Annotated in this window: 47 protein-coding genes, 1 tRNA gene and 1 pseudogene; 27 read left to right on the top strand and 22 right to left on the bottom strand. The window is 58.0% G+C overall.

All coding sequences use genetic code 11. From position 1 onward, the window contains the following. Positions 1–211 precede the first annotated feature (211 nt). Both yncE and AC6I7J_RS17255 read left to right on the top strand, forming a co-directional pair. Entirely contained in the window at positions 212–1,267 is a 1,056-nt protein-coding gene (gene yncE, locus AC6I7J_RS17260) for a 7-bladed beta-propeller protein YncE (RefSeq protein ID WP_498006268.1), read from the top strand. 121 nt (positions 1,268–1,388) lie between these two features. Further along, on the top strand, positions 1,389–3,029 hold the full coding sequence (locus AC6I7J_RS17255) for a dihydroxyacetone kinase subunit DhaK (RefSeq protein WP_498006266.1): 1,641 nt from the start codon (positions 1,389–1,391) through the stop codon (positions 3,027–3,029). Between the two features lie 119 nt (positions 3,030–3,148). Here AC6I7J_RS17255 and sbmA read toward each other — a convergent pair whose 3' ends face one another. Beyond that, entirely contained in the window at positions 3,149–4,384 is a 1,236-nt protein-coding gene (sbmA, locus tag AC6I7J_RS17250; RefSeq protein WP_021507809.1) for a peptide antibiotic transporter SbmA, read from the bottom strand. 294 nt (positions 4,385–4,678) lie between these two features. Here sbmA and AC6I7J_RS17245 point away from each other — a divergent pair, with 294 nt between their 5' ends. The 4 genes from AC6I7J_RS17245 (at position 4,679) to AC6I7J_RS17230 (ending at position 12,235) form a co-directional block, all read left to right on the top strand. Then, positions 4,679–5,416, top strand: a complete 738-nt coding sequence (locus tag AC6I7J_RS17245; protein ID WP_058780874.1) for a gluconate 2-dehydrogenase subunit 3 family protein — start codon at positions 4,679–4,681, stop codon at positions 5,414–5,416. 2 nt (positions 5,417–5,418) lie between these two features. Next, positions 5,419–7,203, top strand: coding sequence for a GMC family oxidoreductase (locus tag AC6I7J_RS17240; protein ID WP_021507807.1), 1,785 nt, complete (start codon positions 5,419–5,421; stop codon positions 7,201–7,203). Between the two features lie 11 nt (positions 7,204–7,214). Continuing rightward, complete coding sequence (locus AC6I7J_RS17235; RefSeq protein WP_282996136.1) at positions 7,215–8,534, top strand: c-type cytochrome; 1,320 nt, start codon at positions 7,215–7,217, stop codon at positions 8,532–8,534. A 197-nt stretch (positions 8,535–8,731) separates the two neighbouring features. Next, a complete protein-coding gene (locus AC6I7J_RS17230; RefSeq protein ID WP_498006264.1) occupies positions 8,732–12,235 on the top strand; it encodes an Ig-like domain-containing protein in 3,504 nt (1,167 codons plus the stop codon). Positions 12,236–12,374: 139 nt separating this feature from the next. On the opposite strand, the gene AC6I7J_RS17225 is transcribed toward AC6I7J_RS17230, so the two are convergent. From AC6I7J_RS17225 to AC6I7J_RS17210, 4 genes are all read right to left on the bottom strand, one after another. Then, complete coding sequence (locus AC6I7J_RS17225; RefSeq protein WP_058774914.1) at positions 12,375–13,784, bottom strand: MFS transporter; 1,410 nt, start codon at positions 13,782–13,784, stop codon at positions 12,375–12,377. A gap of 186 nt (positions 13,785–13,970) precedes the next feature. Beyond that, positions 13,971–15,491: a p-aminobenzoyl-glutamate transporter gene (abgT, locus tag AC6I7J_RS17220; protein WP_498006261.1), complete on the bottom strand. Its 1,521-nt coding sequence runs from the start codon at positions 15,489–15,491 to the stop codon at positions 13,971–13,973. Positions 15,492–15,675: 184 nt separating this feature from the next. Then, positions 15,676–17,115, bottom strand: a complete 1,440-nt coding sequence (locus tag AC6I7J_RS17215; protein ID WP_498006259.1) for a M20 family metallopeptidase — start codon at positions 17,113–17,115, stop codon at positions 15,676–15,678. Next, the gene (locus AC6I7J_RS17210) at positions 17,112–18,425 is read right to left on the bottom strand and encodes an amidohydrolase (RefSeq protein WP_059011921.1); all 1,314 of its coding nucleotides are present in this window, start codon (positions 18,423–18,425) and stop codon (positions 17,112–17,114) included. The genes AC6I7J_RS17215 and AC6I7J_RS17210 overlap by 4 nt, the downstream gene beginning before the upstream one ends. Before the next feature lie 113 nt (positions 18,426–18,538). Here AC6I7J_RS17210 and AC6I7J_RS17205 point away from each other — a divergent pair, with 113 nt between their 5' ends. Both AC6I7J_RS17205 and yjdN read left to right on the top strand, forming a co-directional pair. Then, the gene (locus tag AC6I7J_RS17205) at positions 18,539–19,438 is read left to right on the top strand and encodes a LysR family transcriptional regulator (protein ID WP_058770043.1); all 900 of its coding nucleotides are present in this window, start codon (positions 18,539–18,541) and stop codon (positions 19,436–19,438) included. 71 nt (positions 19,439–19,509) lie between these two features. Continuing rightward, on the top strand, positions 19,510–19,947 hold the full coding sequence (gene yjdN / locus AC6I7J_RS17200; RefSeq protein WP_498006257.1) for a VOC family metalloprotein YjdN: 438 nt from the start codon (positions 19,510–19,512) through the stop codon (positions 19,945–19,947). 45 nt (positions 19,948–19,992) lie between these two features. Here yjdN and AC6I7J_RS17195 read toward each other — a convergent pair whose 3' ends face one another. The 3 genes from AC6I7J_RS17195 to AC6I7J_RS17185 all read right to left on the bottom strand — a co-directional run bounded on the left by AC6I7J_RS17195 (position 19,993) and on the right by AC6I7J_RS17185 (position 23,204). Beyond that, positions 19,993–20,859 carry a nucleoside-specific channel-forming protein Tsx gene (locus tag AC6I7J_RS17195; RefSeq protein WP_021507798.1) on the bottom strand — a complete coding sequence of 289 codons (867 nt, stop codon included), beginning with the start codon at positions 20,857–20,859 and terminating at the stop codon, positions 19,993–19,995. A gap of 330 nt (positions 20,860–21,189) precedes the next feature. Then, positions 21,190–22,548: a sensor histidine kinase gene (locus AC6I7J_RS17190; RefSeq protein ID WP_058759279.1), complete on the bottom strand. Its 1,359-nt coding sequence runs from the start codon at positions 22,546–22,548 to the stop codon at positions 21,190–21,192. Beyond that, entirely contained in the window at positions 22,545–23,204 is a 660-nt protein-coding gene (locus AC6I7J_RS17185) for a response regulator (RefSeq protein ID WP_021507795.1), read from the bottom strand. Before AC6I7J_RS17185 ends, AC6I7J_RS17190 begins: the two co-directional genes overlap by 4 nt. Positions 23,205–23,393: 189 nt before the next feature. Between AC6I7J_RS17185 and AC6I7J_RS17180 the strand changes: the two genes are divergently transcribed. From AC6I7J_RS17180 to AC6I7J_RS17170, 3 genes are all read left to right on the top strand, one after another. Then, the gene (locus AC6I7J_RS17180; RefSeq protein ID WP_021507794.1) at positions 23,394–23,762 is read left to right on the top strand and encodes a helix-turn-helix domain-containing protein; all 369 of its coding nucleotides are present in this window, start codon (positions 23,394–23,396) and stop codon (positions 23,760–23,762) included. A gap of 108 nt (positions 23,763–23,870) precedes the next feature. Beyond that, entirely contained in the window at positions 23,871–24,761 is an 891-nt protein-coding gene (locus tag AC6I7J_RS17175) for a LysR family transcriptional regulator (protein ID WP_058770045.1), read from the top strand. A 112-nt stretch (positions 24,762–24,873) separates the two neighbouring features. After that, the gene (locus AC6I7J_RS17170; RefSeq protein WP_264249619.1) at positions 24,874–26,085 is read left to right on the top strand and encodes an MFS transporter; all 1,212 of its coding nucleotides are present in this window, start codon (positions 24,874–24,876) and stop codon (positions 26,083–26,085) included. A gap of 78 nt (positions 26,086–26,163) precedes the next feature. Here AC6I7J_RS17170 and AC6I7J_RS17165 read toward each other — a convergent pair whose 3' ends face one another. Continuing rightward, complete coding sequence (locus AC6I7J_RS17165) at positions 26,164–28,551, bottom strand: glucose/quinate/shikimate family membrane-bound PQQ-dependent dehydrogenase (RefSeq protein WP_222985875.1); 2,388 nt, start codon at positions 28,549–28,551, stop codon at positions 26,164–26,166. A 282-nt stretch (positions 28,552–28,833) separates the two neighbouring features. Continuing rightward, positions 28,834–29,433 carry a hypothetical protein gene (locus tag AC6I7J_RS17160; protein ID WP_498006254.1) on the bottom strand — a complete coding sequence of 200 codons (600 nt, stop codon included), beginning with the start codon at positions 29,431–29,433 and terminating at the stop codon, positions 28,834–28,836. A gap of 418 nt (positions 29,434–29,851) precedes the next feature. Between AC6I7J_RS17160 and AC6I7J_RS17155 the strand changes: the two genes are divergently transcribed. The 6 genes from AC6I7J_RS17155 (at position 29,852) to AC6I7J_RS17130 (ending at position 37,119) form a co-directional block, all read left to right on the top strand. Further along, entirely contained in the window at positions 29,852–31,090 is a 1,239-nt protein-coding gene (locus tag AC6I7J_RS17155) for an MFS transporter (RefSeq protein WP_498007239.1), read from the top strand. 310 nt (positions 31,091–31,400) lie between these two features. Beyond that, the gene (locus tag AC6I7J_RS17150) at positions 31,401–32,822 is read left to right on the top strand and encodes a sodium:solute symporter family protein (RefSeq protein ID WP_125311526.1); all 1,422 of its coding nucleotides are present in this window, start codon (positions 31,401–31,403) and stop codon (positions 32,820–32,822) included. 1 nt (position 32,823) lies between these two features. Beyond that, positions 32,824–34,020 carry a sialidase family protein gene (locus AC6I7J_RS17145; protein ID WP_498006252.1) on the top strand — a complete coding sequence of 399 codons (1,197 nt, stop codon included), beginning with the start codon at positions 32,824–32,826 and terminating at the stop codon, positions 34,018–34,020. Further along, entirely contained in the window at positions 34,017–34,694 is a 678-nt protein-coding gene (locus tag AC6I7J_RS17140) for an SDR family NAD(P)-dependent oxidoreductase (protein ID WP_021507786.1), read from the top strand. Before AC6I7J_RS17145 ends, AC6I7J_RS17140 begins: the two co-directional genes overlap by 4 nt. 208 nt (positions 34,695–34,902) lie before the next feature. Continuing rightward, complete coding sequence (locus tag AC6I7J_RS17135) at positions 34,903–35,871, top strand: glycosyltransferase family 8 protein (protein WP_058780864.1); 969 nt, start codon at positions 34,903–34,905, stop codon at positions 35,869–35,871. Then, positions 35,872–37,119, top strand: coding sequence for an O-antigen ligase family protein (locus tag AC6I7J_RS17130; RefSeq protein WP_498006249.1), 1,248 nt, complete (start codon positions 35,872–35,874; stop codon positions 37,117–37,119). Between the two features lie 29 nt (positions 37,120–37,148). Here AC6I7J_RS17130 and AC6I7J_RS17125 read toward each other — a convergent pair whose 3' ends face one another. Then, positions 37,149–38,078, bottom strand: a complete 930-nt coding sequence (locus tag AC6I7J_RS17125) for a glycosyltransferase family 2 protein (RefSeq protein ID WP_498006247.1) — start codon at positions 38,076–38,078, stop codon at positions 37,149–37,151. A 205-nt stretch (positions 38,079–38,283) separates the two neighbouring features. Here AC6I7J_RS17125 and AC6I7J_RS17120 point away from each other — a divergent pair, with 205 nt between their 5' ends. Further along, positions 38,284–39,378, top strand: coding sequence for a YncE family protein (locus AC6I7J_RS17120; protein WP_498006245.1), 1,095 nt, complete (start codon positions 38,284–38,286; stop codon positions 39,376–39,378). A gap of 75 nt (positions 39,379–39,453) precedes the next feature. Here the strand turns inward: AC6I7J_RS17120 and AC6I7J_RS17115 are convergent, their stop codons facing one another. From AC6I7J_RS17115 to AC6I7J_RS17105, 3 genes are all read right to left on the bottom strand, one after another. After that, positions 39,454–39,744 (bottom strand): DUF1330 domain-containing protein, encoded by a 291-nt coding sequence (locus AC6I7J_RS17115; RefSeq protein WP_021507781.1) that lies wholly within the window; start codon positions 39,742–39,744, stop codon positions 39,454–39,456. After that, positions 39,744–40,625 carry a glutathione-dependent disulfide-bond oxidoreductase gene (yghU, locus tag AC6I7J_RS17110; protein ID WP_211726550.1) on the bottom strand — a complete coding sequence of 294 codons (882 nt, stop codon included), beginning with the start codon at positions 40,623–40,625 and terminating at the stop codon, positions 39,744–39,746. The genes AC6I7J_RS17115 and yghU overlap by 1 nt, the downstream gene beginning before the upstream one ends. Before the next feature lie 101 nt (positions 40,626–40,726). Then, positions 40,727–41,746: a LacI family DNA-binding transcriptional regulator gene (locus tag AC6I7J_RS17105; protein ID WP_021507779.1), complete on the bottom strand. Its 1,020-nt coding sequence runs from the start codon at positions 41,744–41,746 to the stop codon at positions 40,727–40,729. 100 nt (positions 41,747–41,846) lie between these two features. On the opposite strand from AC6I7J_RS17105, the gene AC6I7J_RS17100 reads away from it, so the two are divergent. Further along, complete coding sequence (locus AC6I7J_RS17100) at positions 41,847–42,857, top strand: Gfo/Idh/MocA family oxidoreductase (protein ID WP_498006242.1); 1,011 nt, start codon at positions 41,847–41,849, stop codon at positions 42,855–42,857. Between the two features lie 152 nt (positions 42,858–43,009). Here AC6I7J_RS17100 and AC6I7J_RS17095 read toward each other — a convergent pair whose 3' ends face one another. After that, positions 43,010–43,894, bottom strand: coding sequence for a sugar phosphate isomerase/epimerase family protein (locus tag AC6I7J_RS17095; protein WP_021507777.1), 885 nt, complete (start codon positions 43,892–43,894; stop codon positions 43,010–43,012). A 320-nt stretch (positions 43,895–44,214) separates the two neighbouring features. Between AC6I7J_RS17095 and AC6I7J_RS17090 the strand changes: the two genes are divergently transcribed. Next, entirely contained in the window at positions 44,215–45,234 is a 1,020-nt protein-coding gene (locus AC6I7J_RS17090; RefSeq protein WP_058770054.1) for a LacI family DNA-binding transcriptional regulator, read from the top strand. A 29-nt stretch (positions 45,235–45,263) separates the two neighbouring features. On the opposite strand, the gene AC6I7J_RS17085 is transcribed toward AC6I7J_RS17090, so the two are convergent. Continuing rightward, a complete protein-coding gene (locus AC6I7J_RS17085; protein ID WP_193751842.1) occupies positions 45,264–45,434 on the bottom strand; it encodes a hypothetical protein in 171 nt (56 codons plus the stop codon). On the opposite strand from AC6I7J_RS17085, the gene AC6I7J_RS17080 reads away from it, so the two are divergent. After that, on the top strand, positions 45,433–46,356 hold the full coding sequence (locus tag AC6I7J_RS17080; RefSeq protein ID WP_058770056.1) for a TIM barrel protein: 924 nt from the start codon (positions 45,433–45,435) through the stop codon (positions 46,354–46,356). The genes AC6I7J_RS17085 and AC6I7J_RS17080 overlap by 2 nt on opposite strands. A 10-nt stretch (positions 46,357–46,366) precedes the next feature. Next, a complete protein-coding gene (locus tag AC6I7J_RS17075) occupies positions 46,367–47,536 on the top strand; it encodes a Gfo/Idh/MocA family protein (protein ID WP_498006239.1) in 1,170 nt (389 codons plus the stop codon). Positions 47,537–47,630: 94 nt separating this feature from the next. On the opposite strand, the pseudogene AC6I7J_RS17070 reads toward AC6I7J_RS17075, so the two are convergent. Beyond that, positions 47,631–47,885 (bottom strand): annotated as a pseudogene (locus tag AC6I7J_RS17070) (LysR family transcriptional regulator); the annotation flags it as partial. Between the two features lie 405 nt (positions 47,886–48,290). Between AC6I7J_RS17070 and AC6I7J_RS17065 the strand changes: the two are divergent. Together AC6I7J_RS17065 and AC6I7J_RS17060 are read left to right on the top strand one after the other, a co-directional pair. Further along, complete coding sequence (locus tag AC6I7J_RS17065) at positions 48,291–48,656, top strand: type II toxin-antitoxin system RelE/ParE family toxin (RefSeq protein WP_072210002.1); 366 nt, start codon at positions 48,291–48,293, stop codon at positions 48,654–48,656. Further along, positions 48,643–48,942, top strand: a complete 300-nt coding sequence (locus AC6I7J_RS17060; protein WP_010615565.1) for a helix-turn-helix domain-containing protein — start codon at positions 48,643–48,645, stop codon at positions 48,940–48,942. Before AC6I7J_RS17065 ends, AC6I7J_RS17060 begins: the two co-directional genes overlap by 14 nt. 84 nt (positions 48,943–49,026) lie before the next feature. Here AC6I7J_RS17060 and AC6I7J_RS17055 read toward each other — a convergent pair. From AC6I7J_RS17055 to aspA, 5 genes are all read right to left on the bottom strand, one after another. Further along, a tRNA-Phe gene (locus tag AC6I7J_RS17055) sits at positions 49,027–49,102 on the bottom strand. Between the two features lie 108 nt (positions 49,103–49,210). Further along, on the bottom strand, positions 49,211–49,789 hold the full coding sequence (gene dicD / locus AC6I7J_RS17050; protein WP_021507771.1) for a division control transcriptional repressor DicD: 579 nt from the start codon (positions 49,787–49,789) through the stop codon (positions 49,211–49,213). A gap of 66 nt (positions 49,790–49,855) precedes the next feature. After that, positions 49,856–51,553: a protein-disulfide reductase DsbD gene (locus AC6I7J_RS17045; protein ID WP_498006236.1), complete on the bottom strand. Its 1,698-nt coding sequence runs from the start codon at positions 51,551–51,553 to the stop codon at positions 49,856–49,858. Positions 51,554–51,639: 86 nt separating this feature from the next. Then, on the bottom strand, positions 51,640–52,941 hold the full coding sequence (locus tag AC6I7J_RS17040; RefSeq protein WP_058759604.1) for an anaerobic C4-dicarboxylate transporter: 1,302 nt from the start codon (positions 52,939–52,941) through the stop codon (positions 51,640–51,642). Positions 52,942–53,055: 114 nt separating this feature from the next. Further along, on the bottom strand, positions 53,056–54,492 hold the full coding sequence (aspA, locus tag AC6I7J_RS17035; RefSeq protein WP_021507768.1) for an aspartate ammonia-lyase: 1,437 nt from the start codon (positions 54,490–54,492) through the stop codon (positions 53,056–53,058). A gap of 375 nt (positions 54,493–54,867) precedes the next feature. Here aspA and AC6I7J_RS17030 point away from each other — a divergent pair, with 375 nt between their 5' ends. The 3 genes from AC6I7J_RS17030 (at position 54,868) to groL (ending at position 57,509) form a co-directional block, all read left to right on the top strand. Next, positions 54,868–55,320, top strand: a complete 453-nt coding sequence (locus AC6I7J_RS17030) for an FxsA family protein (RefSeq protein ID WP_021507767.1) — start codon at positions 54,868–54,870, stop codon at positions 55,318–55,320. A gap of 193 nt (positions 55,321–55,513) precedes the next feature. After that, positions 55,514–55,807 carry a co-chaperone GroES gene (locus AC6I7J_RS17025; RefSeq protein WP_021507766.1) on the top strand — a complete coding sequence of 98 codons (294 nt, stop codon included), beginning with the start codon at positions 55,514–55,516 and terminating at the stop codon, positions 55,805–55,807. Between the two features lie 46 nt (positions 55,808–55,853). Continuing rightward, complete coding sequence (groL, locus tag AC6I7J_RS17020; protein ID WP_021507765.1) at positions 55,854–57,509, top strand: chaperonin GroEL; 1,656 nt, start codon at positions 55,854–55,856, stop codon at positions 57,507–57,509. Positions 57,510–57,671 lie beyond the last annotated feature (162 nt).

Here is a 57,671-nt window from a genome sequence, read left to right as displayed (position 1 = left end):
GTTTGCCTTACCCTCTGTGCTGACAGGGTGCCTTCGGGCGCCCTGGCGGCGTTGCTAACGCCATAAAATCCTGTCCCTTTTCCGCATAAATGATTATTATTCGCAAAAACTAACATCCTTATCGGCTCGCCTCGGGCTGAATTTCCTATTGGTTGCAATGTCGGGCTTTCATTTCACTGCCGCACGGCGGTGGTTTTGCTATGGAGAAGTTATGAAAGCGAATAAAACAATGCAGTGGGCGCTGCGTCCGCTACTGGTGGCCACGGCGCTGCTTTCCTGCAGCGCGCTGCAGGCGGCGGAAACGCAGCCGCTCAATCAGCCGATCGCCAAAGGTGCCTACGAACTGGCCTTCAGCAACAGCGACAACGCGCTGTTCCTCGCGACGGCGCAAAACGCCGGCAATGCGCAGGGCGGTACCGTGTACCGTCTCGATCCGCAGAATCTGGCGGTGAAACAAACCATCAGCACTGAGCTGAAGACCTTTGGTGCCGCCATCAATCAGCACACCAACGTGCTGTACTTTGGCAACACGGTCAACGGTGCGCTGACGGCAGTGGATGCCAGCAGCGGTAAGGTGATCAACACGCTGGTGCTGGATGGCCGCAAGCGCGGTGATACGGTTCGTCCGCTGCAGCCGCGTGAACTGGTCGCGGATGCGCTAACCAATCGCGTGTACATCACCGGTCTCGGCGCGCAAAGCGTGGTGTGGGTGGTGGACGGCAAAACGCTGCAGCTCATCAGCACTATCCCGAATACCGGCAAAATGGGCACCGGGCTGGCGCTGGATGCCGCCGCGCAGAAACTGTATGTCACCAATGCCGATGGCGAGCTGGTCACCATCAATACCCGCCTGAACGCGATTGAAAAGCGCCAGAAAATTGACGGTGATAAAGAGCACTTTTTCCTGAACATTGCGCTGGATAGCAAAGGCCACCGCGCTTTCCTCAGCGATGCGAAGCAGCCGCAGGTGCTGGTGCTGGATACCCGGACACAGCAGGTGATTCAGCGTATTGAGGTACCGGAATCGCTGGCGGTGCTGTTCAATGCTGACCGTGACGAGTTGTATGTCACGCACCGTAAAGCCGGTGAGATCAGCATCATCGATGCCAGCAGCTATAAAGTGAAACGCACGGTGAAAGCGCCGGGCCTGCCGAACAGCCTGGCGCTCTCCGCCGATGGCAACACGCTGTTCGTCAGCATCAAGCAGCCGGGCTCACGCAAGGAACCGCCAAAAAACCCGGACAGCGTGTTACGCATCGCGCTGTAGGGCGTAATTATCCGAAACTCAGGGGCGACGTGTGTCGCCCTTTGCATTTCCGGCCTTGATCCCCCCTTTCCCGCCCGGCTTACGCTACCTTTAGGACGACAACACCTAAGGGGAGAGTGCAATGAGCCAGTTTTTTATGCATGAAAAAAACGATCTGGTGAACGAAGCGATCGAAGGCGTGTTACTCAGCACACCGTGGCACAATCTGACCCGTCTCGATCTGGGCGATGAGATTCGCGTGGTGGTGCGTTCGGACTGGGATAAAAGCAAAGTCGCACTGATTTCCGGCGGTGGCTCCGGCCATGAACCGGCGCACGCGGGCTTTGTCGGCAAAGGGATGCTGACCGCTGCGGTGTGCGGCGATATCTTCGCCTCGCCGAGCGTTGATGCGGTGCTGAACGCCATCGTTAACGTCACCGGTGAGGCGGGCTGTCTGCTGATTGTGAAGAACTACACCGGTGACCGGCTCAATTTTGGCCTCGCAGCGGAGAAGGCGAAAAATCTCGGTTACAAGGTGGAGCTGGTGATGGTGCAGGACGATATCGCGCTGCCGGAAAATCCGCAGCCGCGCGGCATTGCCGGCACTGTGCTGGTGCACAAAATCGCCGGCTACGCTGCGGAGCACGGCCAATCGCTTGAAGAGGTTAAAGCGCTGGCGCAGCGCACCATCGACGCCACATCCTCTATCGGCCTGGCGTTTGCCACCTGTCACATTCCGGGTGAAAAGCGCGACGATCGCGTGGCAGCCGGTCATAGCGAGCTGGGGATGGGCATTCACGGTGAGCCGGGCGTAATCACGCTGGACACGCAAAACAGCCGCAAAATTACCAGCATCATGACCGATCAGCTGGCGCAGGCGCTGCCCGACGGCAAACAGGCGCTGTTGATGATCAACAATCTCGGCGGCTTTTCCCAGCTGGAGCTGGCGCTGCTCACGCGCGAGGTACTGCAGTCGCCGCTGGCGGCACGCATCACCCATGTAATTGGCCCGGCAACCCTGGTCAGCGCGCTGGATATGAAAGGGTTTTCGCTGACGCTGCTGGCGCTGGAAGAGGCGTTTTTCGAGGCGCTGCATGCGCCGGTGCAGGTGCTGGGCTGGACGCCGATGTACGACTTTGCGCCCATCAGCCTGCAGCGCGCTGAACGCATCGGCAGCGTGCTGGATTTCGATCCTTCTGATAACGCTGAAGTGGCGCAGGTGGTTGAGCGCGTGACGCAGACGCTGATCGATCTGGAGAGCGAGCTGAATGCGCTGGACGCCAAAGTCGGCGATGGCGATACCGGCTCGACCTTTGCCGCCGGCGCGAAGAAAATCCAGCGCGGCCTGCGTGAACAGCAGCTACCGCTGGATGAGCTGCCTACGCTGCTGGCGCTGGTGGGCGAACAGCTGGCGACGGTGATGGGCGGATCGAGCGGCGTGCTGATGTCGATTCTGTTTACTTCGGCCGGACAGCAGCTGGAGGAGGGCAGCACGCTGCCGCAGGCGCTGATGCACGGGCTGGAACGGATGAAGCACTACGGCGGCGCGCAGCCGGGACATCGCACCCTGGTGGACGCGCTGCAGCCGGCACTGGAGGCATTAGCGGCCGGAGAGTCGCTGGCTGCGGCGGCGGCGGCTGCGCAACGGGGCGCCGACGCGACGGCGCAGATGCAGAGTGCGAAAGCGGGCCGTTCGGCTTATCTGAATCAGCAGAGTCTGGATGGCGTGAAGGATCCCGGCGCGTACGCCATCGAGAAGGTGTTTGCGGTGCTGGCGGGCTGAGGATGGGACGGATGGGTGCGGGGGTCGCCCTCACCCTAACCCTCTCCCGCGGGCGGGAGAGGGGACTGTCCGGAGCGATGCCGGCGTACAGCGCGGTTCTGCGCCCGAGCCTTTTCCGCTTACTCCGAGGCTTCGCGCAGCATCTCGTCGTGCGGAATATCCTGCAGAATCTGCTCGAAGCTGCGCAGACGTTTGTAGATCGACATCAGCGTAATCAGCGTGGACCACGAGGTGATCAGATACTGGAAGGAGGAGCGCACCTGGTCGAACACGTTGGTGATCTGGTTAAGCAGCCCCAGCGTGATGGTGCCCGCAACAATCGAAGGGAACAGCACGAACAGCCCGAACACATTGTCCACCTGCAGATAGAGAATGCGCGTGATGTTGAAATAGAGATAGTGGAAATAGAGGCGGAAATAGTTGTGACGCACGCGGCTGAACAGCTCCTGCACCGTAGGCGGCGCGGCGCGCTGCGGATCGTCCTCGCCGTACACCAGCTCTTTACGGTAAGCGGCTTCCACCCGCTGATTGCGGAACTCCAGCCCCGGCAGTTTAATTCCCACCAGCGCCAGCAGCGCGGTACCAAACAGCGACCACAGCAGCGCGGCGATCACCAGCGCATAAGGGATATTGCCGAGGATCGGCACTTCTTTCACGTGATGCGATAGCGTCACCAGCACCGGCAGAAACGCCACCAGCGTCATGATGGCCTGAATAAAGCTGATGCCCCAGTCCTGCAGCGTACTGGCGAAGCGCATGGTGTCTTCCTGCACACGCTGTGCGGCACCTTCTACCAGACGCAGGCGCTGCCAGTTATGCATGTAGTAGTTGTTCATCGCGGTACGCCAGCGGAATACCCAGTGGCTGACGAAAAACGAGTTCATCACGCCGATCACTACCGCGATCAGCGCAATGCCGAGAAACGCCAGTACCTGCACATAGAACTGATTGATGCTCACCGAGCCGGCTTTGGTCAGCGCCTGCTGAATCATGTCGTAAAACGGACCATACCAGGCGTTAACGCCGACGCCAACCTGCACGCCAAACCAGGTGACAAAGATAATCAGTAACGATCCCCATACCGACCAGCGCTGCCACGGATGGTTGTCGATGATGCGCCACACCAGTGCAAAGGCACCGCCCATGATCCAGTAATAGGCATAAAACCACAGCTGGCTGGCGTGGATAAAGCGGCTGGCGTTGGTCGGCAGTGGCTGCTGCATCGCCGCCTGCAAAGCGGGAAAGCGCGCCGGAAAATCATTGAAAAAGCCAAACCAGGCGAAAATGGCAATCAGGCTCCAAATCGCGGCCGAGCTGAAAAACAGCGCCGGCCGCGGAAAATAGGACTTAAACATAGGCACTCCGCTGTTGTGTGTACTCTTTATACCGCTTCCGGCATTTATCTGTCTGTTGTCGGTTGTATCCGACGATGACAGCATCGCCGCATTTATGTAAAGCGGCAGAGTTAGTTGTTAAGTTTTTTGTGCTCATTTGTTTCGGGAAACTAAATTATTAACGGCGATGGTGTTACACTACGCCAACTGTTACCGGTAACAGTCTTGCTGTATCCCTTAAAACGCCAATAAAAATCATTACAACGCAACTACTTAACTTTCATGCCGCATTATATGCGGTAATGAGGCAATGTCATGTCAGAAGAAAAAAAGGGTCACACTCGCCGGGATTTCCTGCTGAGAACCATCACCCTGGCGCCGGCAATGGCGGTAGGCAGTACGGCGATGGGTGCACTGGTCGCGCCAATGGCCGCCGGTGCGGCAGCGTCGTCGGCAGCTGCGCCGCAGCAGGCGCGCGAGTATCAGCCGGTGTGGTTTACCGCCGAAGAGTTTGCCTTCATCAAAGCCGCCGTGGCGCGCCTGATCCCCAACGATGAACGTGGTCCTGGCGCGCTGGAAGCCGGCGTACCGGAGTTTATCGATCGCCAGATGAATACGCCGTATGCCACCGGCAGCAACTGGTATATGCAGGGACCGTTCAATCCGGATCTGCCAAAAGAGCTCGGCTATCAGCTGCCACTGGTGCCGCAGCAGATCTACCGTCTCGGCCTGGCTGATGCCGATGGCTGGAGCAAACAGCAGCACGGCAAGGTATTTGCTGAGCTGACGCCCACGCAGCAGGACGCGCTACTGAGCGCCTTCGAAAACGGCAGCGCGCAATTCCCGCAGGTGCCGGCCAAAACCTTCTTCGCCTTTCTGTTGCAAAACACCCGCGAGGGCTACTTCAGCGATCCGATCCACGGCGGCAATCAGGGCATGGTGGGCTGGAAGCTGATCGGCTTCCCTGGCGCACGCGCCGACTTTATGGATTGGGTAGAGCGCGGCGAACGTTATCCGTTCCCGTCAGTTGATATTCGCGGCGAGAGGGCGTAACCGTGGCAAATGCGTTAAAAAAAGTGGATGTGGCGATCGTCGGTTTCGGCTGGGCCGGGGCGATCATGGCGAAAGAGCTGACCGAGGCAGGTCTGCATGTGGTGGCGCTGGAGCGTGGGCCGCATCGCGATACCTATCCGGATGGATCCTATCCACAGTCGATTGATGAACTGACTTATAACATCCGCAAAAAGCTGTTCCAGGATCTGTCAAAAAGCACCGTAACTATCCGTCACGATGCCTCACAAACCGCCGTACCGTATCGTCAGCTGGCGGCATTCCTGCCGGGCACCGGCACCGGCGGCGCCGGCCTGCACTGGTCGGGCGTGCACTTCCGCGTCGACCCGGTCGAGCTGAATCTGCGCAGTCACTACGAGCAGCGTTACGGCAAAAACTTTATCCCGGAAGGCATGACCATTCAGGATTTCGGCGTCAGCTATGACGAGCTGGAACCGTTCTTCGATCAGGCGGAAAAAGTGTTCGGCACCTCCGGCAGCGCCTGGTCAATCAAGGGCAAAGTGGTGGGCAAAGAGAAAGGCGGCAACCCGTATGCGCCGGATCGCTCCAGCGACTTCCCGCTGCCCGCGCAGAAGCGCACCTGGTCGGCCCAGCTGTTTGCCCAGGCGGCGGAATCGGTGGGCTATCACCCTTACGATATGCCGTCGGCCAACACCTCCGGTCCTTACACCAATACTTACGGCGCGCAGATGGGGCCGTGCAACTTCTGCGGCTACTGCAGCGGCTACGCCTGCTACATGTACTCCAAAGCGTCGCCGAACGTTAACATTCTGCCCGCGCTGCGCCAGGAGCCGAAGTTTGAGCTGCGCAACAACGCGTATGTGCTGCGCGTCAATCTGACCGACGATAAAAAACGCGCGACCGGAGTGACCTATCTGGACGGTCAGGGACGTGAAGTGGAGCAGCCGGCGGATCTGGTGATCCTCTCCGCCTTCCAGTTCCACAACGTGCACCTGATGCTGCTGTCCGGCATCGGCAAGCCGTACAACCCTATCAGCAACGAGGGCGTGGTCGGCCGTAACTTTGCCTACCAGAACATCTCCACGCTGAAGGCGCTGTTTGATAAAAACACCACCACCAATCCGTTCATCGGTGCCGGTGGCGCCGGCGTGGCGGTGGATGATTACAACGCCGATAACTTTGACCATGGTCCGTACGGCTTTGTCGGCGGTTCACCGTTCTGGGTCAACCAGGCGGGCACCAAGCCGATCTCCGGCCTGCCGACGCCAACAGGCACGCCGAACTGGGGCAGCCAGTGGAAAGCGGCGGTGGCGGATACCTATAACCATCACGTGTCGATGGATGCGCACGGCGCGCACCAGTCGTATCGCGCTAACTACCTCGATCTCGATCCCAACTACAAAGATGCTTACGGCCAGCCGCTGCTGCGTATGACCTTTGACTGGCAGGACAACGACATCAAAATGGCGCAGTTCATGATCGGCAAGATGCGCAAAATCACTGAAGCGATGAATCCGAAGATGATCATTGGCGGCGCGAAAGGGCCGGGTGCCCATTTCGATACCACCGTGTACCAGACCACGCACATGAGCGGCGGCGCCATCATGGGTGAAGATCCTAAAACCAGCGCGGTGAACCGCTATCTCCAGAGCTGGGATGTGCCTAACGTGTTTGTCGCCGGAGCTTCTGCCTTCCCGCAGGGACTGGGCTACAACCCGACCGGCATGGTGGCGGCGCTGAGCTACTGGTCCGCCAAAGCGATTCGTGAACAGTATCTGAAGAACCCCGGCCCGCTGGTACAGGCATAAGGAACATGGCGATGATCAAAAGTTTAACAGCCCTGTTGCTGGGCACCCTGTCGTTCGCCGCGCTGGCGGAGGACACCGCCGCCGATGCGCTGGTGCAGCGCGGTGAGTATCTGGCGCGCGCCGGTGACTGCGTCGCTTGCCACAGCACCGCAGGCGGCAAACCGTTTGCCGGCGGCCTGGCGATGGCGACGCCGATTGGCACCATCTACTCCACCAATATCACGCCGGATAAGGCAACCGGCATTGGTGACTACAGCTATGACGACTTCCAGAAAGCGGTGCGTCATGGCGTGGCGAAAAACGGCGACACGCTCTATCCGGCGATGCCGTATCCGTCTTATGCGGTGGTCAGCGATGACGACATGAAGGCGCTGTATGCCTACTTCATGCACGGCGTGGCGCCGGTGGCGCAGGCTAACAAAGAGAGCGACATTCCGTGGCCGCTGTCGATGCGCTGGCCGCTGGCGATCTGGCGCGGCCTGTTTGCGCCAGATGTGAAGGCGTTCCAGCCGGCCGCGCAGGAAGATCCGGCGCTGGCACGCGGTCGCTATCTGGTGGAAGGGCTGGGCCACTGCGGTGCCTGCCACACGCCGCGCAGCTTCACCATGCAGGAGAAAGCGCTGAATAACGGTCAGGGCAATGATTATCTTGCCGGTAGCAGCGCGCCGATTGACGGCTGGACCGCCAGCAACCTGCGCGGTGATAACCGCGATGGCCTGGGGCGCTGGAGCGAAGCGGATCTGCAGCAGTTCCTGCGCTATGGCCGTAACGATCACACGGCGGCGTTTGGTGGCATGACCGAGGTGGTGCAGCACAGCCTGCAGTATCTCAGCGATGCGGATATCAGCGCGATTGCCCGTTACCTGAAATCGCTCGGAGCGAAAGATCCGTCTCAGGCGGTATTCCGTGAGGATGACGCAGTGGCCCGGGCGCTGTGGAAAGGTGACGACAGCCAGCCGGGTGCCGGCGTGTATGTCGACAGCTGTGCGGCGTGTCATAAAACCGACGGCAGCGGCTATCAACGCTTCTATCCGGCACTGCGCGGGAATCCGGTGGTGATGGCAGAGGATCCGACGTCGCTGATTCACATCGTACTGGTCGGCGGCACGCTGCCGGGCGTGCAAGGCGCACCGACCGCGATCACCATGCCGGCGTTTGGCTGGCGTCTGAACGACAGCCAGGTGGCTGATGTGGTGAACTTTATCCGCAGCAGCTGGGGCAACGGCGTGCAGACCAAAGTCACGGCCAAACAGGTGGCGAAACTGCGCCAGGATGACAGCGTCCAGCCAAATCAAGGCAGCGCGGATATCCGGGTGCTTGAAAAGCAGTAAGCCTGTCTTAAGCATTTCCTTCAGGTCATGGCGCGGTTCATGGCCTGAAGGGTGCGAAAAATCCCACTAAAATTCATTATCTTAGATTTTCCTTTCAGACGTTTCTTGTAAGAGATTCCTTCCCCTGCGTTTAAAAATCCCTGCCGCTTATTAAGCGTTACTTTAACGATATTAACTCTGGCGAAAAGGATGACCATATGTCTGTAGGCTATTACGACCCGACCAAACCGGGACAGGAGAACTACGTCAATTCACCTTATCAGTACTGGAAAGGGGTGGTTGAGGATAAGAGCGTCAGCTATATCGAATTTGCCATTAACGGCCAGCTGTTTACTACGCAGGTAAACGCGGACGGCAGCTGGGAGTATCAGCTGCCGCTGCGGCTGGAAGAGGGGAGCCACAATCTCACCATCCGCTTTTTCGACCGGGCCGGCAACGCCGGGATTCCGTTCCAGACGCGGCTGGAAGTCGATCTCAGCCCGCCCGATATGCCGGCAATTATGCGCGTACTGGATGATTTCGGACCGGTGCAGGGCCCGGTTGGCAACAAAGGCTTCACCGATGATAAAACGCCAGCCATTTCCGGTTATGCCGAGCCGGACAGCATTGTCCGCCTGTACAGCAACGGCGTGCTGATTGGCAGCGTGCAGGCGGCGAAAAACGGTCAGTGGACCATTACGCCGGAACTGAGTAATGGTGAACAGCGCCTGTATGTCACCGCCACTGACAAATTCGGCCAGGTCAGTTTTGATTCCCCGGTCTTCACGCTTTACGTCAATTCGCCGCGCATCGACAAGCCGCAGCTGCTGGAAGTCTATGATAATGAAGGCCCCAATAATGGCGTGATTAAAGCGGGTAGCGAGAGCGACGATCGTAGTCCGCGCCTGAGCGGCAACGCGCCGCTGGACGCAGAAAACGTCATCATCTACGTCAACGGGGTACGCGTCGGCGTGGCACCGGTGATTGACGGGCAGTGGCGCTGGGAGAGCAACGTTGATCTGCTGGGCTACGGTGAAAACACCATTACTACCCGCGCGCAAAATAACCGTGGTGAGTTGAGCGATGCGAGCGAGCCGTTTACCTATACGGTGGTGCCCACCGCGCCGGTGAAGATTGAGTATGCGCTGGATAATTTTGGCACGGCACAGGGCAAACTGGAAAACGGCGCGCTGACCGATGACTTCACCCCCACGCTCAAAGGCACGGCGGAAGCCAACAGTATCGTCTACGTGTATGCCACACGCGAAAACGGCAGCTGGTGGCTGAAAGGCAGCACCCAGGCGGATGCCTTTGGCCACTGGCAGGTGGAAATCGCCCGACTGGATGGCGGGGCCGGCCCGTATCACTTCCAGGCCAGTAACAGCCCGACGCGCGATCCCGCTGCGCCGCTGTTCGACCTGTATGTGTCAGACAACGGCACCCGCCTGAAGCCCACCATCAACATGGCGCACGATAATGTCGGACCCGAACAGGGCAAATTAATCAATGGCGCCACCACCGATGACATGGCGCCGACGCTGCAGGGCAAAGCCGAAGCCAACAGCATGGTGTATATCCATGCGCGGCATATTGATGGCCACTGGGTAGTGTTAGGCAGCGTTAAGGCCGATGCCTGGGGCAACTGGATAACGGAAGTGCGTGCGCTGCGCGGGGGATACGGCACTTATGAGTTTCAGGCTGCCAAAACTTTTGATCGCGACACCAGCGCCGAGGTGTTCAGTCTCAACATGGTGCCGGAAAAACCCGGCATCGTTTCTGCCTGGGATAATTTTGGCGCGCAGACCGGCGTGCTGCATCAGGGCGATGTTACTGATGACCTGACGCCAACGCTGAAAGGCCATGCTGCAGCAAACAGCGTGGTTTATATCTATGCCCGTCACGTGAACGGGGTATGGGTGACGCTCGGCAGCGCCGTTGCGGATGCTCATGGTCACTGGCAAAGCGAAGTGCGCGCGTTACGCGGCGGCTTTGGCAAATATGAGTTCCAGGTCTCAGACAGCCCGGTGCGTGACGCCGCCGCCGACGTTTTCGAGCTGACGATTATCTCCGGCAAGACGGAGATTATTTCTGCGTGGGATGACAGCGGACCAAAGCAGGGCCAGCTGAAAAGCGGTGATATCACCGATGATATGACGCCAACCCTGAAAGGCACGTCTGCACCCAATAAGGTGGTGTACATTTTCGGCTGCCATATTGAGGGCCACTGGGTATTAATGGACTCGGTCACAGCGGATGCTACGGGTAACTGGAGCTACCAGTCTTACGATCGCTCGCCGTGGAAAGGACTGACGCAATTTCAGGTCAGTGATAGCGCCATTCGTGATGTGAATGCGCCAACCTTTCTGCTGGAGATCAATGTCGATCCGCCGAAGGTCGATCACAAGGGGATAGTGTGGAATTTCAACGACGGTACCCAGCAGGGCTGGATCGCCAGCGGTCTGTATCACAAAAATGACAACATCGGGGTTAAGCGCTGGAGCGCAGGCAATTCCTCTTATGAGTTGGGTTCCATGACCAACGGTTCAAACACCAACGGATTCAAAGGAGAAGTGGTTTATCGCTATATTCAGGTCGAAGCGGGTAAAACCTACCAGTTCGATTTTGATGGCTACCGTATTCCTGGCGGTAGCCTGAAACCGAAAATCGGTCTGGACGTTAATGGACAGAAAGTGATTCCCAACATGGAGCTGGATGCTGCCTGGAATCATTTCAGCGGACTGTATACCGCCAGCAAAACAGAAGTGGTTCGCGTGGCGGTAACCAATGAGGTTAATAACGGTAACGGCAACGATTTCGCTATCGATAACATCGGGGTTAAAGAAATCAGCCGGGTTCGTGGACAACCTGATCTGGTGAAAGACGCTAACGGTCATCCGCGCTATATCGATTTTAAAACCGGGGTCAGTTATACCATCGACGACAGTCTGAAAATGACGCTGATTAAAGGACCGAATATCGGCGGCGAGCAAAAAACGCTGAAGCATGGCGAAATCATTGTTGGCCGTGGCGGCCAGATGAAGCTGGATTTCGACGGCGTGGCGGAGAAAGTGGTGCTGAAATCGGATTATGTGCACAGCAAAGGCAATTACATCGATTTCTATGACACACAAGGTAAATTGCTGCACAGCTATGAGCTAAAGGCGCATCCGGGCACCCTGCGAAGCGACATTGTTGAGTACCACGCCCCGGCCGGTAAGCTGATCGGATCAGCCGTGGTGCGCGTCAATCCGGCAGAAGTGGATTCGGTAAACAATCCGGGCGGCGTGCGCATCAGTGACGTTGAATGGGGCATGCATGATGATCATGTCGGTATCACCGCCTTTGATGTTCCTGCCGTCATCACCCTGGGCGATGAATTCGCCGTTTCCCTGAGCGATATGCTGGCGCAGGGCAAGCAGGGCAGCACCATCGATATGACGGGTCACGGCAAAAACGTCCTGAGCGTAACGGTTGACGATATCCTGCAGGTTGGAAGTCAGGATCTGTTCGTGAAAGACGGCAAAACCCAGTTGCTGATCAAAGGCGATGCGCAGGACGTGGTGAAACTGGATGACATCCTCGGCGACGGCGGTGACGTGGGCGATTGGGTGAAACAGCAGGGCAGCACCACGGTGGCTGGCGTGAAGTATCAGGTTTACAGCCACAGCGGCGTCGATGCCGACGTGCTGATCCAGGAAGGGGTGAAAACCGAACTGGTGTAAATCTGGAGGGGGCGGAAACGCCCCCCAAGGTTTGCATCAGGACGTAGCGGCGCGATTTATCGCGCGATGAATCGTGCCGCTCCAAAGGGTGCGCATTGCCGGGCTGAACCGGCCGCCGCCCACCTTGTGCCCGTCCGGTTTAAATGTTTTCCAGATCCAGTCCCCGCGTCTTCGGCCCGTAAATCCCGACCGACAGCATCACCATCAGCATACTCAGCACGATAAATACGATCACTCCCTGACTGCCGGCATACTGCAGAATCAGGCCAATCAGAATACTGCTGAAAGCGGTCGACAGCCGGCTGAATGAATAGCAGAAGCCGACGGCGCGCGCACGAATGTGCGTCGGGAAGATCTCGGTCTGATAGGCGTGATAGCTGAAGGTCAGCCAGGCGTTGCTGTAGGTGATCAGGAAACCGCACACCACCATCAGCAGCGGGTTGCTGGTCAGCGCGAACAGCGTGCCGAACACCACCGTCATCAGCGATGAAAAAACGATCTGCCATTTGTTTTCCAGCCGGTCGGCGTAGCGGCTGCAAATCAGCGAGCCGAGCGGATAGGCCAGCGTGATGAAAAAGGCGTACAGCAGGCTGTGGGTAACGGTGGCCCCCTTGCCAGACAGCAGCGCCGGCAGCCAGTTACCGAAGCCGAAGAAGCCAATTGCCTGGAAGAAGTTCATCACCACCAGCATCAGCGTACGCTGGCGATAAGCCGGTGCCCAGATTTCGCTAAAACGCCCTTTTTTCGGCAGCTGTGCCGCCGCATCACGCTGAGAGAAATCGTCTCCCGGCGCGATGCCGCAGCGTTTTTCCATCTCGCTCAGCACCCGGTGCGCGTCCTGATGCCGCCCCTGCTGCGCCAGCCAGCGCGCCGACTCTGGCAGATTTTTCCGGATAAACCAGATCACCAGCGAGCACAGCGCACCGGCGATCACGACCCAGCGCCAGCCTTCGAGGCCGAGCAGGGTTTGCGGTACCAGCCACCAGGACATCAGCGCCACCGTCGGCACCGACAGGAACTGAATGAAAAAAGAGAAGGCAAACGCGCGGCTGCGCAGATGGGCCGGCACCCACTCCGACAGATAGGTATCGATGGTCACCAGCTCGACGCCCAGACCGATACCGACCAGGAAGCGGCACAGAATAATCATCTCCGCGCTGTGCTGGAACGCCATCAGCAGTGAGAACGCACCGTACCACGCCAGCGCGCACATAAAGGTCAGGCGACGGCCGAAGCGGTCGGCATAGGGCGTCAGCAGGCTGGCACCGACAAACAGGCCGAGAAAGGTCGCCGAGGCGAACGCTGCCTGATCGGCGATACCAAACACGCCCGCGGTGCCGGTGTGGAACACGCCTGCGGCGACCAGCCCGGCGCTGATGTAGCCGGTTTCAAACAGATCGTACAGCTCGAAGAAGCCGCCGAGCGCCAGCAGCGTAATAAAGCGCCACAGCCCGGCGGAAGAGGGCAGAGCGTCGATGCGCCCGGCCAGCGTCTGGCGTTCGGTCGCGATGCGATCGGTCGCCACCCCTGTCGAATAGGTGGTTGTCATTATGATTGTTACCTCGGTGTTTGCAGGATCCGCCCGGTGGTGGTTTGTCAGAAATCATTAACCGTTAGCAAGCGAAGAAATAGCAGAATAATCAATTCGTCCGGGGTTGCCGAGAGGCGCAGCGGTGACATTTTGGCAACGTGCGTTGCAGTTCACAGAAAGCGGTACGCCGTCCATGGCGCCAGGTCAGGGCAGATGCGGATAAACGCCCGGACCGATGGGCAGGCCCAGCAGATACCACACCAGCAGCAGCGCGATCCACGTCACAAAGAACACCAGCGGATACGGGAAGATCAGCACGTAGTAGGTGCCGAGCTGCGCGTCTTTTTGATAGCGCTGCAGGAAACCGAGGAACAGCGGCAGAAACGGCGACATCGGCGCCAGCGGCAGCACGGCGGAATCGGCGATGCGGAAAATCATCTGGGCAAACGCCGGGTGAAAGCCGAGCAGCATAAACATCGGTACAAACACCGGCGCGAGGATCGACCAGATTGCCGAGCCGCTGGCGATAAACATGCACAGAAACGCCGAGAGGAACATCAGGCCGAGAAAGGCCGGCGCACCGCTGATGCCGGCGCTCTCCAGCATATCGGTCAGGCCGATGGCCATAAACTTGCCCATGTTGCTCCAGTTGAAGAACGCCACGAACTGCGACAGCGGAAACACCATGACGATAAAGCCGGCCATGCTCTTCATCGGATCCACCAGCAGTCGGGGGATGTCGTCAGCGCGGAGAATCTGCTGCGTCACCGCGCCATAGGCAATCGCCACCACAAAGAAGAACAGGATGATGATCGGCACGATGCCCTGAATAAACGGCGAAGGGATGATGCCGCCGGTTTTCGGGTTGCGCAGCGGCGCATGCTCCGGCACCACCAGCAGCGCCATCACACCGATGAACACCAGCGCGGCGAGACCGGCCGCCTTCAGGCCGCGATTCTCCTGCGCCGTCAGCGGTGGCAGGCGATCGTGGTGGCCGCTGTTCCAGACGGGCAGGCGCGGTTCGACAAATTTATCGGTCAGTAGCGCGCCAGCCACGGTCAGCACGATGACCGAGCTGGCCATAAAGAACCAGTTATCGATCACGCTGACGTGGACCGTGTCGCTGACCGCTTTCGCGGCCTCTGTACTGATGCCGGAGAGCAGTACGTCAGTGGTGACGATCAGCAGATTCGCGGTAAAACCCGACGCGACGCCGGCAATCGCCGCCAGCAGGCCCGCCACCGGATGACGACCGACGGCAAGGAAGATCAGCGCGCCGAGCGGCGGCATCACCACCAGTGCGGCGTCGGAAGAGATATGGCTGAAGAACGCGATAAACAGCACCATATAGCTGGCGTAGCGACGGCTGACGCGTGACGCCATTTTCACCATCAGCGACTGCAGCAGCCCGACTTTTTCCGCCAGCCCGGCCCCGATCACCAGCGCCAGAATGGAGCCCAGTGGGGTGAAGCCGCTGAAGTTTTTGATGATGTTGGGCAGGATCCATTGAATGCCCGCCACGCTGAGCAGGTTATTGACCCGCACCAGTTCGCCATTGGCCGGATTTTTAACAGCCACATCGAGGCTGCTGAGAAGCGCGGTGACGATCATCAGCACCACGATCAGGTAGACAAACAGTAAGAACGGGTTGGGCACTTTGTTGCCGACCCGCTCAATCCAGCTGAACAGCTTGCCGGGGCTGCGATTTTCGGTCATCACTTCCATCGGTAGATCCTCGTCATGTTGTATTTGCATGCCCGGAAGGGCTGTTATTTTTTATTTTTTTATTTACTGCTTCCGCATGTGTTGCGGAGTGACCTTTCACACCGGCCTGTAGCGGCGCAATTTATTGCGCGTCTTGTTAAACCCGCGCGATTAATCGCGCCGCTACGGGCCAGTGCGCTTCGCTTTATAATGTCGATGGCTGCACGCCGGCCGGAATCGGGCACACATACGGCTGCTCACGGCGCACGCGGTCAAACTCTTCACGACAACGCGCCAGCGCGGCATCATCGTGCAACAGCGTCAGCGCGGTGGCGGCCAGCACTTTGGCGGCGAGGCACATCCCTTTGTGGGCAATCGGCGTGCGGCCCTGTGCCACCAGCTGCCAGGTGTGCAGCGGCGTGCCGAAGGCAAAGCAGGGGGCAAAACACTGCGCCGTCGGCGTTACCCAGCTCACATCCCCAACGTCGGTTGAGCCGTACAGCAGCTCGCGCGTGACCGCATACGGCGCTACCTCATCCATCAGCACTTTATCCCCCAGCGCCTCAGCCCAGGCGATACCCACTTCGCCGCCGGTGCGCGCCGCATTCAGTCGCGCGTTACGCAGATCGTCTTTGCTCAGCGTGGCGCGGATCTCTGCCGCAAACGCCTGTTCCTGCGCGCTGTAGTGCGGCAGACCAAAATGGTGCAAATTACGTTCCATCACCGCTTCCAGCGCGCGGTTGGGCACATAGTTGGAGCAGGCTTTTTCAAAACGTACCGTCATCTGCGTATCGGTCATCAGCGCCGCGCCTTTGGCGATGTTAATCACGCGCTGGTAGATATCCTGGGCCTGGTCGAGCTGCGGCGCGCGAATCAGGTACAGCACTTCGGCATCGGCCTGCACCACGTTGGGCGATACGCCGCCGGTTTGGGTGACCGCATAGTGCAGGCGCGCCTCCTGCACAATGTGCTCGCGCAGAAAATTCGCGCCGGTGTTCATCAGCGTCACCGCGTCCAGCGCGCTGCGCCCGAGATGCGGCGAGTTAGCGGCATGCGCCGCCACGCCTTTGAAGTGAAACGCCGCCTGAATATTGGCGAGGGTGCTGAGGTTGAACATGCCGCTGAAGCCTTCCGGGTGCCAGGTCACGGCAGCATCGACATCATCAAACAGCCCCTCGCGCACCATAAAGGTTTTACCCGAGCCGCCCTCCTCGCCAGGGCAGCCGTAAAAGCGCAGCGTGCCGCGTCCGCCCTGTTCTGCCCACCAGGCTTTGATGGCGAAAGCGGCGGCCAGGCCGGCGGTACCGAGCAGGTTGTGGCCGCAGCCGTGACCATTGCCGTTTTCCACCAGCGGCTCAGGCGTGGCGCAGCCCGCCTGCTGGCTCAGGCCGGCCAACGCATCAAACTCGCCGAGGATGGCGATCACCGGCTGGCCGTGGCCGATTGAGGCGATAAACGCGGTGTCGAGACCGCCAACGCCGCGCTCGACCTCAAACCCCTCCTGGGCCAGCGCATCGGCCAGCAGCGCAGACGATTGCGTCTCTTCGAAACGGGTTTCCGGCACGTCCCAGATCGCATCGCTGAGGGCACTGAAACGCGCCTGGTGCTGGTCGATGTAGCGATCGATGAAGTCGTGTGCGCTCATCGGGCACCGCCGAATTGCGTCTGATTAAGCGCCAGCGTAGCCAGCATCTGCACGGCAGTAGCCATCACCGCTTCATCAAAGTCGAACCGCGCATTGTGATGGCCCGCCGCCAGCTCGCAGCCGAAGATGACGTAAGACGCCTGGCCGCCGCGCTGCTGCACGCGCTCCATCATGTAGGTAGCATCTTCGGAACCGGCCGCCTGCTGTTTGCTGTCTATCACCGAACTGAACAGACCCAGCGCTTCGGCCTGCTGATGGATAAAACTGACCCACGCCGGGCTCGGCGTGCAGCTGCGTGCACCGCCCATCAGCGTGACCTCGTGCTCAACGCCGTACATCGCCGCGGCACCGGCAATCACGCGCAGCGCCTGTTGATAGATATCGTCGTTGACCTGATTACTCGCGCCGCGCGTTTCCACCTTCATCAGCGCAACATCCGGCACTACGTTGCGTCCGCTGCCGGCCTGTAAGACACCAACGTTAACGCGCGCCACGCCGCCGCTGTGCTGCGGCAGAGTGTGCAGCGCCAGCGTGGCCTGCGCCGCCGCCAGCAGCGCGTTGCGTCCCTCTTCCGGTTTGCCACCGGCATGCGCGCCGACCCCGGTAAAACGCACGTCCAGCTTGGTCGTGGCGAGAAAGCTGTCGCTGCCGCAGACGATCTCGCCCGGCGGCACGCCGGTGCCAAGGTGAATGGCGGTGAACAGATCGACATCATCAAGCACGCCCGCGGCCACCATGGCTTTGGCACCGCGTACGCCTTCTTCCGCCGGCTGAAAAATGAGTTTTATGCGACCGCTCAGCTGGTGCTTCATCGCCATCAGCACGCCCGCCAGCGCCAGACCTATGGTGGTGTGACCATCGTGGCCGCAGGCGTGCATCATGCCGGGATTGCACGAGGCGAAGCCTTCGCGCGTCGGCAGGTGATCGGCGGCGGCGCTTTCCGTCTGGTCGAGCGCGTCCATATCAACACGAAAGCCCATCACCGGACCGGGACGTCCGGTGTCCAGCGTCGCTACCACGCCGCAGAAACCGCCGGAGAAGTGGGGCAGCCACTGTGGCAGCGCGCCCTGCTGCAGCGCCCGCGCTTCCTGCTGCGCCAGCACTTCAGCAGACGGGAGACCCATGCGCGCATCGGCATCAATCACCTCACGGCCCAGCTGTAGCTGATAACCAAGACGATGCAGCTCTTCCGCCACCAGCGTGGCGGTGCGGAACTCCAGCCAGCCGGATTCAGCATACTGGTGCAGGTCGCGGCGCCATGTCTGCATCTGCGGTATCCGCGCGTTGACGAGGTCGGAAAGGGTGTTCATCGGCTGTTCCTTAGTGTTGGTTTTTTATGCATTCAACCGAATCTACACAATGGTATTAGGGCGCATAAGATGCGAATATCTTGTGACCGATAGACAACGGTTATCACCTGATCATGGCGGCCAATCTCAAACTTCATCAGCTGCGCGCCTTTGTTGACGTGGCGCGCCAGGGCAGTATTCGCGCCGCCAGCCGGCTGTCGGGCCTGTCGCAGCCGGCATTAACCAAAGCGATTCAGGAACTGGAGCTGGCGCTCGGCGCGCGCCTGTTCGAGCGTCGTCAGCAGGGTGTGATGCTGACCGATGTCGGTGAAACCTTTTTTCGTCATGCCTGTCTGGTGCTGGAGGAACTGCGTGTGGCGCAGGAGGATATCCAGCAGCGGCTCGGTCTGGCCGGTGGCAAAGTGAATATTGGGGTGGGCGGCAGCATTGCGCGTACCGTGATGCCGCAGGTGATAACCCAGTTTCATCGTGAATATCCACTGGTGAAAGTGCGTATCGTTGAGGGCCAGCTGGTGTCGATGGTGCATGAACTGCGTCAGGGCGCGCTGGATTTCACCATCAATACCTACGACCGGCATCACTTCGATCAGGAGCTGATTTTCGAGCGGCTGATGCAGCGCGAGTATCAGGTGGTGATGCGTAAAGGGCATCCGATGGCGCATGCGCGCTCGCTGGCCGAGTTGCAGCACTGCGACTGGACTATGCCGACACCGCAGGGCAGTTATTACCGACTGCTGCATGACCTGTTCGGTGAGCGCGGCATGGCACCCAAAATCGCGGTGACCTGCGAGACCTTTATGGCCTGCACCAGCCTGGTGGCGAAGAGTGATTTTGTCAGCATCATTTCGCGCGACGTGATTGAAGACCCTACGCACGGCGGGCAGCTGATCGCGCTGGATCTCGACGATCCGCTGCCGAAAGCCACCTTTTATCTGATTCAGCGTAAAGACACCGCGCTGACGCCGATGAGCGCTTACATGGCGCAGCTGTTTCGCCGCTACTGCCAGCCGTGACGGGCGAAAAACTGCATCGTCTACACTTTAGGTGTACGACACGCGTTTACGCACTCTCAACGGAGGTTACGATGCAGGTGAGTCCTTATTTATTTCTCTACGGTCGCTGTGAAGAAGCGATTGCCTTCTATCTGGAAGCCACCGGCGGCGAAATTCTGCAAAAAATGACGTTTGGCGATATGCCGGAGCAGGGCGAACAAGTGGGCGATCAGTCGGCGCCGCCGCTGCCGCCGGAAAAGATTATGCATGCGCATCTGCGCATTGGTCAGGGCGAGCTAATGCTGAGTGATGGCAATACCGCCCAGCCACCGACGTCCGAACATGCCGGTTATGCGGTGAGCCTGGCCACGCCAGATGAAGCGGAGGGTAAAGCCTGGTTTGATAAGCTCTCTGCGGGCGGCAAAGTGACCACTGAATGGCAGAAAACTTTCTGGTCGAACGGCTTCGGGATGTTTATCGATAAGTTCGGCATCCCATGGCGCATCAACGTGGTGAAGCCACAGGCGTAACAGACTGGCGTGGCCGTGATGGTAAGCGGCCACGCCGGAAGCGGTTTAGAAGTTGTAACCCACCACCAGGTAGTAACCCCAGCCGGTTGATTTCACTTCAAACGGACCGTTGCCGAAGTTCAGCTCCTGGCCATCAGCCCACTGGCCGCCGTTGTGGAAGTAACGCGCCACGGTAGAGACATGCCAGTGATCGTAGTTCAGCGACAGAATGTGGCTGGAGGCAATTGAGTTGCTGGTGCGTGAGCGGTCAGACTTGTCACGCAGATCGGAGCCCCAGTCAAAGTTGGTGAAACCGATGTAGCTCAGCTTGCCGCCCCACAGGTCGGTAATCGGTACAAAGTATTTCACCTTGAAGCGATAACCATCCCAGCTGTTTTCGTTCGCCGCGCCGTAGTTTTCCCACTGGTATTTCGCGTACACGTTCAGTGACAGGCCGATATCGCTATGGGTATCAATGTCAGTACCCAGACCCATATACCAGGTGTTCTGACGGCTGTCGCTGTTGCGACCCATGTCGTAGATGTAGTTGTTGGCGAAGTACCACTCTTTAAACGGTCCGAACGCCAGGCTGGTGCCGGTCAGCTTATCGATGGAGAAACGTGGCTCAATTTCCATGAACATCGGCGAACCGTGGTCAAAAATACCGTTGGCATTGCTGTTACCCACGCCAAAGAAGTTGGTCAGGTCAAGGTAGCCGTAGAAATCAAACCAGTCCTTTTTAGTAAAGGCTTCGTATTCGAGATACACATCATTGTTGAACTGGGGTCCGAAGCGGGTGTGATAACTGCCTACCACGTTCACGCTCTGATGCCACCAGTCAGAGAGGTACTGCGGATCGCTTTCCGCCGCCTGTGCGGCGCCGGTCCAGCTACTGGCCAGTAAGGCCCCTGCTATCAACGTTTTAAATTTCATTATTTTTTAACCACTTGCTCGTGATCGCCGCGCAAATGCTGCGATCGGGTGAAATCGATCCCAGGGGATGGGCAGTGTGCTGTTGTCGCCGGTCTGACGCGCCGGATTTTCAGGCCCGCGTAATGTGCCTGTAACAGAGCGATAGAAAATAGATTTTGATCACGTTTGTCAAAAAGTGTTGCATTTGGATTCAGTAAATATGTGAACTAGATCACATAAAGGCCGTGTAACGAACGGAACCCCGCAACCGTTTACGTTGTCGGGATACGCAGAGAACTGGCAGGAGAAGAAAATAGCCGGCGCGGATTATCGCGCCGGAGAGGAAAGACGTCAGGGAAGGGTTACGCGTACCTGCAGGCCACACACTTCACCCTGCGGGTTAAGGCAATTCGACAGCGCCACCTGCATCTGATGCTTCTGCGCCACGCTGCGCACGATCGATAATCCTAAGCCGCTGCCCTGCGCCTGGACATCCGGCGAGCGGGTAAAGCGATCGAAGGCGCGCTCAATAAACGACTCCGGCATGCCGGGGCCGTTATCGACAATATCCACCACCGTATGATGACCGACGCGATGCAGTAGCACATCCACCAGGCTGCCCTCCGGCGTGTGCAGCATGGCGTTGCCGATCAGGTTATCGAACAGGCTGCGCAGATCGGAGCGGCTGGCGTGCAGACGATAATGCGCCGTGCCGTTGAAGCCGATATCAATGCCGCGCTTGTCCGCCACCACCATCAGCTGCTCAATGCTCTCCTTCAGCAGGTCATCAAGCTCAATGGTCTCGACGCTGGCGACAACGGACTGATCCTCCTGGCGCGAGATGTTCAGCAATTGCGTGACCAGATGGCGCGTGCGCGTGACGCCCGCTTCCAGCTGATCAAACTGGCGGCTGGCTTCGCCCGGCAGGATGTGCTGACGCAGGTTCTCCAGCTGTAACGTGACGGCGGTGACCGGCGTGCGCAGTTCATGTGCGGCATCCTCAAGGAACTGGCGCTGTGACGACCAGGCCGCGCGTAGTTTATCCAGTAGCGAGTTATAGGCATCGACCAGCGGCAGCACTTCGTCCGGCAGACCGTCCGGCGACACGCTGTGCGGATGCAGGGTTTCCTGCGCCGCAATCTGGCGCGACGCCACGCGCAGATCGCGCGTAATGGCACGCACCACCAGCCAGATCACCAGCAGCGACAGCGGCATCATCAGGATGAGCGGAATGATGGCGGAGAGTACGCGCTTCACCATCAGGCTCTTCATGTAGCCGACGTTGTGCAGCACCTGAATATTGCCGATCTCGCTGCCCAGCTCGCCGGGTCGGGTGTAAACGCGCCACTGGCAGTCATCGCCGCAGTCGCCAACTTTTAAATCTGACCAGCCTTTTTTGCTCTGCAGGGGCGCATGCAACGCCGGCCAGGAACTGGCGCGCAGGTGATTATTGGTATCCCAAAGCTGAACGATATAAGTACTTTTCAGCTTCTCCTGCTGCATCACCATCGGCATCAGTGCCGGCATGCGCTGGCTGCTTGACCAGGCATCGGCAATTTTGGCGAGCTGGTCGTCCTTCATGGTGCCCATCATGTCGCCATAGCAGTGGTAGAAATACCAGGTGACACCGCCGATCATCGCCAGATGCAGCAGCACCAGCGTGGCCAGCAGTTTGTTGCGCAGCGACCGCATAAACGTAAAGGATCTCATATTGCCGGCACCCGCCAGCCCAGACCGCGCACGTTGCGAATCACTTCGTTATCGAGTTTGCGCCGCATGCCGTGAATCAGCACGTCCACGGCGTTGCTGGTGACCTCTTCGCCCCAGCCGTAGATGCGGTTTTCTAACTGCTCACGCGACAGGATCGCGCCCGGGCGTTCCAGCAGCGCATAGAGCAGGGCGTATTCACGTGCGGTCAGCTGCTCACGCTGGCCTTTGTACAGCACTTCACGCGTCATCATATCGAGCTGCACGTCGCCGTTGCCCAGCAGGGAGTCCGCCGCACCGTGGCGGCGTCGGGTGATGGCTCGCATACGCGCCAGAACCTCTTGCAGATCAAAGGGTTTGAGTAAGTAGTCATCGGCGCCACTGTCCAGCCCCTGGATGCGCTGCTGCACGGTATCACGCGCGGTCAGCACCAGCACCGGCGTCATGTCACCGCGCGTGCGCGCACGGCGCAGCACATTGATGCCATCTTCACGCGGTAAACCGAGATCGAGCAGGACGCAGGTGTAACCGCCTTCCTGCCAGGCGTTGCTGGCAAATACGCCGTCACGCACCCAGTCCACCGACCAGCCAGCGGCCTCCAGCGCCTGCTGCAGGTTGGCGCCGATCATTTCATCATCTTCTACCAGCAGCACACGCATGATGCCCTCCTGAATAACTTGTCGCAGTGTAGCGCCCGATAATTAGCGCAGAATTAACCTGGCGCGCTGTTTCGTCGGGAAAGCCGTTTTTTTGCTTGCTAATTCTGCGCTAATTTTCTGCTAATTAAGGGATAAATTTAACGCGCTACAGTGACGTCACTGGACATTTTACCGACGCCGGAGGAAGTCATGAATCAGCGCGAATTTATCCGTAGTTTGCTGGAGTGGATTGAAAAAAACTTAGGGCACGATCTGCATCTGGATGAAGTAGCACGCCGCTCGGGGTATTCCCGCTGGCATCTGCAACGTCTGTTCCGTCAGCACACCGGTTTTTCACTGGCAGAATACATTCGCCAGCGCCGGCTGACTGAGTCAGCGCTCACGCTGATCAACAGTGATGAGGCGATTCTGCAGGTGGCGATGAGCTACGGCTTTGATACCCAGCAGGCTTACACCCGCACCTTTAAAAATTATTTTCGCGTCACGCCAGGCCAGCTGCGGCGTCAGCGTCGCGTCGAGCCGGACCGCCTGCTGTTTCCGCTAGCGGTGGCGGTGTGACATCCCTCGCCCGATTTCCCGTGGCCGCTGCGTAACGGGAAATCGGGTGCGCATTCGCGTTTTTGCTTTTAAGCTGCGGTTCTCACTCTTTCGAATCAGCCAGAGAACATGGACAACAGCGATAATCTCACCGCCATGATGCTGTTTGCACGCGTCGTTGAGCGGCAAAGCTTCAGCGAAGCGGCCCGTACGCTGGGGGTATCAAAATCGCACGTCAGCCGCGAAATTGCCCGGCTGGAGGTGCGGTTGGGTATCAAACTGCTGCAGCGCACCACGCGCAAAGTGGCGCTGACCGAGCTGGGTCAGGCTTACTATCCGTTCTGCACCCGCATGCTGGAAGAGATGCATCGCGCCGACGCGTTTGTGCAGCAGGTGCATCAGCAGCCTGCCGGCAACGTGCGGCTGCAGGCGCCGATCACCTTCGGCTGCCAGTGCGTGGTGCCGACGTTGAATACCTTTATCCGCCGTCACATTCACATCAACGTCGATCTCGAACTGACCACCAGCGACGATCCGCAGCCCAGTGCGGACGTGGCGATTGTGATCCGCGCGCGTGCGCCGGAAGTCGCAAACTACCGCGAACTGAGCAGCATTGACTGGGGACTGTATGCGTCGCCAGCGTATCTGGCCGCGCATCCGGCCATCGATCATCCCGAACGTCTGATGCGCCACGATCTGCTGCTGTTTCACGGCCCGGCACACACGGCGGCGTTGCCGTTTCGCCGTGATAAGCAGCGCCTGGCGCTGGATGTGCACAGCCGCTTTCGCGCGAATAACAGCATGGCGCTGCTTAATGCGGCCCTGGCCGGAACCGGCGTGGCGTATCTGCCCGCCTATATGACGCAGGAGGCGCTGGCGCGCGGCGAGATTCAGCAGGTGCTGCCGGAATGGCAGATGGATCGCCTGCACAGTTACCTGCTGCTGAAAGAGCAGCCGCAGCCCTCGTCACCGATCACCTTACTCTGCGACGCGCTGATCACCGCGCTGGGTGCGTCATGATTGTTGTTTTCTGGCAACAATAGCGCGCTGGCTGGCAAATATCCGCTTCTCCCTGTTTTCTGTGTGCTACCGCTGATAGCCTGCTAAAAAAGCCAAAAACAGGGATATCACTATGTCGCACTCTTCTATCGCGTTAGCGCCTGAGCAGCAACACTGGCGGCGCAATTTGTGGGTTTGCGTGCTGGGCTCGTTCAGCACTATCGTCGCCATGACCCTGCTGCTGCCCTTTCTGCCCCTTTATGTGCAGCAGCTGGGCGTGCAGGAACCGGCCGCGATTGCGCGCTGGTCAGGCGCCGCCTACGGTGCCACCTTTCTCAGCGCGGCGCTGACGGCACCGCTGTGGGGCAAACTGGCGGATCGCTATGGCCGCAAGCTGATGCTGATCCGCGCCAGCCTCGGAATGGCCGTCGCCATGTCGCTGATTGGTATGGCCACCGCGCCGTGGCAGCTGGTAGCGCTGCGCCTGCTGGCCGGTCTGCTCGGCGGCTATGCGTCGGGCTCCACCATTCTGGTGGCGGCGCAAACGCCGAAAGCGCAGACCGGCTGGGCGCTGGGCGTACTGTCCTCCGGCATCATGGCCGGTAATGTGGTCGGCCCGCTGCTGGGCGGCGTGCTGCCACCGCTGATCGGTATCCGCCACACTTTCTGGCTCACCGGCGCGGTGATTTTTCTCGCGTTTCTCGCCACCACTTTTCTGCTGAAAGAAGCGCCACGTGCGGCGAAGAAAGCCGCAGCCGGGGAGGGGGATGAGCCGGATTCGTCGATAAACCGGCCAGTGGTGCGGCTGATGTGGCTGTCGGGCATGCTGCTGATTTTTGCCAATATGTCGATTGAGCCGATTATCACGCTGTATATCGCGCAGTTTGTTCACGGCGATCACGCGGTGACGGTGACGGCCGGACTGGTGATGGCGGCCGCTGCGCTGGGCAGCATTCTCTCCGCGCCGCGCCTTGGCCGGCTGGCCGATCGCATCGGCCATGCGCGCGTGCTGATTTATGGCCTGCTGGTCTGTGCGCTGCTGCTGATTCCGCAGGCATTTATTAACGCGGCATGGCAACTGGTGGTGCTGCGTTTCCTGATGGGGATGGCGCTGGGCGGCCTGATGCCCTGCGTGACGGCGTTGATTCGTCATAATGTGCCGCAGCGGCAGGTCGGGAAAATGCTGGGCTATGCGACCTCAGCCCAGTATGTCGGCCAGGTGAGCGGCCCGCTGTTCGGTGGCTTTATCGGCGGCGCGTTTGGTATGCGACCGGTGTTTCTCGCCACCTGCGTGATTATGGCGCTGTGCGCGCTATTGAATGCGCGGGTGCTGCGTAAAGCTTAACCGCAGGATCGAGCGTAATGCCTGACCGGCGTGAAAAAAAAGCGGGCATTGCCCGCTTTTTTACTTCAGTGCGAAAAATTACTTCGCATCTGGCAGCGCATAGGCAATCACGTAATCGCCCAGCTTGGTACCAAACGAACCGTGACCACCGGCCGCGATGACAACGTACTGCTTGCCATTCACTTCATAGGTCATCGGCGTAGCCTGGCCACCCGCTGGCAGACGCGCCTGCCACAGCATCTCACCGGTGTTGGTATCGAACGCGCGCAGGTAGTTATCTGCGGTCGCGCCGATGAAGAACACGTTACCGGCGGTGGTGATTGGGCCACCCAGCATTGGCATACCCATTTTGAACGGCAGCGGAACCGGTGCGCTATCGCGAACGGTACCGATACGTTTCTTCCACACGGTTTCGTTGGTCTTCAGGTCGATCGCTGAAACGTAACCCCAGGCCGGCTGTTTACACGGCAGACCAAACGGCGACAGGAACGGGTTCAGCTCGACGCCAAACGGCACACCGTACTGCGGCTGAATGCCGGTTTCGGTACCGGAACCGCCTTCTGCGCCCTGCGGTGGCTCAATCGGGTTGCCCGGACCGCGCGGAATCAGCTTAGACACAAACGGCAGCGCCATTGGGTTAGCAATCGCGATCTGACGATGTGGATCAACCGCGATGCCGCCCCACTCGAACATACCAAGGTTGCCCGGGAACACCAGCGTTCCCTGCTCAGACGGCGGCGTGAACGGACCTTCGTAGCGCAGACGCTTGAAGATCACGCGGCACACCAGCTGGTCATACATCGTCGCGCCCCACATGTCCTTGTCCGTCAGGTTCTGCTTCGGACGGAAGGTCAGTTCGGAGTACGGCTGGGTCGGTGCCACGTGGTCACCTTTCGCCGCGCCCTGCGGTACCGGCGTCTCCGGTGCAGGCACGACCGGCTTACCGGTACGACGATCCAGCACAAAGATGTTACCGGTTTTCGCCGGGGCATAAATCACCGGTACGGTGTTGCCGTCTTTGTCCGTGATATCGGCCAGCGTCGGCTGTGACGGCAGGTCCATATCCCACAGATCGTGGTGCACGGTCTGATACGACCACACCAGCTTACCGGTGGTGGCGTTCAGCGCCAGAACGCTGCTCGCGTAGCGCTCCTGCTCTGGTGTGCGGTTACCGCCCCAGATATCCGGGGTGGAAACGCCCATTGGCAGGTAAACGGTATCCAGTTTTGGATCGTATACCGCTGGCGCCCACGAGTTCGGCGAGTTCATGGTGAAGGTGTGTTCATCGGCCGGAATCGCGTTAGGATCTTTCGCGCCCGGATCGAATACCCACAGCAGTTTACCGGTGTTGACGTCGAAGCCACGGATGGCACCAGACGGCTCACGCGTAGAGTAGTTATCGGTGACCGCACCAGCAATGACGATGGTGGTGTCAGTGATAACCGGCGGTGACGTAGGCTCATACTGGCCTGGCGTCTGTACCGGCTGCTTGTGCTGCAGATCCAGCTCACCGTTGTTACCAAAGGATGGGCAACGGGCACCGGTATCGGCATCCAGCGCGAACAGACGACCGTCGTTCACTGGCAGGTAGATGCGGCGTGAGCACAGCGCAGGCTGGCTGTTGGCGGCATCGGCAGCGGCAGGCACTTCATGGTATGAAACACCGCGACAGGTCACGTGCTGGAAGGTAGGATTCGGCTTCAGGCCCGGATCGAATTTCCACTTCTGCTTACCGGTCGTCGCATCCAGCGCAAACAGAATCTGGTGTGGCGAGCAAAGGTACAGCGTGTCGCGGATTTTAATCGGCGTCACTTCGTCAGTGATTTCACCCGGATCGTTGGCGGTTTTGAGATCGCCGGTCTGGAACTGCCAGGCAACCTGCAACTCTTTCACGTTGCTGGTGTTGATCTGCTTCAGCGGCGAGAAGCGGGTGCCCTGCTGGTCACGCGCGTAGGCTGGCCAGTCAGCATCGTTGATGTTACTCAGCGGCTGGGCCTGCGGGACGTTAGCGACTTCCGGCAGGTTGCCATTCAGCTCCTGCGGATCGTGGAATACTGCCCACGCCAGCACCAGTACGCTGGCTACCAGCGCAACGGCCATCGCACCCAGCGCACCTTTACCCGCATGATTCAGGCCGCGATACACAAACGGCAGAATCAGCCAGATACCGAAGATCACCAGCACGTCGGTACGTGGTGCCAGCGCCCAGAAGTCGAAGCCGACTTCCCATACGCCCCACACCAGCGTTGCCAGCAACAACAGGGCATACAGCAGCAGTGCGGAACCGCTACGGCGCCACAGCAGAACAGCGGTGATCAGCATAATCACACCGCCAATAACGTAGTACCAGGAACCTCCAATGGCGGCTAACCAAACGCCGCCAATCAGCATAAATGCGCCCGTCAGTAGTGCAAACAGCACCGTCAGGAAGCGAATTACGCCAAAAGATGAGGAAGCTTTCCCCATAATATTGACCTCTTTCTTTGCCATAAAATCAAAGGAAACAACCGATTAGGCTGTATCCCGACATAGAGTACGAAGTGACTTAAGGTGTTCTGTCAGTGCTTTTCCGTTAAGCAGGATGATCCCTTTGCGTTAAATTTTATCTTAAAAACGTTAACAGGTTTGATTTTTTTAGCGCTTTGCTCTTTTTATCAGGCAGTGACACGACATTTTATGAGGATATTGCGCCATCCTGTCCGGCGTAATCGGGTGATAACGCCGACGCGCAGAATTTTGTGTAAACGTTTACCCCAGGAAGAGCGGATGACAGTTCCGCTGCGTTTGCCAGCCGCTTAGCTGTAAATGCAGGTAATCTTCGGCCGGTAATTGGAGCTGGGGCGTACGTAATATTACCTCTGCTTGTGTTTCCCGCAGCGAAGCGAGCAGAAAAGGAAAGCTGAACTTGAGATAATTTTCACGGAAGAAGTCATCGCTCAGAACAATACCGCTGAAGGGAAAATCAGTAATATTTTTCCACTCGGTTCCCGGCGGCGCGAGATCGTAAAGCCAGAAGGAAAAACGAGACGCCACAGCGCGTAAGGCGGATCCTGCCTGACGTAAAGTGGCATAGTTGATCGCCAGCCTTACATTCTCATGTTGCAGGCTGGAATAATTATCCACGTCATGCAAAAAGGACATCACACTATTTCCCGCCAGTGGAATAATTATTAATCCCGCAGCATCCGCTGACTGATAATGTTGAGTAATTATCTCGCCTTCATGAAGTAATGCATAACGTTCCGGCACGCAATGCATTAAGGACGCTGAATAACATGCGCCGATAGGTGTGCCGTCGAAGCGACAGACACGCTCAGTGACATAAGGATGGTATGAATTGTTTTCCATTTATCTCTATGAATAAATTAATGAACGATAGCGTCTTAATTATTATAAGGACGGGAAGACTGCTGTGATTATCACAGGGGGCAATATAGATCGATTCGCCGGCAAAGATCACCTTTTTTAGCTGTTTCTGATAAAGAGATAAAAAGGATTCGCCAGGCATTAATTAACGCTTTACTGAATTATCTGGAATGATTCGGCTATTTTCAAAGTAAAACAATCAGTCTGCTAATATTCAGAACGCCATGTTTAACTGTCAATCCGGATAAACACCTGTTTTTACAGCGCACATCCAGCCATTGCCTGCCCCGGTCAGTTATCGCACTCTATGGCGTGAAAAACATAAGGAAAGCCGATGGTGGCTTTTCACCAGGCCGGTGCCATGACGCCGGCCGGTTCTGCTTCAGGATGGGATAAAACTATGGGTTCACCGGTCAGCGCAGCGGAAGATTCGCTGCTGCGACACAGGTCGTTCGTCGCCTTCTGGCTGGCGCGTACCTGTTCATCGTTTGGTTTTCAGATGTTCTCCGTGGCCGTCAGCTGGCAAATCTATGCGCTTACCCACAGTGCTATGGCGCTGGGCATGATCGGTCTGATGCAATTTTTACCTTCGGTATTGCTGGCGCTGCCGGCGGGTCACCTTGCGGACCAGTATGACCGTCGCCGCATCGTGCTGCTGGGGCAGCTGATTGAGTGGCTGGCGCTGCTCGGGCTGGTGGCGCTGACGCTGCTGCACTGGGCGGGCCGGATTGAAATCTGGGGACTGGTGTTCCTGATTTCGCTGGCCAAAGCGCTGGAGTGGCCGGCAATCACCTCAATGCTGCCAGCGTTGGTACCGCCGCCCATCCTCGCGCGCGCCATGGCGGCCAGCTCGGTGGGCGGTCAGGCGGCGGTGATTGTCGGTCCGACGCTGGGCGGCTTACTGTACGTGGCCGGGCCGGAGGTGGTGTACGGTGTTTCGGCGCTGTTCTATCTGCTGTCGATTGTGCTGGTCAGCCGATTGCGCTACGAACGACCGCCGCAGGCACGTATTCCGGCCAGCCTCAGCACCATGTTTGCCGGCGTCCGCTTCATCCGCGAACGCAAAGATGTGCTTGGGGTGATCTCGCTCGATCTGTTTGCCGTGCTGCTGGGCGGCGCCACGGCGCTGCTGCCGATCTTCGCCCAGGATATTCTCCATACCGGTCCGTGGGGGCTCGGCATGCTGCGCGGTGCTCCGTCGGTCGGGGCGCTGCTGGTCGGGGTGTGGCTCAGCCGTCACAAGCTGGAAAAGCACGTGGGCATGATCATGTTTGGCTCGGTAGCCGGTTTTGGTCTGGCTACGCTGGTATTTGCGCTGTCGACGCAGCTGTGGCTCTCGCTGCTGGCGCTGGCGGCACTCGGCGGCTTCGATATGGTGAGCATGGTGATTCGCGGCGCGCTGGTGCAGCTGGACACGCCGGATGAGATGCGCGGGCGCGTCAATGCGGTCAACGCCATCTTCATTAATACCTCTAACCAGCTGGGGGAGTTCGAATCCGGCCTGTTGGCCGCATGGTTCGGTGCGGTGCCCGCAGCGGCGATTGGCGGTGTCGGCACCCTGGTGGTCGTGGCGCTGTGGATGGCGCTGTTCCCTCATCTGCGCAAACGGCAGAAACTGGAAAACGACAGTCTCGCCTGACGTTCGCGGCTGCCCGGCGCGGTGGCCGTGGCCAGGCACGCAGTCTGCCTCGTTATCTCGCACAGTTAAATTTGATTATTATTAATCACATTTGACTGTTTGTGAGCATGATCAAACTAATTAAACGCCAGTTAATCTATAAATTGCCCTGCCTGTGCGTAAATTTATTCATTTTTGAGTGAAGTAAATCATTTTGCACGGTGCGGGGTAGCCAGCGCAGCGACGCAACAACAATAATCATGGCCGCCTCATTAACGGTGCGTGTGAAGCCCGGCACGCACCACGACCCTACGTTATCAATGAGGCCAACATGAAACAGTTCTCTGCAGAAGGGATGGTGATTATTGTCGGGATTGTCATTGCCTACATCCTGTTCACTACCTGGCTGACCTGGCGGTTGCGCAGTAAAAACAGCGGCGACTTTATGGCGGGTTCAAACGTGATGCCAGCGTTTGTGGTCGGCGTGATGCTGATGTCTGAATACATTGGCGCCAAGTCAACCATCGGTACGGCGCAGGCGGCTTTTGAGGATGGCTTTGCCGCGTCCTGGTCGGTGATCGGTGCCGCTATCGGCTTTCCGCTGTTTGGTTTTTTGCTGGTCAAACGCATCTACAATACCGGCAAAATTACCATTTCCGGCGCGATTGCCGAGCGCTATGGCAACTCCACCAAAAATATTATTTCTATCATCATGATCTACGCGCTGCTGCTGGTGAACGTCGGTAACTATGTCAGCGGTGCGGCGGCGATCTCTACGGTACTGAACCTTGATCTCACCACGGCGGCGGTGATCACCGCGCTGGTCAGTACCTTCTATTTTATGTTCGGCGGCATGAAAGGCATCGCCTGGGTGACGCTGCTGCACAGCGGCCTGAAATATATCGGTATTCTGGTCATTCTCGGCGTGGCGCTGCACATGACCGGCGGCGTTAGCCCGATGATCAAAGAGATGCCGCACTTTTACTGGACCTGGGACGGTAACGTGGGCGCCAGCACCATTTTTGCCTGGATGATTGGCACCATCGGGTCGATCTTCTGCACCCAGTTTGTGATTCAGGCCATTGCCTCGACCAAAAGTGCGGCGTCTGCGAAGCGGGCCACCTGGGTCGCGTTCTTCTTCTGTATGCCGATTGCCATCGCCATTGCGCTGATTGGCGTGGCGGCAAAGTATCTGCATCCGGAGATTAACAGCCTGTATGCGCTGCCGGTGTTCCTGCAGGATATGAGCCCATGGCTGGCAGGGATTGTCACTACCTCGCTGGTGGCGTCGATTTTTGTCAGCGTCAGCACCGTGGCGCTGGCCATCGCTTCGCTGGTGGTGAAGGACTTTTATGTGCCGTACCGTAATCCGACGCCGGAACGCGAATTTCGCATGACGCGCTGGCTGTCACTGCTGATCGGTTTCCTGCCGCTGATCTTCGTGCTGTTCGTACCGGAAGTGCTAAAGCTGTCGTTCTTTACCCGCGCCATCCGCCTGTCAATTTCGGTGGTGGCGATCATCGCTTTCTACCTGCCGTTTTATAAAAGCACTCGCGGCGCGAACGCCGGCCTGATTGGTGCCTGCGTCATGACCTCGCTGTGGTATCTGCTGGGCGATCCGTTCGGCATCAACAATATGTACGTCGCGCTGGTCACACCGGCGGTGATCATGCTGATTGACCGTCTGATCCCGTCACGTCAGCCGCAGCGCAAAAATGCACCTGATTCATCAATGCAAAACAGTGGAGCCTGACATGACCGACTCAACCATTACCGTCGAACGTAACGGTAAGCTTCATCCGCACGTGCAGGACGCGCAGCAGCTCACGGCGATGCTGCCTTCGGTCTGTCCGCAGAACCACGCCGCTAACCTGCTGCCGTTACCGAACGGCGACCTGCTGTGCGTGTGGTTTGGCGGCACGCAGGAAGGCATCGCGGATATTTCAGTGTGGTGCTCACGGCTGGCGCAGGGCAGCGCGCAGTGGAGCAATCCCTTGCAGTTATCCGACGATCCGGCGCGATCGGAACAGAATCCGGTGCTGTTCCTCGATCCCGAGGGCGTGCTGTGGCTGCTGTGGACCGCGCAGAAGTCCGGTAATCAGGACACGGCCATCGTAAGTTATCGCCAGTCACACGATTTAGGGCGCAGCTGGAGCGCCATTGATACGCTGCTCGACCAGCCGGGCACGTTTATCCGCCAGCCGCTGGTGGTGCTGCCGAACGGTAACTGGCTGCTGCCGGTGTTCTATTGTCGCACCCAGCCGGGAGTGAAATGGGTGGGCAATGATGACATCAGTGCGGTAAAAATCTCCAGTGACAAAGGCCAGAGCTGGCGCGATGTGGCGGTGCCGGACAGCCTCGGCTGCGTGCACATGAACATTACGCTGCTGCAGGATGGCAGCCTGCTGGCGCTGTATCGCAGCCGCTGGGCTGATTATATCTACCAGAGTCGTTCGGACGACGGCGGTGAAAGCTGGAGCACGCCGCAGGCGACCGATCTGCCAAATAATAACTCATCGATTCAGGTGACTACGCTGCACAACGGCCATCTGGCGCTGGTGTTTAACGCCATGAGCGCGCGTGATGCCAGCGAGCGTCGCCTGTCACTGTACGACGAAATCGAAGACGAAGATGAAGATGACGCGGCGGTGGCCGTGGCGGCGCAGCCGGTGGTTCAGGGCGCACGTACCGCCTTCTGGGGGGCTCCGCGCGCACCGATGACGCTGGCTATTTCTGCCGATGGCGGAGTGAGCTGGCCTTGGCAGCGTAATCTGGATGAGGGGGACGGCTACTGCATGACCAACAATTCACAGCAGAAACTGAACCGTGAGTTCTCCTATCCCAGCATTAAGCAGAGCGCGGACGGCGCACTGCACATTGCCTACACCTATTTTCGCCAGGCCATCAAGTACGTGCGCGTGGAGGAGAGCTGGGTGAGGGACAAAGCATGAGCCGCCATGCACTGGTGACCGGTGTCAGTTCCGGCATTGGGGCGGCGATTGCCGATGAGCTGCTGACGCAGGGCTGGCAGGTCACCGGTTTTAGCCGTACGCCGGTGGAGAAAGATCATCCGGCGTTTACCTCCGTCAGCGTCGACCTGTTTGACGCCGGTCAGCTGAAACGAGCTTTGGCCGGGCTGGCGAAGGTGGATGCGCTGGTGCACGCGGCAGGCATGATGCTGGCCGCGCCGCTGGGTGAGCTGGAGGAAGAGCAGGGGGCGCGGCTGTGGTATCTGCACGTGCAGGTGGCGCAAATCATGGCCAACACCTTGCTGCCGCAGATGGGCCACGGCGATCGTATTCTGCTGCTCGGCAGCCGCACGTCACGCGGCGCGGCGAATCGCAGCCAGTATGTCAGCACCAAGGCAGCGATGGTGGGCATGGCGCGCAGCTGGGCCGCCGAACTGGCTCCGCAGGGCATTACGGTCAATGTGATCGCTCCCGGTGCCACCGCCACGCCGATGCTGCTGCAGCCGGACCGCGCCAGCTCGCCGCCGAAACTGCCGCCTATCGGACGCTATATCCATCCCGAAGAGGTGGCCGCGCTGGCTGGTTTTGTGCTGTCGCCGGCTGCCGCTGCCATTACCGGACAGGAGCTGGTAATTTGCGGCGGCGCGTCGCTGTAGTTTTATTCTCCAGCGTGCCTCTCCCATCGTAAAAACAGGATGGAAGAGGCTGATTATGTCTCGTCTGCGAAAACTCCTGGCTTATCGTGCTACGCTTTCTTTGGGTTTACCAAAATGGTAATCTTTTCACCGTTTTGGTAAACCCAATTTTATTGTCTACATATTAAGTGGTTACGGAGTGTAGCGCTCCGCAGCAGAGAAGCGCGCAATGAATCATGATGTTCTTCAGGAAATAAACGCCGAACCACTTTTTCCGGTACAGAGCGATCAACATATTGTTTTTGGCGTTGACGGAAAGTTTAAAGCGCATGCGCTAATCACGATTCTGTCCATCATGAAACACGCCGGAGACCGCGTGTATCATTTCCATCTGATCTCTTCAGAACTGACACCGGCCGATAACCCCCGGCTCGCCAGGCTGTTTCAGGGATCGCGCCACGGCGTGACGCTGCATCATCTGCCGGACCAGCTGTTTGCCACGCTGCCGGTCACCGAACTTTTTACCCGTGCGACCTACTATCGCTTTCTGGCACCGCTGATTTTGCCGCAGGCGGAAAAACTGCTCTATCTTGATGCCGATATGGTGTGCATTAATCCGCTCAATGAACTGTGGCAGATCCCGACCGGCCCCGAGGCGGTTGCGCTGGTGGTCGGTGAAATTGCCTCGCTGCAGCCGGTGCTGGCGAAGAATGCCGGCTTGCGCGGCGAGCGCTATTTTAACGCCGGCATGATGCTGATTGATGTGGCGCAATGGCGCGCTGGCAATATCAGCGAACGCGCGTTTACTTTACTGTCCGAACACGGGCGAAACTTCCAGTATCTCGACCAGGATGCGTTGAATATTTTACTGGAAGATAAAGTGACCTTTGTTTCTCCTCGCTTCAATACCCTGACCATGCTGGCCCATGACGATCGTGGCTATACGCTCGACGTGCCGGCGGAAACCTGCCTGATTCATTATGCCGGTGCGGATAAGCCCTGGCAGGTATGGAATCAACAGTTTGTGGTTCACCACTATCGCGATATTTATCAGGATTCACCGCTGTCCACCATGGCGTTTGACCAGCCAGCCAATGCGCAGCAGGCAAAAAGAATGTATAAGTCGCTTTTTCGTCAAAAAAGATGGTGGCAGGCCATGCTGTGGCGCCTGAAACATATCAAGATGAGGTATTGTTAAGTGCAAGCTCACGCTTTTCGCCAGCTGATGACGGGAAAAAATATTTACCAGCTCTGTTTTGTGCTGCTGAGTATCGCGCTGGCGTCGTCACTGGTGGTTGAAGCCTTACCGCGCAAAATATTCTATTTTTCCAGTTATGTGGTGGCTCTGTATTTAGTAATTCTGGCGGTGAAAAAACAGTGGCTAACAGATAAAACGGCCATAACGGTAGCGCTTCCGCTGCTGTTCATTGGGCTGGTCAGGCTCATCTGGGCAAAGATGTTTTCCCACGCTGAATTCAGTGACGTGGTGAATAACTACTTCCAGGGCGGTAAGCTGTTTATTATCGCGGCTTTTCTCAGCTATTTTATCATCGCCTGGCGCCACTATCTTAGCCGTCCACTCCTGATAACCTGCAGCGCCATCTTATTTGTCGGGCTGCTGGTGACGTTAGGTTTCGCTATCAGTGAACACGCAAAAACGCTGACCCGCATCAGATTGCTGACCGACTCCGCCGGTACCGTCTCTTATCTGATTACCGCGCTGGCGCTCTGTACTTTGTATACCGGCCACCGGGTCATCACCCATCGCGGCGGACAAATGGTCTTATTCAGCGCGGTTTTTGTCGTGAATATGATGCTAATGATTCTGACCGAGTCACGCGCCGGCGTATTAACCCTGCCACTGATTTATCTGGCCTGGTTTTATTTTACCCAACGCTGGGCGGGTAAAATTTCGCTGGTGGTGTTAGCGCTGTTTATTATCGTGGGCGCTTTATTTATGCCGGGCAGCGTCTGGCAGCGCTTAGACAGCATCCACAATGAAGTCGATACTTATCAAACCAACAACAACACCTCGATTGGTGCCCGTTTCTCTATCTGGAAAGGCGGCTGGCACAGCGTTTCGTGGTCGCTACTGGGGCAAAGTCCGGATCAGCGCACGGCAAAAGCACGGGAATACATCACGCAGCATGAGCGCCACAATCCCGAAGCGTATAAAAACGTCATGTATCACCTGCACGATGATTTCCTTGAAACGCTTTCGCTGCAGGGGATCGCTGGCGCACTTTCCCTGCTGATTTTTTACCTCGTGCTGCTGATAGTAGCCGCACGCCGCGGCGTCGCCGGATTAACGCTGCTGCCGCTGTCAATTATCATCTTTGGGCTGACCGACACGGTGTTAATTCAGAGTGGTTCGGTGCTAATCCTGGTGATGGCGATTATCATCAGCTATGCCATGATTCATCCGCCTGAGAAAGCATCGTCCTGATAAACCGGCGCCGGCATAGCGCCCGGTTATTACAGCGGTTTGTTTAACTTCAGAGCCAGATATTTCTTTTTAAAGCTGGTTCTGATTTTACTATCGAAAAGAAAAGACAGTGGCCTGATTTTAGTGATCGCCTCAATAACCTGCTTCCTGTCGTCAGGATTATCCAGGGCTTGCCGATGTTTATGTGCAATATTAATCCAGTGGCAGGATAGCAGATTGCGATAGCGCTCCTGCAACACCTCATCCATATGCTGCGTTGCGCTCACTAGAAGTGAAATTTTGTGTTTATCCAGCTGGCTGGATAAGCTGCTGCCGCGTTTAAAATAGAGATAAGGGCTCTGACGGCTATAAACGATTGCATCACTGCTGACCAGGATTTCCGGGAAAAGCCAGGCGTCCTCGTAGCAGGTATAATCCGGGAAGGGATGTGCCAGCAGCATGGTGCGCTTAATAAACTGACCAATAAAGTGCGCCTGCAAATCGCGATGGATCAGGAATTTTTCAATAGCCTGATGCCGTGACAGTGTTTCCGCCTGCAGGCCCTGCCACGTGATGTGCTGAGGCCGGGATTCGTATACCTCATTAAGCGCCGTGAACAGTGCGTCCGGACGATGGCTTTTCAGGTAGCGGACAATATCGGTGAGGGCGTCGGCCAGCAACTGATCGTCGCCATCCAGCATCGTAATATATTCACCGCTGCACTGCTGAACGCCAAAATTACGCACCCGGCCAATGTTGCGGTAATCAATATTAAATACTTTCGCCTGCGGATGCCGCCGGGAAAAATCATCGAGTAACGCTGCTGTGTTGTCGACGGATGCGTCATTGATAAGAATAAATTCAATATACTGCTCAACACCATGACAGGCCTTTTCTAAACTCGCCAGCGTGTCAGGCAGAAATTTTTCACTGTTATGGGCCGTTAGCAACACACTGATTAAATAGTCAGGAACCATCATTTTTTAAGTCAACATCTGAGGCAGGAATGCCGTCAAGCATACTACAAGTGGCAATTTGAGGGGAGGGCATTGACGCAGCGCAGCCCTGCGCCTGCTGTCGCCGATCAGGCACATTTACGACTGATACAATAATGCGTATGATTCTCATTCCTTTTTATACTTCCTGCTCGCGCAGGTAACCCATCGGTCCTTACCGGAGACAGCAATGACTTCATCATTACGCCCGCGCGCCACCGCGCTGGTTCTGGCGCTGCTGGCAGCCATGAGCCTGAGCGCCTGTCAGGCGCCGGCTAAAAAATCAGTAGCGCCTGCCGCCGCGGCTAAGCCAGCGGCAGCGGAGAAGGTACAGCAGCGTGAACTGGGCGACGGCCTGTATGAAATGGCCTATGTGCCGGGCGATCCGGCTGCGCTGTATGTGGCCAGCGCGCAGGCATTTAAAACCGTCAACGGTGGCGTGCTGTATCGTCTGGATGCCCGCACGCTGGCGACGCTGGGCGAAACCCACACCGATCTGAAAAACTTTGGCATGACGGCTTCACCGGACGGCAGCGTGCTGTACATTACCAACACGCTGGACGGTGGCGTGACGAAAGTGGACGCCAGAAGCGGTAAAGTGCTGCAGCGTCTGCTGTTTGGCCTGAAAAACGACAAAGGCAATCCGGTTGGCGCGCGTGAAATCCTGCTGCATGACGGCCTGCTGTACATCGGTGCGATTGAGAATCCGGCGATGATTTGGGTGGTCGATGCGAATACGCTGCGGCTGAAAACCACCATCAAAAACGCCGGTAAGTGGCTGACAGGGTTGCTCTATTCGGCGTCAACCGACCGTATTTACGCGGCGAACGGCAGTGGCGAAGTGCTGGTGATTAATCCGCGCAGTCACAAAATTGAGCAGCGCTGGACGCCAGGCGATGGCAAGGAGTATCTGCTGTTAAATCTGGCCGAAGATGCCGCCAATGGCCGCCTGTACGTCACTGACAATTCTAAGGGCAAAACCACGCTGGTGTTCGATGAGCGCAGCGGTAAGGTGATCAAACGCCTGGATGTCGGCGATTCGCTTGGCATCAAATTCAATGCGAAGCGCAACGAGATTTACATCAGCCAGCGACTCGGCGGCAAAGTGCTGCAGCTGGACGCGACGACCTACGCAGTGAAAAATAGCTGGACGCTGCCGACCCACCCTAACAGCCTGCTGGTGTCGCCAGATGGTCAGACGCTGTACGTGACGGTGAAGCAGGGACTCAATAAAGATCGCTCGCCGCAAGGGCCGGATAGCGTGGTGCGGATTACGCTGGATTAACCGCGCTGGGTTTAATCGCGGCGCGAGGGATCGCGCCGCAGATAACCCGTGCTTAGCAATGGGTTACGTCATCCATTACGCCACGCCGTTCACCAGAAGTACGCGGTAGTTGGCGCCTTTCAGGCGATGCGCTTTGGCTTCCTGGTAGGCCGGGCTGAAGTACCAGGCTTTGGCGGCCTCGGCATCTTCAAACTGCAGCACCACCACGCCTTCAGCATCGCGCCCTTCCAGTACCTCCAGATCGCCGTAAAACGCCAGTGGCGTGATGTGGTGATCGCCACGCGCCGCGCCGGCTTTCTGCGAATAGGTGGCCAGCTCGTCTTTGTCCAGCGTTTCGTCTTTAATCATAACGACATATGCGGCCATTATTGTTCGCCTCGCGCCTGACGCTTGTCTTCAGTATTGGTATCAAAATCGCTCGCATCGTGCCGTTCCAGCAGCTGATCCTGCGGCTCGGCGCCAAATGCCCGGTTCACTTTACGCCCGCGGATCACCGCCGGACGGTCGGCAATCTCTTTTGCCCAGCGCACCACATTTTTGTACGACTGCACATTGAGGAATTCGCCGCCGCCGTACTGGTTGTTCAGCACCAGATTGCCGTACCACGGCCAGGTCGCGATATCGGCAATGGTATATTCGTCGCCGGCGAGGAAACGGTGGTCCGCCAGCTGGCGATCCAGCACATCAAGCTGACGTTTGGCTTCCAGCGTGAAACGGTTAATGGCGTATTCAATTTTTTCTGGCGCGTAGTGATAGAAGTGGCCGAAACCGCCGCCAAGGTAGGGCGCGGATCCCTGCAGCCAGAACAGCCAGTTCAGGGTTTCAGTGCGGCCCGCCACGTCAGAGGGAATAAAGTGGCCGAATTTATCTGCCAGATAGAGCAGGATATTGCCGGATTCAAACACGCGCAGTGGCGGCGTGATCGAGTGGTCGCGCAGCGCCGGAATTTTTGAGTTGGGGTTAACCTCAACGAAGCCGCTGGAGAACTGATCGCCATCGCCGATGCGGATCAGCCAGGCGTCATACTCCGCTTCCTGCACGCCGAGCGCCAGCAGCTCTTCCAGCAGAATGGTCACTTTCTGGCCGTTTGGCGTCCCCAGCGAATAGAGCTGCAGCGGATGCTTACCGACCGGCAGCGTTTGCTCATGCGTCGGCCCGGCGGTTGGACGGTTAGTCTTCGCCCCGTTACCTTTGGCTTCCGGGTCCCAGGTCCAGACTTTCGCGGGCTGATACTGATTTTCCGACATAATGCGTTCGCCTTGTTGTGAGAAGATTTTTGCTGCTACTGAGTGTAGCAGCACGCTATCACGCCGATTTAACCGCGCTGGCGATAAAAGACAAAGTCGAATCAGGCAAAATTCTCTTGCGTAAACAGCATAAAGTCGACTTTGCCGGGCTGATAGGTCTCTGGCTGCTCACCCTCTTCCAGATGTCGCAGCAGCAGCGTCAGCGCCAGCTGTGCGTGACGCAGGGTGTTTTGATCGAGCGTTAGCGTCAGCACGCGTTTGGCCAGCAGCTCACGGGTGGTTTGGTAAAGTTCGTGCGTAACATACACCACCTTGCCGCACAGCCGGTGGCGCGCCAGCGCTTCGTGAATCTGCGTGTTGCCCATGCCGGTATTGTACAAGCCGACAATCTGCTGCGATGCGGCCAGCGTTTTCTCCAGCAGCCGGCTGATGCGCTCGCGCTCGTCCTGGCCTGCGATGATCTCCCGTAGCCGCAGATGCGGGAAGCGCTCCGCCAGCACTGCCTGAAATCCTTCGATGCGCAGACGGTGCGCGGCGTAATCGGCGCGACCGCTAACCAGCACCACGTCACCCGCCACGGGCAGCATGCTGCCGAGCATCAGCGCGGCGGTGCGTCCCGCCTTAAGCTGGTCAATACCGACATGGCACAGGCGCGGCGCATCAGGCAGATCGGCCACCAGCGTAATGACCGGTACGCCACGCGCTTTACAGGCCTCAAGCGCCGCGTAAATCAGCGGATTTTCATGGGCGAAAACAATCAGCCCGTCCATCTTTTTGCTGCTGGCTTCGATATGCGCCGCCAGCTTTTCGGGCGCATGCTCCGGAATCAGTGTGCGGTGCAGCCGCAGGCGACGATAGCCGAGCTCATCTGCCAGCCGGGCAAAATCCTGCGCCAGCTGTTGAAAGAAGAAGGAACCGTTACCGCTCAGTAGCACTTCGATCTGCCACGCGTGGCGGTGTTCCTCCGGCAGGATGCGTTTCAAACCCGCTTCGCGCGCCGCCAGTAAAATCTTTTTCGTCATCGCGGGCGACACGCCGCCCCGGTCGTTCAGCACCCGATCCACCGTGGCGACGCCCACGCCCACCCGCTTAGCCAGTTCGGCCAGCGTCATTGTTTTCATCTGAGTGAATTCCATCAAAAACCGCGTTCAGACAGCCTGCCAGAAAGCGATATTTTGACAAGACCGACGATGCCGAAGTGTGAGCAACAGGAGCGTTATCATGCGCAGTGCGCAACGTTTTGCCTTAATTGGCTGTGGATTTATTGGCCAGGTGCATGCCGCAAACCTGGCGCGCCATCCCGGCGTTGAGCTGGCGCTGGTGTGCGATATCGACGCCGCGCGCGCCGCTGCGCTGGCAGAGCAGTTTGGGGCGCGGGCCGCCAGCGTGCCGCAGGCGCTGAGCAGTGAGGCCATTGATGCGGTGCTGATTGCCAGTGCGACGCCGACCCACGCTCCGCTACTGGAGCAGGCGGTACTGGCGGGCAAAGCGGTGTACTGTGAAAAACCGATCGATTTGTCGCTGTCGCGCGCCCGGGAAGTGGTAGCCAGCATCTCTCCGCTGCAGGTGCCGGTGACGGTAGGATTCAATCGGCGTTTTGATCGCAGCCATGCACAACTGAAAGCCCAGCTGCAGCAGGGCGTGATTGGACGCAGCGAGCTCATCCAGATGGTGTGCCGCGCCTCTGAACTGCCGCCGCTGAGCTATCTGCAGGCGTCCGGCGGACAGATGCGCGACCAGGCCATCCACTTTTTCGATCTGCTGCGCTGGCTAACTGAGGATGAAGTGGTCACCGTGGGCGCGCTCGGTGCCGCGCTGGCGATGCCGGCGATCCGCAACATTGACGTCGATACCTCGGTGCTGATTATGCGCCTGCAGCAGGGCGCGCTGGCGCAGCTCGATAATGCCCGTCGTACCGCTTACGGTTATGACGAGCGCATCAGCGTGATGGGCAGTCTGGGCATGCTGGCGTCGGAAAGCCAGGCGGTGCGCGGTGCAACGCTGTATCAGGGGCAGCACATCCGCCAGCCGGGGCTGTATGCGGACTGGTTCAGCCGGGTACAGGAGACCTATTACAGCCATCTCGATGCGTTTGTGCGCCATCTTGGCGGCGAGAAAGTGGCCGGTCTGCCGGGGCTGATTGACGGGCTGCGCGCGCAGGCCATCGCGGAGGCGGCGCAGCTGTCGCTGACGCGCGGCGAGTTTGTGGAGGTGGAGTGGGTGACGGTGTGATGGGGAGTGGGCGATGGCGTTTGCCCTCACCCCAACCCTCTCCCGCAGGTGGGAGAGGGGGCTGATAGTGCGCCCATCTGTCATTGGCGGGAGAGGGGGCTGATTGTGCGCCCAGCTGTCATTGGCGAGAAAGGGGGCTAAGGGCGGGCGATTTACAGATTCAGCAGCTCGCGCTCAATCAGCTCGCGGGTTTCCACCGCCTGATACTTCATCTTCTCCGGATAGCCAAACAGCGCGGCGGAGATAATCGACTCGCCGCCCACTTTATAGTGGCGGTTAGCGAAATCCATCTCGCGCAGCGCTTCGAACAGCGCGTCGAAATTCACCTCACCTTCGCCAACGGCCACGTGCTGGTGGATGGTGGCATCGACGCCCGGTGGGTTAACGATGTAGCGACAGTGTTTGGTGTGGTTCATGGTATCGGCAATCAGCATATGCGACAGATCGTCGCCAGCGTAATGCAGCATACTCTTCACGTCGCCTTTGCCCTTGTCATAGTAGAACGTATGCGGTGCGCTATAGATGTATTTGACGTTGTCGCTGCGGAACGACTTGACGATATCGGCCGTTTCATTGCTCTCTTCGCAGAAATCCCACGGATGCGCCTGAATTTCTACGCGAATCCCCTCTCGCTCGAAAATCGGCAGCAGCTCGTCCATTGAGCGATAGAACATCTCTTCGCAGATTTCCGGCTCGTTCGGGTTACCGGAGAGCTCGGTATTGATCACCTGCACGCCCATCTCCACGGCAATCTCAATCATTCGCTTCCAGTTTTTCACCGCCGCCTGGCGCCGCAGCTCATCCGGTCCCGACCAGCGATAGACGGTGATAAACGAGGAGATTTCCAGTCCGGTAGCGTTGAGCGCATTTTTGTACTCGCGCATGATCTCCCGGCTGGCTTTCGGGTGTTTATAGAACGGATTGATTTGCGGATGCGGCGACTGTTCAATGTATTTATAACCCCACTCCGCGACCTGATGCACCATACGCGTGATGCCGAGATCGCGGATAACATCCACATCAAAAGCGATTTTCATTGTTGTTCTCCTGCGCGTTACGTTACCCACCACCGCAATCGGCGGCTGGTGTCGCGTCAACTATAAAAACAGCCCGGCACCGGCTCTAATGCTTTGCTGATGCATTTCCATCAGTGCCGGCGACCCGCTGCGGCGATCGTTTGCCAAATAATTATTCTATTTGCGTGAGAAATGAAACGGATGATGGTGTTTGTGCGACAGCGATCAAAAGAATGAGAGGATCTACTCATTTACTGAGGGATAAACACCGGCTTATATGGCGTGAAAGCATAACGTCAGGCATTATTTTTGATAGTTTATTATCATTTAGGGGCTTAACGATGAGCAAAATTACCATGAGCGCGATTGCCGCCGCTGCCGGGGTGGGGATCGCCACCGTGGATCGGGTGCTCAATCGCCGCGCGCCGGTGCGGGCGCAAACCGAACAGAAAGTACTGGCAGCGGCGCATCGGCTGGGTTACCGCAGCAGCCACGCCCCGCTCAGTGCACAGAGCGACGGCGTGACGCTGCGTATGGGGTTTATCCTGCTGTCGGCTTCGTACTCTTTTTATCAAACACTAACCGATGCGCTGCGCCAGCAGACGCAGCCATTTCATCCGGCCGGCAGCGAGCCGCTGTTTGTCTGGCACGAGATTGATGAGGTGGCAGCGGTGGTGGATTCGCTCTACCGGCTGGCTGAGCAGGTGGAGGCTATCGGCGTGGTGGCGCTGGATCATCCGCTGATCCGCCACGCGATAGCGCACGTTTCGCGTCAGGGCGTGCGCGTCTACGCGCTGTTTTCTGACTTCTCGCCCTGTGGGCATGCTGGCTATTTCGGCCTGGATAATCAGAAAGCCGGGCGCAGCGCGGGCTGGATCGCCAGCCATCTGCTGCATCAGCCGGGTCCGGCGGGCGTGCTGCTGGGGGATCACCGCTTTATCTGTCAGGAGAACTGCGAGAGTGGTTTTCGCTCGTATCTGCGCGAGCAGGACAGTGCGCGGCGCGTGCTGGAACCGCTCAAAACCCACGAATCGATTGCCGGTGGTTATCAGGCGACTCGCCAGCTGCTGGAGCAGCATGCCGATCTGGCGCTGATTTACGCGCCGTGCGGCGGCATTGAAGGGGTCGTTCAGGCGCTGCGTGAGCAGCCGCAGCGTAAGGTGGCGCTGATTTGTCACGGCCCGGTCAATGACGGCGACCTGGCGCTGATAGATGGCACCATCACGGTGATGCTGCGCCATCAGATCGCTGACATGGCACGACAGCTGGCGCAAACCGTGCTGCAACGTCACGCTGAGCGCAGCGACCATTTTTCTCAGGTCACCCTGCCGTTTGAGATCGTCATGCGGGAAAATGTCTGAGGCGTTGCGCAGTCACCCTTTGTTATCGCTCACCGGGCGACAGCCACGCCAGCGCGCATGACGACAGCATTTGATAAAAAATTATCAAAAATTTGATAATTAAATTTATGATCGCTATCAAAGAATGAAAGTTCCATGATTGAGGTTGGTGAAATATCTATTTGATACTGACGCCAGCCCTCATCATAAGGAACCATCATGACCCTACACATTGCCAATGCGCCCTGCAGCTGGGGCGTAGACGATCCTGACAATCCTTTCCTGCCGCCATGGCAAACGGTGCTGCGCGAGGCGGCCCAGGCCGGTTACCGCAGCATTGAACTCGGGCCGTGGCGCTATCTGCCGACCGATGCCGCCGAACTGCGCCAGCAGCTGGAAGCGCATCAGCTGTCACTGGTGGCCGGCACCATTTTTGATGATTTGGTTAGCGAGGCGAATTTCCCGGCGATGGTTGAGCTGACGCACAACATCTGCCGCAACCTGTCGCAGGTGCCGTGCGCGGCACGCACGCACGGTGATAACCGGCCCGCGCCCTATCTGGTGATTATCGATTTCGGCAACCCGCAGCGGGCGCAATTTGCCGGCCAGACGGAGAAAGCGCCACGTCTGGCACCCGCGGACTGGCAGCGCATGATGCAGCACATCACTCAGCTCAGTCACATCGCCTGGCACGATTACGGCGTGCGACCGGTGATTCATCCTCATGCCGGTGGCTGCATTGAGTTTGCTGATGAACTGGAGCAGCTGGTACAGGACATCCCGCATGAGGTCGCCGGACTGTGTCTCGATACCGGCCATCTTTTTTATTCCGGCATGGATCCGCAGACCTGGCTGCAACGCTACTGGTCGCGCATCGACTATCTGCATTTCAAAGACATTAATGCGGCCGTCTGGCGCGATGTGATTGCGCGCGGCGTCGACTTTTTCACTGCCTGTGCCGGGGGTGTGATGTGCCCGCTTGGCCAGGGCGCGATTGATTACCCGGCGCTGCGGGCGTTTCTCGCTGAACGTCATTACCAGGGCTGGATCACCATTGAGCAGGAGCGCGATCCGCGCAACGCCGCCACCAGTCTGCAGGACGTCACGGCCAGCCTGCACTACCTGCATTCCATCGGATTCTGAGGAGAACAGCATGATTAACGGGAGCAAAGTACTGGATCGCGCGCTGCGCTGGGGCATGGTGGGCGGCGGCGGCACCAGCCAGATCGGTTACATCCACCGTTCCGCTGCTTTACGCGACGGCAACTTCACCTTAGTGGCGGGTGCGTTTGATATTGATGCGGAGCGCGGACAAGCGTTTGGTCGCGCGCTGGGCGTGGCGGCCGAGCGCTGCTATAGCGATTACGAAACCCTGTTTAAAGCGGAAGCCGCGCGTTCTGATGGCATTGAAGCCGTCTCCATCGCCACGCCGAACAATACGCACTTTGCTATCTGCCGCGCTGCGCTCAGCGCCGGGCTGCACGTGGTGTGTGAAAAACCGCTGTGTTTCACCTCCGCTGAAGCTGAGGAACTGCAGCAACTGTGTAAAGCGCAGCAGAAGATCATCGGCGTGACCTACGGTTATGCCGGCCATCAGATGATTCAGCAGGCGCGCACCATGATTGCTGACGGGCTGCTGGGTGAGATCCGCATTGTGAACATGCAGTTTGCTCACGGCTTTCATCACGAAGCGGTCGAATTACAGAATGCCAGCACCAAATGGCGCGTCGATCCGCGTTTTGTCGGCCCGAGCTATGTGCTGGGCGATCTGGCCACCCATCCGCTGTTTATCGCTGAAACCCTGTTGCCGCAGTTGCAAATAAAACGTCTGCTGTGCAGCCGCCAGAGCTTTGTGGCCTCGCGTGCGCCGCTGGAAGATAACGCCTTTGTGATGATGGAATACGACAACGGTGCGGTCGGTACGCTGTGGGCGTCAGCGGTGAACTGCGGATCGATGCACGGCCAGAAAATTCGCGTGGTGGGGGCCCGAGCCAGTCTGGAGTGGTGGGACGAACAGCCAAACCAGCTGCGCTATGAAGTGCAGGGCGAGCCGGTGCAGATTCTTGAGCGCGGCATGGGTTATCTGCACGCCAGCGCGCTGGCCGATGACCGTATTGGTGGCGGCCATCCCGAAGGATTATTTGAAGCCTGGTCGAATCTCTATCGCCGTTTTGCGCTGGCGATGGACGCCACCGACCGCGGCGATCACGCCTTCCTGCAGGACTTCTGGTATCCGGACGTGCACGCCGGGCTGATGGGGGTACGCTGGGTGGAACAGTGTGTCAAATCGGCGGATGCCGGTGCGGTGTGGGTTGAGTGCTGACTGGCTGACGAAATTTAACCGGAGTGCGAGGCTGCGAGGCGGCATCCGTGCTTTATTGGGAGCCGCTGCGCATGCCTTCTGCAGTCGCTGCGGCGATCTGGTCAATGGCGCGCTGTGCCTGTTCGCACTGATGCAAAATAGTGAAGGCATGATGGTAAAGCATTTTCCCCGCTTCGGTAGGCGTTACGCCGCGTTTGGTGCGGATCAGTAACTGCTGATTCACTTCTCCTTCCAGCGTGGCAAGCTGCTGGCTTAGCGCCGGTTGCGCAATATGCAAACTTTCAGCGGCCTGCGTCAGGCTGCCCGCGTCGACGATTTTGATGAAATATTTAAGGCGACGAAGGTTCACGATTACTCCCTCTGGCGACACGATTCGGTGTATCAAAAACGTCCGGCACGATGAAATACAGCAGACGCTGAGTTAAGGACAAAAGCCACGACGGCAGGCAGGCACTGCGATTAACAGTTTTTTAACATCGACACGCGCAACGCGGCGTGACCGGTGGCGCAATTCGCTGGAAAGATTTGGGCGCAATCGCAAAAGTGTGCGACGCGTCGCGCAAATGGGGCCGAAGCAGCCAGGGTCGTAATGGAGCTAATCGATATTGCATGGGATTGCAGTTTTTTCAGGTACTCCGCACAAGCTGAACACGTCTCCAGCGATGCTGACATCCGGCATGATACAGGTCATCTTTTCAATATAACTTCCGGTTTATATCAGAGCGCTATAAACTACAGGTTATATGAGGTGATTTTGAACAGCTGGAAGGTAGAAACCACCGCGCGTTTTGCCACATGGCTGCAGGCGCAGGATGACGCGATGATTGAGGATGTGTTGGCCAGCCTGGCGGTTCTCAGGGAGTTCGGGCCCACGTTAGGGCGACCTGATGTTGATACCCTCGTCGGGTCGCGTTTTTCCAATATGAAAGAACTCCGTGTTCAGAGTAATGGCCGGGCGATTCGTGCGTTTTTTGCCTTCGATCCGGTCAGACGGGCCATTGTGCTCTGCGCGGGAAACAAAACCGGAACGCATCAGCGGCGTTTTTATCAGGCGATGATTAAACTGGCTGACCGCGAGTATCAACAGCATCTGGAGGAGATGAATCATGCCAAAACTTGAAGACCTGATTGCTCAGCGTTCGCCTGAATCACAGGCGCGCATCAGAAATAAGGCGGCGGAAAAAATCCTCGAGATTCGCCTGCGCCAGCTGCGGGAAGAACTGGCGCTTTCACAGGTACAGCTGGCTGAAAAGATGGGGGTTTCGCAACCTGCTATTGCAGCCATCGAGGCGCGCGGTGATGAACTGAAACTCTCCAGCCTGAAAAAGTACGTTGAGGCGTTAGGCGGAAAATTGAGCGTAACCGTTGAACTGCCAGCCGGTGACGGGCGGATTTTCCAGCTTTAAAGGTTTCTGCCAGGCCGCAGGGTGAGCGATTCTGCCGGCGCAGAAAAGCAAAAACCCAGCCATGAGGCTGGGTTTTCTGAATAGTGGTGCCCGGACGCGGAATCGAACCACGGACACGGGGATTTTCAATCCCCTGCTCTACCGACTGAGCTATCCGGGCAACGGGGCGCATTAAACCCTAATGGCTCACAGCCGTCAACGGGTTTCGTAAAAAAAGCGTAGCAATCGTGACTGATTGCCTGCTTTTCAGGCAGGCTGAACAAAAAGCCTACGCCAGCGCGCCGTTTTGCCGGCATAGCGCGATGCTCAGCACATCTTCAGCCAGACGCCGCGCGGTAGCGACATCCTGCACGTTGCGCTTCACCAGCAGCTTACTCAGACAACCTTCGAGGATCAGCTCCATCTGATCGGCCACCATGCTGGGGTTGTCCAGCGCCAGGTCGACGAGGATTTCATGGGTGAACTGCCAGGAACTGCGCTTCTGCTGTTCGGCGAGCTGGTGCACCGGCTGATCCGGCTGGGGATAGAAACTGCAGGCGGCAATAAACAGGCAGCCAGGAAAGCGGCCTTTACTGACGTGCTCTGCCAGCACGTCGTAACGCGCCAGCAGCTTTTGTGCTGCACTGAGGCGCTCATCCAGCTGCACCTGGCGGCGCCAGCTGTCGATCTGCTGGCCGTGAAAGCGCAGCGCGTCATACAGCAGGGCATCGCGATCGGGCCAGTAGCGCTCCAGCTGATCGCTGGCGAGGCCGCTTTCGCCAGCCAGCTGCTGCAGCGAGGTGGTCGCGGCCAGGCCGCTCTGTTCGAGCACATTCAGCGCATGCTCAAGGATCTGTTCGCGTTGCAAAAGACTCTCCTCCGGAATGCGGGCTCGGGCGCGTACGCCCGGGCAGTGTCGTGCAACCAGTTTCGTTTAACGCGGCAGATTGTGCAAATGGGCGCGGAAATCCGCGGCGTTAAGGAACCCGGTGACGCGTGAATCGGCAATCTCTTTGCCCTGCGCATCGAAGAACAGGATGGTCGGCAGGCCAAGCACCTGCAGATGCTGCAGCAGCGCGTTATCCTGCGCGTTGTTGGCTGTCACGTTAGCCTGCAGCAGCTGCACGTTGCTCAGGGCGCTGCGCACGCCGTCATCGCTGAAGGTGTATTTTTCAAACTCTTTGCAGGCCACGCACCAGTCGGCATAGAGATCGACCATGGTGATACGGCCCTGCGCCTGCTGTAATGCGCTGTCCAGCTGCTGGCTGCTGCTGATGCGCTGAAACGGCAGGTGGGCGACGCTTTGCGTACTGCTGCTGCCAAATGCCCAGTCCTGCAGCGGGCGCGCCACCACCAGCGCGGCCGCCAGCATGATGATCGGCAGCACGCGCGCTGTGCCGCGTGCGTTGAGACTCAGGCTGAACGCCCAGGCAAAAAACGCCACGCCAAGCAGACTCCACAGCCGCAGTCCCCAGATATCGCCCAGCACGCGCTCCAGCAGAAACACCGGCAGCGCCAGAATCACAAAGCCAAAACCCTCTTTCACGCTCTGCATCCACGGACCGCTTTTCGGCAGCAGCCGGTTGCCGAACATCGTCACAGCAATCAGCGGCAGTCCCATGCCGAAGGCGTACAGCCACAGCGTGCCGGCACCGGCCCACAGATTACCGCTCTGCGCGATATACAGCAGGATGGCGCTGAGCGGCGCGGTGGTGCAGGGTGAGCAGATTAGCCCAGCCAGCGCGCCCATCATAAACACGCCCGCCAGCGAGCCGCCTTGCTGACGGTTGCTCCACAGCGTCAGACGCGTCTGGAGGCTGGCAGGCAGCTGCAGCGTGAACAGGCCAAACATCGACAGCGCCAGCAGCACAAACAGCACGGAGAGGCCGATCAACACGTAAGGATGCTGCAGCGCAGCCTGGAAACGCAGGCCCGCCGCAGCCACCACCATACCGAGCAGGGTGTAAGTCAGCGCCATGCCCTGCACGTAGACCAGTGCGAGGGCGAACAGCCGGCCCAGCGAGTAGCGGCGCTGGCCGCCAAGGATGATGCCGGAGATCAGCGGATACATCGGCAGCACGCACGGCGTAAAGGCCACGCCGATGCCAATCAGCAGCGCCCACAGCGGCGAAAACGGCAGCGGCGTGCGGTGAGCGGCCGGTGATGCCGCGATTACCGGCGCGGCGCTATCGGCAGCCATCGCCGTCAGCGGCACCGAGCGGGTCTCCGGCGGATAGCAGAAACCGGCCGCGGCGCAGCCCTGATAGGTCACGCTGAGCGTTGCACCGGCATCGGCCTGGCGCAGGGTGATCGGCAGCTGTACGTCCTGCGGATAGATTTCGCTCTTGCCGTAAAACTCATCTTCATGCGGCTGGCCCGGCGGCAGCGTGACCGGCGCCAGCTGCGCGTGTTGCGAGCTGATGTGGAATTGCTGGCGATAGAGGTAATAGCCGTCCTTCACTTTCCAGCTCAGCGTCAGCTGATGACCCTGCTGGCTGAAATCAAAGCCAAAGGCCTGATCGACTGGCACAAAGCGGTTATTGGTAGTGGGCGAGAACAGGCTGGCCTGTGCCGACAGGCAAAACAGCAGCGCCAGGCACAGGCTTAGCAGGCGGGAAAATCGAGCAGCCATGACGAATTAATCAGCTCCGGTGGCGAATGAGCCGCGATAATAACACGGCTCATTCGCCACGAGGTTTTCAGGATGTAACCACGACGCTACAGGATCAGGCTGCCGAACAGGAAGCCAAACGCCACCGAGAAGGTAATTGCCAGTACGCCGGGAATGATAAACGAGTGGTTGAACACGTACTTACCAATGCGGGTGGAGCCGGTGTCATCCATCTCAACCGCGGCCAGCAGCGTCGGGTAGGTGGGCAGCACGAACAGCGCGGACACCGCGGCGAAGGAGGCGACCGCCGCCAGCGGCGACACGCCGAGCATCAGTGCGGCCGGCATCAGCGCTTTGGTGGTGGCCGCCTGCGAGTAGAGCAGCGTGGCAGCAAAGAACAGCACCAGCGCCAGCATCCACGGATAGCTCTGCAGCATGTCACCGGCCAGCGTCTGGATGTCGCTCAGGTGCGCTTTGACAAAGGTATCACCCAGCCAGGCGACGCCCATCACGCAGATACAGGCGCTCATGCCGGATTTAAACGTGCTGGCACTGAGGATTTCACCGGTTTCCACTTTGCAGGTCAGGCAAATCAGCGTAGCAACCGTCAGCATAAACACCACAATGGCTTCGTTACGCGGCAGCACCGGATTGCTGATCAGGCCCACGCTGTCACTGATTGCCGTCGCGTACAGCACGACCGCCGCAATACCGATCAGGAACAGCAGCACTGCGCGTCTGGCTCCCGGCTTGATGTGATAAACCTGCTCACCGCGCAGTGTCACTTCACCTTTCGCCAGGCGCGCCTGATAGACGTCATCTTCTTTGAGCTCTTTGCCGAGGAAGTTGGTGATCACGGCGGCACAGAAAATGGCCAGCATGGTGGCAGGCAGCGCGACACCGAGCAGCGCCAGATAACTGACGCCGCGCGGTTCAAGAATCGAGGCAAAAAATACCACCGCGGCCGAAAGCGGCGAGGCGGTGATGGCGATTTGCGACGCCACTACGGCTATCGACAGCGGGCGCGAAGGGCGTACGCCTTGCTCTTTGGCCACTTCCGCAATCACCGGCAGAGTTGAAAAAGCAGTGTGCCCGGTACCCGCCAGCAGCGTCATCGCATAGGTCACCAGCGGCGCAAGGAACGTGACATAGCGCGGATGGCGGCGCAGCAGGCGTTCCGCCAGCCCGACCAGATAATCCATGCCGCCAGCCACCTGCATCGCGGCGATGGCCGCAATCACCGCCATAATGATCTCGATGACATCGAACGGGATCGCGCCGGGTTTCATGCCGCAAACCAGCGTCAGCACCAGCACGCCTAAACCGCCGGCAAAGCCAATGCCGATGCCGCCGAGGCGCGCACCCAACCAGATCGCCAGCAGGACAATGAGCAATTCCACCACTACCATAGTTTCACTCCCTGAAGTGCCGCCACACGCAGCCACTTTAGTTATAGACGTCAAAATAAAAAAGCACGCCGTATTGTATACAGGCGTGCTTCAGACGACTTGATCCGGAACGGATTACTGTTCGTTTTCGTCGGTGTAGCGTTTGGCTTTGTATTCCGGGTGCATCAGGTTCTGGATGGAGAAAATATCGTCCAGCTCGGCTTCGGTCAGCAGGCCACGCTCCAGCACCACTTCGCGCACGCTCTTACCGGTTTCAGCACAAATCTTCCCGACGATATCGCCGTTGTGATGGCCGATGTACGGGTTGAGGTAAGTGACGATACCGATGGAGTTGAACACGTAGGCTTCACAGACCGCTTTGTTGGCGGTAATGCCGTTAACGCATTTTTCCAGCAGGTTGTAGCAGGCGTTGGTCAGGATGCTGATCGACTCAAACAGCGCCTGGCCAATCACCGGTTCCATCACGTTGAGCTGCAGCTGGCCGGCTTCAGAAGCCATGGTCACCGTGGTGTCGTTGCCAATCACTTTGAAGCAAACCTGATTGACCACTTCCGGTACCACCGGGTTAACTTTGGCAGGCATGATTGAAGAACCGGCCTGCAGTTCCGGCAGGTTGATTTCGTTCAGGCCGGCGCGCGGACCGGATGATAGCAGACGCAGGTCGTTACAGATTTTCGACAGTTTCACCGCCAGGCGCTTCAGCGCTGAGTGCACCATCACGTAAGCGCCGCAGTCTGAGGTGGCTTCAATCAGATCTTCGGCGGGCACCACCGGCAGGTTGCTGACTTCCGCCAGGCGCTGTACCGCCAGCTGCTGGTAGCCGTCCGGTGTGTTGAGGCGGGTGCCGATCGCCGTGGCGCCGAGGTTAACCTCCAGCAGCAGTTCGGCGGTACGCAGAATGCTGCGCGTCTCTTCGTTCAGCAGTACGTTGAACGCGTGGAACTCCTGACCGAGTGACATCGGCACCGCGTCCTGCAGCTGGGTGCGGCCCATCTTCAGGATGTTTTCAAACTCCACCGCTTTGCGCTGAAAACCTTCGCTCAGCTGGCCAATCGCGTCGAGCAGTTTGAGGATCGAGGCGTAAACCGCAATGCGGAAACCGGTAGGATAAGCGTCGTTAGTGGACTGACACTTATTCACGTGATCGTTTGGGTTGAGATACTGATATTCACCTTTCTGGTGACCCATCAGCTCCAGACCGATGTTAGCCAGCACCTCGTTGGTGTTCATGTTGACCGAGGTGCCCGCGCCGCCCTGATAGACATCAACCGGGAACTGGTCCATGCACTTACCGTTGTTCAGCACTTCATCACAGGCCTGAATGATAGTGTTGGCGATGTGGCGGGGGATGGTTTGCAGCTCTTTGTTGGCGAGCGCGGCGGCTTTTTTCACCATCACCATGCCGCGAACAAACTCAGGGATGTCGCTGATTTTACTGTTACTGATATAGAAGTTCTCAATCGCACGCAGAGTATGAACACCGTAATAGGCATCTGCCGGAACTTCACGCATGCCTAACAGGTCTTCTTCGATACGAATGTTGTTCGCCATGATTACCTTCTTATTATTGCTGCTGTGTTACTGCCGGGCATCCGGAATGGATGGGCGGCGAATAACGTGCAGGTGAAGCAATTATATTGTCGTGGAATACCAGTGCCGACATTTTATCCATCTTCGGGCTGGCGAGCACGATCATATTCTGTCACTGCAGAAATGCTTGTGCACAGATCACTTTACGGACATTTGCTGGCCCAGCGGTAATAACGATATGTGATGTACTTCGCAATTTTAAGTCAGTGGCATAAATTTAACAGTGGCGGTTGAATTTCCCCGGCCGCGTGCCCATCTCATACGTTATGGTCATGCTGACCCTTCAATTTTGCTGCCCCGCACGCTGCGTGGCGGCGCGACTCACAGGAGATATCGGTGCGCTGGTTACCGTTAGTGATTTTTTTTGTTCTGGCCTGGATTGAGATCTCAATTTTCATCCAGGTGGCGCACGCGCTCGGCGTGCTGCTGACCATGCTGCTGGTGATTTTTACCTCGTGCATTGGTGTGTCGCTGGTGAAAAATCAGGGCATGAAGAACTTTATGCTGATGCAGGAGAAGCTGGCGCGTAACGAGAGCCCGGCGGCGGAGATGATCAAAAGCGTGTCGCTGATCATCGCCGGTTTTCTGCTGCTGCTGCCGGGCTTCTTTACCGATTTCCTCGGCCTGCTGCTGTTGCTGCCGCCGGTGCAGAAGCACCTGACGCTGAAGCTGATGCCGCACCTGCGCGTATGGCGCGGCCCGGGACAGGGCCCGGATAGCGGCGTCACCATGGACGGCGAGTTTGAGCGCAAAGATCAGGATCGTATCGGTCACGATAAAGATCGCTGAATGTAAGCGGGGCGGCGTAAGCCGCCCTTTTTGCTGTCTTTTTCGTCATCTGTTACGCAAACGAAAATTTTTTATTTTTTTGCCCTTGAAAGCCCCTTTTCTGCCCCTATCTCTCTCTCCACGAGGCCGGAACCCTCAAGCCCGGCGTTCAACCCAAAATGAATGATTGGACTTCTCAAAGGAGAGCTATCAAATGAAAATTCGTCCGTTGCACGATCGCGTTATCGTCAAGCGTAAAGAAGTTGAAGCCAAATCTGCTGGCGGTATCGTTCTGACCGGCTCTGCAGCAGGCAAATCAACCCGCGGTGAAGTACTGGCTGTTGGCAATGGCCGCATCCTGGAAAACGGCGACGTGAAGCCGCTGGACGTGAAAGTGGGTGATCTGGTGATTTTCAGCGAAGGCTACGGTGCCAAGACTGAGAAAATCGACAACGAAGAAGTTCTGATCATCTCTGAAAGCGACATTCTGGCGATTGTTGAAGCGTAATTTACGCGTAATTCACTGAACGAAACGAATTTAAGGGATATTTGAAATGGCAGCTAAAGACGTAAAATTCGGTAATGACGCACGCGTAAAAATGCTGCGTGGCGTGAACGTACTGGCAGATGCAGTAAAAGTTACCCTGGGCCCGAAAGGCCGTAACGTGGTTCTGGATAAATCTTTTGGTGCACCGACCATCACTAAAGATGGTGTTTCTGTGGCACGTGAAATCGAGCTGGAAGACAAGTTCGAGAACATGGGTGCGCAGATGGTGAAAGAAGTCGCTTCTAAAGCCAACGACGCAGCAGGCGACGGCACCACCACCGCTACCGTTCTGGCACAGGCTATCGTCAACGAAGGCCTGAAAGCCGTCGCGGCGGGCATGAACCCTATGGATCTGAAGCGCGGTATCGATAAAGCCGTTGCCGCAGCCGTTGAAGAGCTGAAAACCCTGTCTGTACCATGCCAGGATTCCCGCGCTATCGCGCAGGTAGGTACCATTTCTGCCAACTCCGATGAAAGCGTCGGTACCCTGATCGCTCAGGCGATGGACAAAGTGGGTAAAGAAGGCGTGATCACCGTTGAAGAAGGCACCGGTCTGCAGGACGAGCTGGATGTGGTTGAAGGTATGCAGTTCGACCGTGGCTACCTGTCTCCGTACTTCATCAACAAGCCAGAAACCGGTGCAGTGGAGCTGGAAAGCCCATTCATCCTGCTGGCTGACAAGAAAATCTCTAACATCCGCGAAATGCTGCCAGTGCTGGAAGCTGTGGCGAAAGCCGGCAAACCACTGCTGATCATCGCAGAAGACGTGGAAGGCGAAGCGCTGGCTACGCTGGTGGTCAACACCATGCGCGGTATCGTGAAAGTGGCTGCGGTGAAAGCACCGGGCTTCGGCGACCGTCGTAAAGCGATGCTGCAGGATATTGCTATCCTGACCGGCGGTACCGTGATCTCTGAAGAGATCGGTATGGAGCTGGAAAAAGCGACGCTGGAAGACCTGGGTCAGGCAAAACGTGTGGTGATCAACAAAGACACCACCACCATCATCGATGGTGTGGGCGATCAGGGCGCAATCTCTGGCCGCGTGACGCAGATCCGTCAGCAGATCGAAGAAGCGACGTCTGACTACGACAAAGAGAAACTGCAGGAGCGCGTTGCTAAACTGGCAGGCGGTGTAGCCGTACTGAAAGTAGGCGCAGCGACTGAAGTTGAAATGAAAGAGAAGAAAGCACGCGTTGAAGATGCCCTGCACGCTACCCGTGCTGCGGTTGAAGAAGGCGTGGTTGCCGGTGGTGGTGTTGCGCTGGTGCGTGTTGCGGCGAAAATCGCAGCATCTGGCCTGAAAGGTCAGAACGAAGACCAGAACGTCGGTATCAAGGTTGCTCTGCGTGCGATGGAAGCGCCACTGCGTCAGATCGTTTCTAACGCCGGTGAAGAGCCATCTGTGGTTGCTAACAACGTGAAAGCGGGCGACGGTAACTACGGTTACAACGCGCAGACCGAAGAGTACGGCAACATGATCGACTTCGGTATCCTGGATCCAACCAAAGTGACCCGTTCTGCGCTGCAGTACGCGTCTTCTGTGGCCGGTCTGATGATCACCACCGAAGCGATGGTCACCGACCTGCCGAAAGGCGACGCACCTGACTTAGGTGCTGGCGCTGGCGGCATGGGTGGCATGGGCGGTATGGGCGGCATGATGTAATTGCCCTGAACGTCTGAGCTGTTGAGAAACCCCCGATCGGAAACGGTCGGGGGTTTTTCTTTTGCCGGCGAACAAGGTATAAGTAAGGGCGCAATACTTCGGCTTTGCGGGTTTAGGGCAATGAATGTTCAGAAAAAATGTGCGCTTTTCTGCTACGCTGCC

The organism is Type-C symbiont of Plautia stali (genome assembly GCF_059730935.1).
The sequence above is the reverse complement of the archived record's forward strand: the minus strand, read 5'-3'. Positions and strand labels throughout refer to the sequence as shown.

Excerpts from the sequence above, each read along its gene's own strand:
- yncE (WP_498006268.1), top strand. The coding sequence starts at position 212 with ATGAAAGCGAATAAAACAATGCAGTGGGCGCTGCGTCCGCTACTGGTG.
- AC6I7J_RS17255 (WP_498006266.1), top strand. The coding sequence starts at position 1,389 with ATGAGCCAGTTTTTTATGCATGAAAAAAACGATCTGGTGAACGAAGCG.
- sbmA (WP_021507809.1), bottom strand. The coding sequence starts at position 4,384 with ATGTTTAAGTCCTATTTTCCGCGGCCGGCGCTGTTTTTCAGCTCGGCC.
- AC6I7J_RS17245 (WP_058780874.1), top strand. The coding sequence starts at position 4,679 with ATGTCAGAAGAAAAAAAGGGTCACACTCGCCGGGATTTCCTGCTGAGA.
- AC6I7J_RS17235 (WP_282996136.1), top strand. The coding sequence starts at position 7,215 with ATGATCAAAAGTTTAACAGCCCTGTTGCTGGGCACCCTGTCGTTCGCC.
- AC6I7J_RS17230 (WP_498006264.1), top strand. The coding sequence starts at position 8,732 with ATGTCTGTAGGCTATTACGACCCGACCAAACCGGGACAGGAGAACTAC.
- AC6I7J_RS17225 (WP_058774914.1), bottom strand. The coding sequence starts at position 13,784 with ATGACAACCACCTATTCGACAGGGGTGGCGACCGATCGCATCGCGACC.
- abgT (WP_498006261.1), bottom strand. The coding sequence starts at position 15,491 with ATGGAAGTGATGACCGAAAATCGCAGCCCCGGCAAGCTGTTCAGCTGG.
- AC6I7J_RS17215 (WP_498006259.1), bottom strand. The coding sequence starts at position 17,115 with ATGAGCGCACACGACTTCATCGATCGCTACATCGACCAGCACCAGGCG.
- AC6I7J_RS17210 (WP_059011921.1), bottom strand. The coding sequence starts at position 18,425 with ATGAACACCCTTTCCGACCTCGTCAACGCGCGGATACCGCAGATGCAG.
- AC6I7J_RS17205 (WP_058770043.1), top strand. The coding sequence starts at position 18,539 with ATGGCGGCCAATCTCAAACTTCATCAGCTGCGCGCCTTTGTTGACGTG.
- yjdN (WP_498006257.1), top strand. The coding sequence starts at position 19,510 with ATGCAGGTGAGTCCTTATTTATTTCTCTACGGTCGCTGTGAAGAAGCG.
- AC6I7J_RS17195 (WP_021507798.1), bottom strand. The coding sequence starts at position 20,859 with ATGAAATTTAAAACGTTGATAGCAGGGGCCTTACTGGCCAGTAGCTGG.
- AC6I7J_RS17190 (WP_058759279.1), bottom strand. The coding sequence starts at position 22,548 with ATGAGATCCTTTACGTTTATGCGGTCGCTGCGCAACAAACTGCTGGCC.
- AC6I7J_RS17185 (WP_021507795.1), bottom strand. The coding sequence starts at position 23,204 with ATGCGTGTGCTGCTGGTAGAAGATGATGAAATGATCGGCGCCAACCTG.
- AC6I7J_RS17180 (WP_021507794.1), top strand. The coding sequence starts at position 23,394 with ATGAATCAGCGCGAATTTATCCGTAGTTTGCTGGAGTGGATTGAAAAA.
- AC6I7J_RS17175 (WP_058770045.1), top strand. The coding sequence starts at position 23,871 with ATGGACAACAGCGATAATCTCACCGCCATGATGCTGTTTGCACGCGTC.
- AC6I7J_RS17170 (WP_264249619.1), top strand. The coding sequence starts at position 24,874 with ATGTCGCACTCTTCTATCGCGTTAGCGCCTGAGCAGCAACACTGGCGG.
- AC6I7J_RS17165 (WP_222985875.1), bottom strand. The coding sequence starts at position 28,551 with ATGGGGAAAGCTTCCTCATCTTTTGGCGTAATTCGCTTCCTGACGGTG.
- AC6I7J_RS17160 (WP_498006254.1), bottom strand. The coding sequence starts at position 29,433 with ATGGAAAACAATTCATACCATCCTTATGTCACTGAGCGTGTCTGTCGC.
- AC6I7J_RS17155 (WP_498007239.1), top strand. The coding sequence starts at position 29,852 with ATGGGTTCACCGGTCAGCGCAGCGGAAGATTCGCTGCTGCGACACAGG.
- AC6I7J_RS17150 (WP_125311526.1), top strand. The coding sequence starts at position 31,401 with ATGAAACAGTTCTCTGCAGAAGGGATGGTGATTATTGTCGGGATTGTC.
- AC6I7J_RS17145 (WP_498006252.1), top strand. The coding sequence starts at position 32,824 with ATGACCGACTCAACCATTACCGTCGAACGTAACGGTAAGCTTCATCCG.
- AC6I7J_RS17140 (WP_021507786.1), top strand. The coding sequence starts at position 34,017 with ATGAGCCGCCATGCACTGGTGACCGGTGTCAGTTCCGGCATTGGGGCG.
- AC6I7J_RS17135 (WP_058780864.1), top strand. The coding sequence starts at position 34,903 with ATGAATCATGATGTTCTTCAGGAAATAAACGCCGAACCACTTTTTCCG.
- AC6I7J_RS17125 (WP_498006247.1), bottom strand. The coding sequence starts at position 38,078 with ATGATGGTTCCTGACTATTTAATCAGTGTGTTGCTAACGGCCCATAAC.
- AC6I7J_RS17120 (WP_498006245.1), top strand. The coding sequence starts at position 38,284 with ATGACTTCATCATTACGCCCGCGCGCCACCGCGCTGGTTCTGGCGCTG.
- AC6I7J_RS17115 (WP_021507781.1), bottom strand. The coding sequence starts at position 39,744 with ATGGCCGCATATGTCGTTATGATTAAAGACGAAACGCTGGACAAAGAC.
- yghU (WP_211726550.1), bottom strand. The coding sequence starts at position 40,625 with ATGTCGGAAAATCAGTATCAGCCCGCGAAAGTCTGGACCTGGGACCCG.
- AC6I7J_RS17105 (WP_021507779.1), bottom strand. The coding sequence starts at position 41,746 with ATGAAAACAATGACGCTGGCCGAACTGGCTAAGCGGGTGGGCGTGGGC.
- AC6I7J_RS17100 (WP_498006242.1), top strand. The coding sequence starts at position 41,847 with ATGCGCAGTGCGCAACGTTTTGCCTTAATTGGCTGTGGATTTATTGGC.
- AC6I7J_RS17095 (WP_021507777.1), bottom strand. The coding sequence starts at position 43,894 with ATGAAAATCGCTTTTGATGTGGATGTTATCCGCGATCTCGGCATCACG.
- AC6I7J_RS17090 (WP_058770054.1), top strand. The coding sequence starts at position 44,215 with ATGAGCAAAATTACCATGAGCGCGATTGCCGCCGCTGCCGGGGTGGGG.
- AC6I7J_RS17080 (WP_058770056.1), top strand. The coding sequence starts at position 45,433 with ATGACCCTACACATTGCCAATGCGCCCTGCAGCTGGGGCGTAGACGAT.
- AC6I7J_RS17085 (WP_193751842.1), bottom strand. The coding sequence starts at position 45,434 with ATGATGGTTCCTTATGATGAGGGCTGGCGTCAGTATCAAATAGATATT.
- AC6I7J_RS17075 (WP_498006239.1), top strand. The coding sequence starts at position 46,367 with ATGATTAACGGGAGCAAAGTACTGGATCGCGCGCTGCGCTGGGGCATG.
- AC6I7J_RS17060 (WP_010615565.1), top strand. The coding sequence starts at position 48,643 with ATGCCAAAACTTGAAGACCTGATTGCTCAGCGTTCGCCTGAATCACAG.
- AC6I7J_RS17045 (WP_498006236.1), bottom strand. The coding sequence starts at position 51,553 with ATGGCTGCTCGATTTTCCCGCCTGCTAAGCCTGTGCCTGGCGCTGCTG.
- AC6I7J_RS17040 (WP_058759604.1), bottom strand. The coding sequence starts at position 52,941 with ATGGTAGTGGTGGAATTGCTCATTGTCCTGCTGGCGATCTGGTTGGGT.
- aspA (WP_021507768.1), bottom strand. The coding sequence starts at position 54,492 with ATGGCGAACAACATTCGTATCGAAGAAGACCTGTTAGGCATGCGTGAA.
- AC6I7J_RS17025 (WP_021507766.1), top strand. The coding sequence starts at position 55,514 with ATGAAAATTCGTCCGTTGCACGATCGCGTTATCGTCAAGCGTAAAGAA.
- groL (WP_021507765.1), top strand. The coding sequence starts at position 55,854 with ATGGCAGCTAAAGACGTAAAATTCGGTAATGACGCACGCGTAAAAATG.